This window comes from Parabacteroides sp. B2-S-102 (genome assembly GCF_023656665.1).
Lineage (GTDB): Bacteria > Bacteroidota > Bacteroidia > Bacteroidales > Tannerellaceae > Parabacteroides > Parabacteroides distasonis.
The window spans coordinates 1-57,671 of record NZ_JAMOKM010000007.1; the positions used below are offsets into that span (position 1 = coordinate 1).

The 57,671-nt window shown below is 42.8% G+C and carries 39 protein-coding genes and 2 pseudogenes (1 of these 41 running past the window's edge); 33 read left to right on the forward strand and 8 right to left on the reverse strand.

Annotation, left to right across the window (positions count from 1 at the left end):
* Window positions 1–434 precede the first annotated feature (434 nt).
* The 11 genes from NBH07_RS10770 (at window position 435) to NBH07_RS10820 (ending at window position 20,632) form a co-directional block, all read left to right on the forward strand.
* Window positions 435–980 (forward strand): RNA polymerase sigma-70 factor, encoded by a 546-nt coding sequence (locus NBH07_RS10770; RefSeq protein ID WP_009016548.1) that lies wholly within the window; start codon window positions 435–437, stop codon window positions 978–980.
* Window positions 981–1,054: 74 nt separating this feature from the next.
* Window positions 1,055–1,984 carry a FecR family protein gene (locus NBH07_RS10775; RefSeq protein WP_009016549.1) on the forward strand — a complete coding sequence of 310 codons (930 nt, stop codon included), beginning with the start codon at window positions 1,055–1,057 and terminating at the stop codon, window positions 1,982–1,984.
* A gap of 334 nt (window positions 1,985–2,318) precedes the next feature.
* On the forward strand, window positions 2,319–5,534 hold the full coding sequence (locus tag NBH07_RS10780) for a TonB-dependent receptor (protein ID WP_232054474.1): 3,216 nt from the start codon (window positions 2,319–2,321) through the stop codon (window positions 5,532–5,534).
* A gap of 19 nt (window positions 5,535–5,553) precedes the next feature.
* Entirely contained in the window at window positions 5,554–7,311 is a 1,758-nt protein-coding gene (locus tag NBH07_RS10785; RefSeq protein ID WP_146334164.1) for a RagB/SusD family nutrient uptake outer membrane protein, read from the forward strand.
* Between the two features lie 63 nt (window positions 7,312–7,374).
* The gene (locus NBH07_RS10790; protein ID WP_156682560.1) at window positions 7,375–9,720 is read left to right on the forward strand and encodes an alpha-L-rhamnosidase-related protein; all 2,346 of its coding nucleotides are present in this window, start codon (window positions 7,375–7,377) and stop codon (window positions 9,718–9,720) included.
* 292 nt (window positions 9,721–10,012) lie between these two features.
* Window positions 10,013–10,558, forward strand: coding sequence for an RNA polymerase sigma-70 factor (locus tag NBH07_RS10795; RefSeq protein ID WP_005867296.1), 546 nt, complete (start codon window positions 10,013–10,015; stop codon window positions 10,556–10,558).
* Window positions 10,559–10,632: 74 nt separating this feature from the next.
* On the forward strand, window positions 10,633–11,562 hold the full coding sequence (locus tag NBH07_RS10800; RefSeq protein WP_009016558.1) for a FecR family protein: 930 nt from the start codon (window positions 10,633–10,635) through the stop codon (window positions 11,560–11,562).
* Between the two features lie 240 nt (window positions 11,563–11,802).
* Window positions 11,803–15,012 (forward strand): TonB-dependent receptor, encoded by a 3,210-nt coding sequence (locus NBH07_RS10805; protein WP_009016559.1) that lies wholly within the window; start codon window positions 11,803–11,805, stop codon window positions 15,010–15,012.
* A gap of 13 nt (window positions 15,013–15,025) precedes the next feature.
* Window positions 15,026–16,654 (forward strand): RagB/SusD family nutrient uptake outer membrane protein, encoded by a 1,629-nt coding sequence (locus NBH07_RS10810; protein ID WP_008772926.1) that lies wholly within the window; start codon window positions 15,026–15,028, stop codon window positions 16,652–16,654.
* Window positions 16,655–16,716: 62 nt separating this feature from the next.
* Complete coding sequence (locus NBH07_RS10815; RefSeq protein WP_009016560.1) at window positions 16,717–18,573, forward strand: glycoside hydrolase family 127 protein; 1,857 nt, start codon at window positions 16,717–16,719, stop codon at window positions 18,571–18,573.
* Between the two features lie 16 nt (window positions 18,574–18,589).
* Window positions 18,590–20,632 carry a beta-L-arabinofuranosidase domain-containing protein gene (locus NBH07_RS10820; protein WP_009016561.1) on the forward strand — a complete coding sequence of 681 codons (2,043 nt, stop codon included), beginning with the start codon at window positions 18,590–18,592 and terminating at the stop codon, window positions 20,630–20,632.
* Between the two features lie 54 nt (window positions 20,633–20,686).
* Here NBH07_RS10820 and NBH07_RS10825 read toward each other — a convergent pair whose 3' ends face one another.
* Window positions 20,687–22,186 carry a potassium/proton antiporter gene (locus NBH07_RS10825; RefSeq protein WP_009275279.1) on the reverse strand — a complete coding sequence of 500 codons (1,500 nt, stop codon included), beginning with the start codon at window positions 22,184–22,186 and terminating at the stop codon, window positions 20,687–20,689.
* A 220-nt stretch (window positions 22,187–22,406) separates the two neighbouring features.
* Here NBH07_RS10825 and NBH07_RS10830 point away from each other — a divergent pair, with 220 nt between their 5' ends.
* The 13 genes from NBH07_RS10830 to NBH07_RS10890 all read left to right on the forward strand — a co-directional run bounded on the left by NBH07_RS10830 (window position 22,407) and on the right by NBH07_RS10890 (window position 39,694).
* Window positions 22,407–25,067: a transglutaminase domain-containing protein gene (locus NBH07_RS10830; RefSeq protein WP_250833509.1), complete on the forward strand. Its 2,661-nt coding sequence runs from the start codon at window positions 22,407–22,409 to the stop codon at window positions 25,065–25,067.
* Window positions 25,068–25,389: 322 nt separating this feature from the next.
* Window positions 25,390–26,490 carry an efflux RND transporter periplasmic adaptor subunit gene (locus NBH07_RS10835; RefSeq protein WP_039848557.1) on the forward strand — a complete coding sequence of 367 codons (1,101 nt, stop codon included), beginning with the start codon at window positions 25,390–25,392 and terminating at the stop codon, window positions 26,488–26,490.
* An 11-nt stretch (window positions 26,491–26,501) separates the two neighbouring features.
* Window positions 26,502–29,537: an efflux RND transporter permease subunit gene (locus tag NBH07_RS10840; RefSeq protein ID WP_009016565.1), complete on the forward strand. Its 3,036-nt coding sequence runs from the start codon at window positions 26,502–26,504 to the stop codon at window positions 29,535–29,537.
* A gap of 11 nt (window positions 29,538–29,548) precedes the next feature.
* Window positions 29,549–30,892, forward strand: a complete 1,344-nt coding sequence (locus NBH07_RS10845) for a TolC family protein (RefSeq protein WP_048927056.1) — start codon at window positions 29,549–29,551, stop codon at window positions 30,890–30,892.
* Window positions 30,893–31,091: 199 nt separating this feature from the next.
* On the forward strand, window positions 31,092–31,883 hold the full coding sequence (locus tag NBH07_RS10850; protein ID WP_156682561.1) for an O-methyltransferase: 792 nt from the start codon (window positions 31,092–31,094) through the stop codon (window positions 31,881–31,883).
* Between the two features lie 19 nt (window positions 31,884–31,902).
* Window positions 31,903–32,466 (forward strand): cob(I)yrinic acid a,c-diamide adenosyltransferase, encoded by a 564-nt coding sequence (locus NBH07_RS10855; protein WP_005859850.1) that lies wholly within the window; start codon window positions 31,903–31,905, stop codon window positions 32,464–32,466.
* A gap of 71 nt (window positions 32,467–32,537) precedes the next feature.
* Entirely contained in the window at window positions 32,538–32,759 is a 222-nt protein-coding gene (locus NBH07_RS10860; protein ID WP_005633363.1) for a DUF2795 domain-containing protein, read from the forward strand.
* Between the two features lie 147 nt (window positions 32,760–32,906).
* The gene (locus tag NBH07_RS10865; RefSeq protein WP_008772936.1) at window positions 32,907–33,854 is read left to right on the forward strand and encodes a PorP/SprF family type IX secretion system membrane protein; all 948 of its coding nucleotides are present in this window, start codon (window positions 32,907–32,909) and stop codon (window positions 33,852–33,854) included.
* Between the two features lie 3 nt (window positions 33,855–33,857).
* Window positions 33,858–35,285, forward strand: a complete 1,428-nt coding sequence (gene porK / locus NBH07_RS10870; protein ID WP_005863265.1) for a T9SS ring complex lipoprotein PorK/GldK — start codon at window positions 33,858–33,860, stop codon at window positions 35,283–35,285.
* A 51-nt stretch (window positions 35,286–35,336) separates the two neighbouring features.
* On the forward strand, window positions 35,337–36,428 hold the full coding sequence (porL, locus tag NBH07_RS10875) for a type IX secretion system motor protein PorL/GldL (protein ID WP_011967275.1): 1,092 nt from the start codon (window positions 35,337–35,339) through the stop codon (window positions 36,426–36,428).
* Window positions 36,429–36,434: 6 nt separating this feature from the next.
* Window positions 36,435–38,003 carry a type IX secretion system motor protein PorM/GldM gene (porM, locus tag NBH07_RS10880; protein WP_005859860.1) on the forward strand — a complete coding sequence of 523 codons (1,569 nt, stop codon included), beginning with the start codon at window positions 36,435–36,437 and terminating at the stop codon, window positions 38,001–38,003.
* A gap of 10 nt (window positions 38,004–38,013) precedes the next feature.
* Window positions 38,014–39,108 carry a type IX secretion system ring subunit PorN/GldN gene (porN, locus tag NBH07_RS10885; RefSeq protein WP_008779108.1) on the forward strand — a complete coding sequence of 365 codons (1,095 nt, stop codon included), beginning with the start codon at window positions 38,014–38,016 and terminating at the stop codon, window positions 39,106–39,108.
* A 49-nt stretch (window positions 39,109–39,157) separates the two neighbouring features.
* Window positions 39,158–39,694, forward strand: a complete 537-nt coding sequence (locus tag NBH07_RS10890; protein WP_009016569.1) for a GNAT family N-acetyltransferase — start codon at window positions 39,158–39,160, stop codon at window positions 39,692–39,694.
* Between the two features lie 63 nt (window positions 39,695–39,757).
* Here the strand turns inward: NBH07_RS10890 and NBH07_RS10895 are convergent, their stop codons facing one another.
* Together NBH07_RS10895 and NBH07_RS10900 are read right to left on the reverse strand one after the other, a co-directional pair.
* Window positions 39,758–40,945, reverse strand: coding sequence for a DUF418 domain-containing protein (locus NBH07_RS10895; protein WP_005863273.1), 1,188 nt, complete (start codon window positions 40,943–40,945; stop codon window positions 39,758–39,760).
* A gap of 5 nt (window positions 40,946–40,950) precedes the next feature.
* Window positions 40,951–41,910 carry a nitrilase family protein gene (locus NBH07_RS10900; RefSeq protein ID WP_009016570.1) on the reverse strand — a complete coding sequence of 320 codons (960 nt, stop codon included), beginning with the start codon at window positions 41,908–41,910 and terminating at the stop codon, window positions 40,951–40,953.
* A gap of 95 nt (window positions 41,911–42,005) precedes the next feature.
* Between NBH07_RS10900 and NBH07_RS10905 the strand changes: the two genes are divergently transcribed.
* Both NBH07_RS10905 and NBH07_RS10910 read left to right on the forward strand, forming a co-directional pair.
* Window positions 42,006–42,515 carry a GNAT family N-acetyltransferase gene (locus NBH07_RS10905; protein ID WP_008779105.1) on the forward strand — a complete coding sequence of 170 codons (510 nt, stop codon included), beginning with the start codon at window positions 42,006–42,008 and terminating at the stop codon, window positions 42,513–42,515.
* The gene (locus tag NBH07_RS10910) at window positions 42,512–43,135 is read left to right on the forward strand and encodes a chloramphenicol acetyltransferase (RefSeq protein ID WP_009016571.1); all 624 of its coding nucleotides are present in this window, start codon (window positions 42,512–42,514) and stop codon (window positions 43,133–43,135) included. The genes NBH07_RS10905 and NBH07_RS10910 overlap by 4 nt, the downstream gene beginning before the upstream one ends.
* A gap of 149 nt (window positions 43,136–43,284) precedes the next feature.
* Here NBH07_RS10910 and NBH07_RS10915 read toward each other — a convergent pair whose 3' ends face one another.
* Complete coding sequence (locus tag NBH07_RS10915) at window positions 43,285–44,433, reverse strand: acyltransferase family protein (RefSeq protein ID WP_009016572.1); 1,149 nt, start codon at window positions 44,431–44,433, stop codon at window positions 43,285–43,287.
* Window positions 44,434–44,773: 340 nt separating this feature from the next.
* The gene (locus NBH07_RS10920) at window positions 44,774–47,827 is read right to left on the reverse strand and encodes a DUF6383 domain-containing protein (protein WP_156682563.1); all 3,054 of its coding nucleotides are present in this window, start codon (window positions 47,825–47,827) and stop codon (window positions 44,774–44,776) included.
* Between the two features lie 1,816 nt (window positions 47,828–49,643).
* On the opposite strand from NBH07_RS10920, the pseudogene NBH07_RS10925 reads away from it, so the two are divergent.
* Window positions 49,644–50,228: pseudogene (locus NBH07_RS10925) on the forward strand (site-specific integrase); the annotation flags it as partial.
* Window positions 50,229–50,301: 73 nt separating this feature from the next.
* Window positions 50,302–51,315, forward strand: coding sequence for a PDDEXK nuclease domain-containing protein (locus tag NBH07_RS10930; protein ID WP_005859874.1), 1,014 nt, complete (start codon window positions 50,302–50,304; stop codon window positions 51,313–51,315).
* A 61-nt stretch (window positions 51,316–51,376) separates the two neighbouring features.
* Here NBH07_RS10930 and NBH07_RS10935 read toward each other — a convergent pair whose 3' ends face one another.
* From NBH07_RS10935 to NBH07_RS10945, 3 genes and pseudogenes are all read right to left on the reverse strand, one after another.
* Window positions 51,377–52,177 (reverse strand): GNAT family N-acetyltransferase, encoded by an 801-nt coding sequence (locus NBH07_RS10935; RefSeq protein WP_036629098.1) that lies wholly within the window; start codon window positions 52,175–52,177, stop codon window positions 51,377–51,379.
* A 77-nt stretch (window positions 52,178–52,254) separates the two neighbouring features.
* A pseudogene (locus NBH07_RS10940) lies at window positions 52,255–52,440 on the reverse strand (methyltransferase); the annotation flags it as partial.
* A 30-nt stretch (window positions 52,441–52,470) separates the two neighbouring features.
* Window positions 52,471–53,148, reverse strand: a complete 678-nt coding sequence (locus tag NBH07_RS10945) for a GNAT family N-acetyltransferase (protein WP_036629099.1) — start codon at window positions 53,146–53,148, stop codon at window positions 52,471–52,473.
* Between the two features lie 383 nt (window positions 53,149–53,531).
* Between NBH07_RS10945 and NBH07_RS10950 the strand changes: the two genes are divergently transcribed.
* The 5 genes from NBH07_RS10950 to NBH07_RS10970 form a co-directional block, all read left to right on the forward strand.
* Complete coding sequence (locus NBH07_RS10950; protein ID WP_005944350.1) at window positions 53,532–54,755, forward strand: site-specific integrase; 1,224 nt, start codon at window positions 53,532–53,534, stop codon at window positions 54,753–54,755.
* Between the two features lie 25 nt (window positions 54,756–54,780).
* The gene (locus tag NBH07_RS10955) at window positions 54,781–55,935 is read left to right on the forward strand and encodes a PDDEXK nuclease domain-containing protein (RefSeq protein ID WP_005944347.1); all 1,155 of its coding nucleotides are present in this window, start codon (window positions 54,781–54,783) and stop codon (window positions 55,933–55,935) included.
* Between the two features lie 233 nt (window positions 55,936–56,168).
* The gene (locus NBH07_RS10960; protein ID WP_005944344.1) at window positions 56,169–56,741 is read left to right on the forward strand and encodes a Crp/Fnr family transcriptional regulator; all 573 of its coding nucleotides are present in this window, start codon (window positions 56,169–56,171) and stop codon (window positions 56,739–56,741) included.
* A gap of 9 nt (window positions 56,742–56,750) precedes the next feature.
* Window positions 56,751–57,314 carry a Crp/Fnr family transcriptional regulator gene (locus NBH07_RS10965; RefSeq protein ID WP_005944341.1) on the forward strand — a complete coding sequence of 188 codons (564 nt, stop codon included), beginning with the start codon at window positions 56,751–56,753 and terminating at the stop codon, window positions 57,312–57,314.
* 100 nt (window positions 57,315–57,414) lie between these two features.
* Window positions 57,415–57,671, forward strand: partial view of a GNAT family N-acetyltransferase gene (locus NBH07_RS10970; protein WP_005944338.1) — the 5' portion only. The gene runs 175 nt beyond the window's last position; the window shows 257 of its 432 coding nt (coding positions 1–257); it begins with the start codon at window positions 57,415–57,417; the stop codon falls past the right edge of the window.

Sequence of the window (57,671 nt, forward strand, 5' to 3'; positions counted from 1 at the left end):
TACCGCTAAAACCTTTGTTTTCCGCTTAGGAAACTTTTGTTTCTATATAGGGAAACTAAGGTTTCTTCAGCACGAAACTTTTGTCTTCTGTAGGAGTGAAGAAAATAGTTCCCTAGGAACTATGTTCATGACTATTTAGTGCCAAATGCCTTTTATGTTAAAACTCCAAAAGATGAGGCAAATATATTGATTTCTTTTAGCAAAACACAATCTTTTCTATTCTAAATCAATATTGTCTTATATTTTATTGACATAACTATATGATTTCAGGGCATAAAAGTCTCACCGGTTAGTCTAGTTACGCTCTGTAGATACAATATGTGAATTAGAAAGAAGCGTAGTTTGTAAATACCGAATATAGTTCCTAGGGAACTTTGCAGAACTTAGTTTTACTCCGGAAGTCATGTAATCTTATTTTTATTACTCAGCTTATAATGGCAAAAGACAATTTTAACATTATTTACGAACGAAACTATCAACGATCGTTCATGTTCGCTAAATCATACGTACATGATGATATGATAGCAGAAGATATCGTATCCGATTCTCTTGTGAAGTATTGGAGACTGATCTCCACCCAAAAAGGAGAAGCAACAGAAGCTCTTTTACTTTCGATCTTGAGAAATAAAGCTCTCGACTACTTACGCCATAAAGCTGTACATGATGCTGCGATCGAAAATCTAGAAGAAATAAAAAAGCGAGAACTAAGCATCCGCATATCCACTTTAGAGGCTTGCGATCCAGAAGAAATTTTCCGGGAAGAGATACGCACAATCCTTCAGCGCACCCTACAATCATTGCCCGAACAAACTCGCAGGATATTCGAGATGAGTCGTTTCGAAAACAAAACAGTGAAAGAAATCGCTATAGAAACCAACCTCACCGTAAAAGGAGTAGAATACCACATTACCAAGACTTTAAAAGTATTACGTATCAATCTAAAAGATTATCTTCCCTTATTCTATTTTCTTTTTTCTTGACTTTTCTCGTTTTTCCACTAGGGATCTATCTTGCAGCATCGTTTATTATTTATAAAGCGAAATTAATAGATACCATGAAGGAATTACTACAACGATACATAAAAGGAGAGGTTTCAGAGAAAGAAAGACTGAAAATAGCATCATGGTTAGACGAAAGCCCTGAAAACATGCGTGAATTTCTGGTTTTACGCAAATTATATGACATTTCACTTTGGCAAGCCAATACAGATAAGACAAATTCCGTAAAGAAAGTACATTATTCCATACGGAAGGTAATGGCCGAGATCTTAAAAATCGCAGCCATCTTTCTAATCGGCTTTTGGGGAAGCAAACAACTGCAGATACAACAATCGAACAAGAAACAAATGCAAACCATTCATGTCCCTGCCGGACAACGGGCAGAGGTCACCTTAGCCGATGGTACGCATGTATGGCTGAACTCTCGCTCAACCCTAAAATTTCCTGAACAATTCAGTGCAAACACCCGAAACGTGGAATTAGACGGCGAAGGTTACTTCTCTGTCCAGCACAATGAAAATAGTCCATTTACCGTACATACCCAAAATCATGATATTCAAGTATTAGGTACAGAGTTCAATGTGAAAGCTTACCATAACACATCCTTGTTCGAAACCGCCCTTTTAAAGGGAAGTGTAAAAATCAGTTCCCCTAATTTAAGAAATGGATTACAACTCAAGCCTAATGAAATCGTTAGTATAGAGAATAGAATGCTCAAGAAATCTACAATTAATAATAGCGACTATTTTAAATGGAAAGAAGGCCTGTTCTGTTTTGAGAATGAATCAATCCAAGATCTAATAAAGAAACTAGAACTTTATTATGATACTACGATTGAGATCCAACGTCCCTCATTGTTGAAACATCACTATTCCGGCAAATTCCGTATTCAAGATGGAATAGAGCATGTATTAAAAGTACTTCAGTTAAAACATAAATTCACATACATCAAAGATGACGATAAGAATCTAATAATCATAAAGTAAGAACAGAGTGTTAACCTTATAAATCATGTATGCCTATGAGATAAAAAATATCAAAAAAGAAACGGTATATAAAAACCGGGAAATGCGGCAACACTCCCCGGAAAGAATCAATACCACATGCACTTAAATCATCAGTATCAAATTCAAGAGTTACAAATGTATGAAAAATCAAACAAAAAGAGTTATGAAGTTAACTTTTATAACACTATTTCTATCAACCACAGGAATGTTTGCATCTGTTAATTCGCAAAATACACGGGTCAATATCCATGTGAACAATGCAAACACTCAAATTGTCTTAAACGAAATCGAAAAACAAACAGACTATCTCTTTGTGTACGACACCAAAGAAATAGATCTAAATCGTAAGGTTTCCGTAGAGGCGCAAAATAAAACCGTAGCAGATGTGTTATCATCTGTCTTTACCCAAACAGACATCTCATATGCGATGGAGGGTAATAACATCATGTTAATGCGAAAAAACACTTCTGTTACACAACAGAGTAACCGGAGAATTACCGGTGTTGTGAAAGACGCAATTGGTGAACCTATCATTGGAGCAAATATCGTGGTGAAGGGAACCACAAACGGTATAATCACCGACATTAACGGAAATTTCAGCCTTATGGTCTCCGAGAACGCCATCTTGCAAATTTCCTATATCGGATATCAGACACAAGAAATCCCTACCAAAGGGCAGACGAACATCCAAATTACCATGAAGGATGACGCACAAGCATTGGATGATGTCGTTGTTATCGGTTATGGTACGCAACGCAAGAAAGACGTAGCCGGATCTATCTCTTCCATATCTACGAAGGATTTATCTATTCAATCATCCGGGAATATACAGAACCTTCTTCAAGGTAGGTTATCCGGTGTGTCCGTAACAACTTCCGGCGTAGCTGGCGATGCTCCTGCTATCCGTATTCGAGGTGTCGGAACACTGAATAATAACAGCCCGTTGTATGTCATTGATGGTTTTCCTACAAAAAGCGAGATCGCATCCCAAATAAATCCTTCAAGCATAGAGTCTGTACAAGTATTGAAGGATGCTTCCTCCGCCTCTATCTATGGTTCCCAAGCAGCTAACGGGGTTATCTTAATCACGACAAAGCAAGGTAAAGAAGGAAAACCTACCGTTGACGTAAAAGTAAACGTAGGTGTACAACTTCCTACCAACTTGCCGGAAATGCTAAACTCCCAACAATATGGAGAAGTCTTGTGGAACGCAATGAGAAACGCCGGGTTAACACCACAGCACGACCAATATGGCAACGGAGCTACACCCGTCATTCCTGATTATATTCTACCGGCAGGAGCCATGGAAGGCCAGGTAGATCTCAGCACTTATAATACCGCAGAAAATCAATTTATGCGCGCTAATAAGATCGGAACTAATTGGGCTGATGAAGTTTATCGCCCCGCACCGACTACAAACATTGATATCAGCGCACAAGGAGGTGGCAATGGGTCTAAATATTTCTTGAGCGCAAACTATTATAAACAAGAAGCTCTTGTAAAATGGGCAGGCTATGATCGCTTCTCTTTACGAGCCAATTCTCAATTTAAGATTTTGAGCTTCGCCACATTAGGCTCAAACCTAAGCGCAACTTACTCTAAATACAAAGGAAGCAAATCAGACCATGAGGCCGTACGTATGGCTCCGCTTATTCCGGTTTACGACGTAGAAGGTAATTGGGCCGGAACAAAAGCTAATGGTTTAGGTGATTCCAAGAATCCGGTAGCCCAACTTTATAATCAAAGAGAGAATTACAATGACAACCTCAACTTGTTAGGTAATTTGTATTTGGATATCAATTTCTTGAAATACTTCCAATTCAAGACAAATGTCGGCGTAAACGTTGAGGATAGCGGCTCCAAAGAGTTCAATCCAAAAACTTATTGGAACAAAGGAGACGCAAATACGCTAGTGAATTCTTTAAAGGAAGCAAGAGGCCGTAAATCAGAATTGGTTTGGAACAATACTTTGACCTTCACGAAAAAATTTCGTGAAACACATAATCTGAATGTTTTGCTAGGTACAGAAGCCATTAGTTCTAAAATAGAGAATCTCTCTGCTTATAGAAGTAATTTTATTATCGAAGATCCCGATTATAGATACCTTGACGCTGGCGAATCCAACAAGGACAATACAGGCAACGCAAATGAATACGCATTGTTCTCTCTGTTCGCACGTGTCAATTATCAATATAAGGACAAATATTATTTAGGGGCTATTATTCGTCGGGATGGGTCCTCACGTTTTGGTGCGAATCATAGATATGGCTACTTCCCAGGGGTAAACGCCGCATGGAGACTTACGGAAGAAAACTTCATGAAAGGGCAAGATATTCTTAGTGATTTGAAAATCAGAGCCAGTTACGGTTTGACAGGAAATCAGGATATCGATAACTACGCATTTGCGTCCATGTATTATACGAATATCTCAACTAGCAGCTATCCTATAGCGGGAGATCCAAACTCTGTCACTCAAGGTATCAGTAAGGAGAGCATTGGTAATCCGGATCTTAAATGGGAGACGACTACACAAACAAACATTGGTATCGACGCAGGTCTTTTTAATAATAAACTGAATTTGTCATTCGATTTCTACCATAAATATACTACCGACATCTTGCAAAGAATTACTTATCCTTCTACCGGAGGAGTGGCAAGTGCCCCATTTATGAATATCGGTGAAATGCAAAATAACGGATATGAATTGAATATCAATTTCCAGAATACGACAGACTATGGTTTCCGGTACGAATTAGGGCTCATTTTGTCCGGATATCGTAATGAGGTAAAGAAATTAGCTTCAAATCAATTCATATCGAACACATATACAAGAACAGAAGTAGGTCATCCGATTTCCTCTTTCTATGGCTATGTGATCGATGGTATTTTCCAAACACAAGGCGAGGTCGACTCGCATGTAGAACAGTCAGACAAAGCAATCGGCCGTTGGAAATATAGAGATGTGAATAATGACGGAAAAATAGACAGCCAAGATAGGGCCTATATCGGTAATCCTCACCCTGATTTCGAGTACTCTTTGAGTTCACGCTTCTATTACAAGAACTTCGATTTGTCTCTTTATATCCAAGGCAGTCAAGGAAATGATATTTGTTTCGCATCGAAAGGCGGTAGGGATGGTCTTGATTTCTGGGGAGATTATTTCAATAAAAGTACCCGTATATTGAATACTTGGACTCCTGAAAACAGAAATGCGGAACTGCCGGAGATCAATATCTTGAATCCAAATGATGAGGCAGGTAAGGTTTCTTCATACTTAATTGAAGATGGTTCTTATATTCGTTTGAAACAATTAGAATTAGGATATACCCTTCCGAAACAAACGCTTTCGAAAATTGGACTCCAGCAATGTCGTGTTTATTTGAATGCGGAAAACTTATTGACATTGACAAAGTATAACAACATTGATCCCGAGGTTAAGAACGGCGATGACAAGAATATGGGTGTCGATTATATGAATAATATGCCACTAGCACGCGTATTCTCCATTGGTTTCAATTTATCATTCTAATACTTAAAATTAAACAAACATGAAAAATCTATTTCATATAGCGAAAAAAACGTTCACATGGGTAACCGTCACGATGGCTGTTAGCCTGTTTAATGGTTGTTCTGATTTTTTGGATAAACAACCATTAGGCAAATTGAATGAGTCTGTATTAACAGATGAAAGTACCGTGAATAAACTCCTTATTGCCTGCTATAGTCCATTAAACGGATTTATCAACGGAGTTTGGGGAATAACAAGTGGGCCGGATAATGTCTTCTATGGAGATATGTGCGCTGGAAATATCCATAAAGGAAGTACTACCGGCGATCAAGGCGAACTGCTACAGATGGAGCGTTATGTCGCTACTGCTGAAAATGGTCGTATCCGGGATAAATGGATACTGGTATATGGAGCTATTGAGCGTTGCAACGACGTACTTCGTATGCTGAATGTTAATAAAATTGATGGCTTATCAGAAGAAAGTGAAATGGAAATTAGAGCAGAAGCCCGTTTCCTAAGAGGATATTATCATTTTGAAGCGAAAAAAATCTGGAACATGGTCCCTTATATTGATGAATACGTAGAAGATCCGCAAAGAAGGGTTCCCAATGACAAAGATATTTGGCCTAATATTGAAGAAGACTTCTCTTTTGCTACCGGAATTTTACCGGATAATCAGAGTGAGCCTGGAAGACCTACGAAAAACGCCGCTAAAGCGTTCTTGGCCAAGGCTTATTTATTCCAGCAAAAATACAGCGAGGCAAAAGTTTTATTAGACGAAGTCATCACTAGCGGAAAATATAAGTTACTTGACAATTATTTTGATAACTTCAATGCGGAGCAAAACAATAACGCAGAAGTGGTATGGTCTAACCAGGTAGCGGTAAATGTAGCGGGAGCTGGTTACGATCGTAGCCAACGTGGTTTCGACTTATCTTATCCCAACGCTCCAGATCAACCAAACTTAAGTGGAGCCGGATTCCAACAACCTACTTTCGACTTAGTAAATGCCTATCAAGTAGACGAAAATGGCCTACCCATGATTGACACTTACGCTGACCATGAATTCAAAAACGACCAAGATATCGAATCTAGCGAGGCATGGGAACCGGATATGGAAACCCCTGTAGATCCGAGATTAGACTGGGTCGTTGGTCGTAGAGGCGTTCCATATCATGATTGGGGATTGCACCCGGGAAAAGCTTGGATCAGGGATCAAGTCAGCGCAGGTCCTTATAACCAAAAAAAATGGATTATATTAGAAAACCAACTTGCTACATACGCTTATGACAATACAGCAAAATTTAACGCAATGAATTTCAATATTATTCGATACGCCCAAGTATTATTGTGGGCTGCGGAATGTGAGGTAGAGGTTGGTAACCCTGAGAAAGCAAAAGAATATGTCAATATGATTCGTCAAAGGGCAAAAGACGGATCTTACGTGAGATTAGGAGATGAAGCACCTTTTGGCAATGGTCCAGCTGCCGCCAATTATAAAGTGGATATCTATAAGGATTCATGGGCAGGACTAAGTAAAGATGTATTACGAAAACGTGTACGATTTGAAGAACGCTTGGAACTTGCGTTAGAAGGTCATTTCTTCTTCGATTTGGTACGTTGGGATATCGCTGAGGATTTTTTAAATAAATATGTCGAAAGAGAAAAAAGACATATCCAATATTTAAATGGAGCCGTTTTTGATAAGAACCATCGCTATTACGCTATTCCTCTAACTGAAATAGATAGAAGCTATGTCGATGGTAAACCAACATTGACACAGAATCCGGGATATTAATTATAGTAAGTGTGAGGGGGTATCATAATATCCCCTCCACTTTTATCTACAAAAGATTTGAATATGACACAATATCTAAAGTCACTTTATCTATGCATTTGTTTACTGGGGGGATTTATATCTTGTCAAACAAATGAAAGTATCACTCAAGATGAGGAGATACAAACAATCATGGAAGGAATCTCGAATCAAGCGGGTCAAGAAAAAAATCCTTATCTGACAGCAGGAGATAAAACCTACATAATAGGTACGCAAGATGGAAACTTCCCTGATCTTGGTGGACATACTCCCGGAGAGATGGGAGGAGTTTGGAATCATTTGATCAAGCTATTAGATGGCTTTTGGGTAAAAATGACAGATAATAAAGGTAATTCTTGTTGGTTGGAAAACGCAATACAATATACGAATTATCCTTTTGGAAGTAAATTTGAGTACGCTCCTTTATTTAATAATAGTATCCGTGTCAATCGTTTCCAATTTTGTCCACAAGGAAAAAATGGTGTTGTTATTACCTATACCATCGAAAATGTATCGGATTCAGAGCAAACAGTCCTTTTTGATTTTGTCGCAAAAACAGATTTGTTGCCTGTATGGTCATCCGGGACAATCGGGTTAAAAGACGCAAATGATGTCGTGAACTGGGATGCCCAAGATGCCATTTTTAAAGCGAAAGATTTAGGTAATAACTGGAACGTAATTTGGGGAGCGGATCAACATACGAGTATTTATCAACTAGATGCTCCTACTTATATAAATACGCAAGGAACGGGTAAAAGTGCCTCTTCTACTTATACGATTACACTTCCTAAGAATCAGGAGAAAAAACTTTCTTTTGTCATCGCAGGATCAAAAGACAGTGAGGAGGATGCCCTAAAAAGTTACAAAGACATCTTAGCGAACCATTCCGAAATGTTGGAAGATAAAAAAATGTATTACACCCAACTATTAGAGAGAGGACGGATTAACATTCCAGATAAAAAGTTACAAGAGGTTTATAACTGGTGCAAAATCAATACGGAATGGCTTGCGGCAGATATGGAAGGTGTAGGACGCTTTCTGGGAGCGGGCGCAATTGAATATCCATGGTTATTCGGTTGTGATAATTCTTATTCATTACAAGGCCTTGTCGCTACAGGTGACCAAAAATTAGCAAAAGAGACATTGAGAGTTATCAAAGAGATGTCAGAGAAAGCCAATGGGAATGGCCGTATTTTGCATGAAATGGCATTCAACGCATTCGTCAGCCACAAAGGAAATACTCAAGAGACTGCTCATTTTGTCATCGCTGTATGGAATGTTTATAAATGGACTGGTGATAACAAATTCCTTGCAGATATGTATCCTTATATGCAAAAAGGTCTGAACTTCCTTTTGAAAGATATGGATACAAACAAGAATATGTTCCCCGAAGGGTATGGAATCATGGAAGTTAGAGGATTAAATGCGGAATTGATTGATGTCTCTGTTTATACCCAGCAAGCACTGGAAGTTATGTCGCAGATTGCCTTAATAATGGGAGAAGATGCATTTGCCAGTGAGTGCGCCTCGCAAGCAATCGATTTGAAAGAAAGGATAAACGACCTATTTTGGGATAAGGATTTAGAAATTTATTGTGATTTTTATGGAACGAGAGAGCAAGCCTTAGAAACGACTAAAGGTGCTATCGAACAGGTTCGTAATACAGAATACAGGTGGGATGTTGCCGAGGTTTCCTTACAGGAATATGAGGATAGCAAGAAAAAGCATATCGCAATGTATGAGGATATGTATAAACAATTTGAAGCGTATCCAACTGGTATTATGAAAGGATGGTTAACTAACAAGAATTGGGTAATAAGCACTCCAATAGAAACTCATATTGCCTCAGAAGACAGAGCTATTCGGCAATTGGATAAAGTACGAAAAGAGCATTGCGGCGAATATGGTCCTTATTTATCCGCAGTCGAAAGAGATCGCATGATGACTATCGCAACAGGCGTACAAGCGATGGCCGAATGCGCTTACGGACGTGTAGATGAGGCTTTATGGTATATCAATCGCATCGTCGATACATTTGGCCGTACACTTCCGGGATCAATTAATGAGATGATGCCTGATTATGGCTGCCCTGTTCAAGCATGGACCATCTATGGTATAGCAACACCTTTGATTCGTTATATATATGGCATACAACCAGAAGCCTATAAAAAGACCTTGACCCTAAGTCCTAATTTACCATCAGATTGGGACTTTATTGAAATGAAAGATCTTCCTGTTGGAAATAATAAGATTAATTATAAAGTAAAACAACTGGAAGATGGATTGGAAATCACGTTAGATACAACTGAAAAGGATTGGAGTTACCTATTAAGACCGGTAAAACAACCTATCAAGCGATTTATCGTGAATGGTAAGGAACAACGGATTTAGAGAGAGACGGGGCATGCCCCGTCTCCACATATAGACACCGCCTCATAATGATCTAAAATTAAAACAGATAACCCCAACTATTTTGAGTAAATAGAACTTAGTCTGAATTCCGTATTCAAGACCTCTTTCCACTCTAACCTTTTACTATCAATGCGATAAATGGACAACAATCAATTTCTTTCATCCCATATTATACTTGAGATAACCGGAAAGCGGGGAAAATGAAAGTATGATTACTTTAACTATTTTTCTATCAAAAATTCCTACTTTTACCGCTAAATCTGTATTGAAGATGAAAGGAGACGATTTTAATATCATTTATGAACGGAATTACCGACGGTCATTCCTGTTCACCAAATCATATGTACATGATGACATGGTGGCTGAGGATATCGTAGCTGAATCGCTTGTAAAATATTGGCGACTGGTCTCTGCTGGAGAAAACGAGATAACAGAAGCCTTATTGCTCACGATTTTGAAAAATAAAGCCCTTAACTATTTACGCCATAAAGCCATACATGATGCCGCTATTGAAAATTTAGAGGAAATAAAAAATAGAGAACTAAGCATTAGAATTTCCACACTCGAGGCTTGCGATCCGAAAGAGATCTTCTCTGATGAGGTCAATAGGATCATCCACAAAACTTTAAAAAACTTACCAGAACAAACTCATCGAATATTCGAGATGAGCCGCTTCGAGAATAAAACCGTAAAAGAAATAGCGGATGAGACAAACCTCACCATAAAAGGTGTAGAATACCACATAACCAAGGCTTTAAAAGCTTTGCGTATCAACTTGAAAGACTATCTACCCTTATTTTATTTTCTTTTTTCTTAATTTTTTTCATTTTTCCACTAGGGATTTAGCGCACAGCGTTGTTTTTATAATAGAAAATAAATTAACAGACATTCATGGAGCAATTACTACAACGGTACATAAGAGGTAAGGTTTCCGAAGAAGAGAGACTGAAAGTAGTGTCATGGCTGGACGAAAGTCCTGATAACATGCGTGAATTTCTGGCTTTACGTAAATTATATGATATTTCACTTTGGCATACGGATACAGAGCAAAAAACACTTCATAAAAAATTCATTCCAACAATTCGACGTATCGCAATCGAAACACTAAAAATAGCAGCGATCTTTTTAATTGGAATCTTTGTTACTAAACAATTCGTAGAACAAAAGGTAGAGGATATACAAATACAAACCATCCATGTACCCACAGGTCAGCGAGCTGAGTTAACTTTAGCGGACGGGACACATGTTTGGCTCAACTCTCGCTCGACATTGAAATTTCCTAATAAATTCGGCACAAATAAACGGAACGTAGAACTTAACGGAGAAGGGTATTTTTCTGTACATCATGACAAAAAACGTCCTTTTACCGTACAAACCGAAAAATACGCAATTCATGTATTGGGTACCGAATTTAATGTTAAGGCATATCACAACAGTCCTTTATTTGAGACAGCATTATTAAAGGGCAGCGTAGAAATATCTTCCTTAACTATGCCGAAAAGATTACGCCTAAAGCCGAACGAGATGGCGATCGCAAGTCAGGAAGGATTAAATACATCCCATATTCCTGACTACAACTACTTTAAATGGAAAGAGGGATTATTCTGTTTCGAAGACGAGTCGATCCAAAGTTTAATAGAAAAGTTACAGCTTTATTATGATATTAAAATTGATGTTCAACGACCATCCTTACTTCAATACCGTTATTCCGGCAAATTCCGTATCAAAGACGGAATTGACCATGTATTGAAAGTATTACAATTAAAACATAAATTCACTTATACAAAAAATGAAGAGACGAATCTAATCGTGATAAAATAAATATTTAGTCGTTAACCTTTTAAATACAGAATATAGAGAATGAAAACATAACAAACAATTAACAGCACAAATTACACAAAAAGGGAGATGCTGCAACATCCCCCTTCCGTAAGTCAGTACCAGACTTGCGAAAATAAATTCATTTAGTACTAACAAATAAGACATTACAAATGTATGAAAAAAATTTGTAACGGGCATTTTATGTCCCCTTTTAACACAGAAGACAAAACATTTCGAATAATGAGATTAACATTCATTGCATTATTTGTATTCAGTTTCAGCTTACTCGCATCCGTACATTCACAAACGATGCGCATCAATATCAATGCTAATAATGAATCTACGCATTCAATTTTAGAACAGATAGAACAGCAAACTGATTATTTATTCATTTATAATACAAATGAAATCGACTTAAACCGTAAAGCATCCGTACACGCTCAAGACCAAACGGTAATGGATGTTTTGTCACAAATTTTCAGAAACACGAATATTGGATATGCGATTGAAGGCAGTAATATCATGTTGATGAAGAAAGATGAAAAAGCAGAACAACAACAGGATAACAATAAGGTCTCAGGAACAATTACAGATAAATCCGGAGAACCTATTATCGGTGCTAACGTCGTTATAAAAGGAACAACTAACGGAACTATTACAGATATAGATGGTAATTATACGTTAGATGTTCCTGTTTCTGCCATCTTGCAGATTTCCTATATCGGATATTTGACACAAGATGTTCCTGTAAATGGGAAACAACAAATCAATATCCGTTTAGTAGAAGATACGCAACAATTAGACGAGGTGGTAGTGGTTGGCTACGGTACACAGAAAAAAGGGGAATTAACTTCATCTATTTCCAGCATAAAAAGTGAAACATTCATTCAAGGTTCAGTGCAAGACGCAGCCCAGTTGCTTCAAGGAAAGGTTGCTGGACTTGGCATTGTCATGCCAAATGGTGATCCGACGTCTTCATCCCAAATTGTATTGCGTGGTATCGGCTCACTAAAAGGAGACCGGGTGCCATTAGTTATTGTCGATGGAGTTCCGGGTGATATGAGCACTGTTGCACCAGAAGATATCGAAAGCATAGATGTTATAAAAGACGGCTCAGCCGCCGCCATTTATGGAACCAGAGGAAATAATGGTGTTATTTTCATCACCACAAAAAAAGTGAAAGGAGAGATACCTGTAACTATTGATATTCAAGCTTATGTCACTACCCAGCAAATCAAAAAAAGATTAGATATGATGGATGCCAATCAATACCGTCAATTAGTAAAACAAGGGAAACCCGGCGCTATTGATTATGGTTACGACACAGATTGGCTAGACCAGATATTAAGGACTCCTATTTCTTACGTAACTAATGCCAGTCTACGCGGAGGTAATCGCAACTCTAATTATATCGCAAACATAAACTATAAGTCTGGCCAAGGCATTATCAAACGCTCAGACAATAGAGTATTAACCACACGATTGGAAATCAACCACTCTATGTGGGATAACTTATTGAAGTTTAATTTAAACATCATGGGTAAAGAACAAAGATATACAGCCTTAGGAGATGGCAAAAGCTTCAATGGGGAAATTTACCGAAATGCATTAATCAATATTCCAACTGAACGTCCGAAAGACGATAACGGAAACTGGATTGAACATCCGACAATGAACGGATATATGAATCCGGTAGCTGCGCTATATGAAAGTAATGGCGAGAATAAAAGTACCCAATTACGTACATTCGGAACCGTTACATTGACTCCCATGGATGAATTTTTCGTAAAAGCATTAGTGTCGAGAACCTCTTATAATCAAACCCGCGGATATGCTGAAACTAAAAAACACATATCAACTGTCCGTAATGGCAAAAATGGGTTTGCTTCTCGTGGAACAACAGCTTCTATCGATAATCTGTTAGAGATCACAGCCCAATACAAAAATAATTTTGGTGCTCATAATCTTACTGGTTTAGCGGGTTATTCTTATCAAGACAATACCTATGAAAATTATTGGATGCAAAACTGGGATTTTCCATCCGATCAATATAGCTATAATAATATGGGGGCTGGAGCTGCCTTAAAAAGAGGAGAAGTTGAGGAAAAGTCTGAAAAAAACAAGTCTAAGTTAATCGGTGTATTTGCTCGTATCAACTATAGTTTCAATGATCGTTATTTAGCATCTGTCAGTATCCGTCATGAAGGAGCTACACAATTCGGAGCTAATTATAAATGGGGAAATTTTCCTGCCGTATCCGTAGGTTGGAATATACATAATGAGGAATTCATGAGCTCCTTACGTTTTATCAGTAGTTTGAAAGCTCGTTTAGGTTTTGGTGTAACGGGTTCCATTCCTGAAGATCCATATATGTCATTAAGCCGCTTGACCAGCGATAAGAATCTCTATACTGGTTCTGGCTGGCTCCCTTCATTAAAACCTTCAAGTAACGCAAATCCAAACCTGCGTTGGGAAAAAAAAGAAGAGTGGAACTTAGGAGTAGACTTCGGCGTTCTTGATAACCGTATCAGTGGATCTATAGACCTTTATAAACGCACGACAAAAGATATGCTATGGAACTATCAAGTAGCCACTCCTCCTTATTTATATCAGGAAATCCTCGCAAACGCAGGAACTATGCAAAATAAAGGACTAGAGATACACCTCAGTGCAATCCCAGTACAAACAAAAGAATTCTCATGGACAACTAGCTTTAATTATTCGACTAACAAAAATAAGTTGGTTGCCTTATCCAACGAGGAATTCCAATTAAAATCCGGTTATATAGAAGATGGCTGGACTGGCGAACCTATCCAACAATATACCCATCGAATATTTGAAGGGGGTGAGGTTGGTAATTTCTACGGTTTTAAAACTATTGATATAGATAGCGAAGGACGTTGGATTATTGAAGATAAAAACGGTAATCCAAAACCGATCTCAGAGCAACAAGCAGAAGATAAAAAAATTATTGGAAATGGCCTGCCCAAACACCTATTAAGCTGGGATAACAGTTTTACCTTCAAAAATTTCGACTTAGGTATAACTATGCGAGGTGCATTCGACTATGACATCCTCAACTACCCCCGCATGTTTTATGAATGTCCTGTAAACTTGACCCGGGGAAATTTGCTTGCCACAGCTTATGAACCGAAGTACGGAAAGACTGTACTAAACGACCAACAGGAACTTCAATATGTTAGCTATTTCATCGAAAGAGGAAACTTTTGGAAAATTGATAATATCACCATTGGTTATACCTTAAAACTTAAGAATGATTATTTAAAAAGGATACGTATATACGCAACCGGTAATAACCTATTCACATTTACAGGATACAGTGGATTAGACCCTGAGGTTAATACGCAAGGACTTAATCCCGGATGTGATGAACTAGGCCGTTACCCTTCTACACGTTCCTTTACTTTAGGCGCAATGTTTACTTTTTAAAATAAATAAACTCATGAATACAATTAAAAAACATATAAATATCTTATTATTAGGTTGCTGTTCATTGAACTTTATTTCCTGCACAGACCTAACCGAAGAAATCTTCTCTGACATTACTGAAGATAGTTATAAATATGAAGCTGGAGACGCAACTAAAGTGGTTGGTGCCGCTTATACCAATCTTCAAGATTGGGGATATTGCGGTTCCGGACAAGCTCCAATGCTGAGTCAAGAAATATGTACCGATGCCGCAGTGTTCCCCGCTAATGGTTCCGGTTGGGATGATGGAGGTGTATTTCGTAGAATGCATCAACATTCATGGAACTCCGAACAATTACAAGTGAATCGTTTATGGGAAGTTTGCTATTCCGGAATTATCTTGGCAAACCGGGCTATCAGCATTATCAACCAAGATGATTTTCCTTTTGCCGCAAATGAAAACAAGGCTGCCATGATCGCTGAATCTCGAGCATTACGTGCTTTCTATTACTGGTACATCATGGATAATTTCGGAGATGCTCCTTTAGTAACGGAACCCACCTCAGAATTACCTGTAAAAACATCCCGGAAGGATCTTTATGATTTTATAGTCAAAGAACTAAAAGAGTCTTTCAGCGATCTCCCAACAGAGAAAAATGAATCTAATTATGGAAGATTCACATTATGGGGAGCTAAAGCCCTCCTCGCTAACGTATATTTGAACGCAGAAGTATATACAGGTGATCCCCAATGGAATGCTTGTATTCAAGAGTGTGATGATATTATTAATTCAGGAAAATACAGTTTAGACATTAATTATAGCGATCCATTTAAGGCACACAATGAAAACTCATTAGAAAATATATTAGTCATTCCTTATGATGAAATATTTGCCACTGGATTTAACTATCATTTAGCCGCCTTACACGGAGCAAACCAAAAAACGTATGATCTAGTTGGAAGCCCTTGGGGAGCTGGGGCCTATAAAGGAATACCTCAATTCATCGACACCTATGATCCAGATGACGAACGTTTAAATGCGACTTGGCTAGGAGGTCCTCAATACGCATCTGACGGGACACCTCTCACAGGCTCTTATGACTTAATGGGACAACCGCTTATCTTCGTCAACAAAATGCCCAACGGAATTTTCACTGGTGAGGCAGAAGGATATCGCTGGTTAAAATATGAGGTTGAGATGGGAGCCAGAAGTGAACTAAATAATGATTTGGTCTTATTCAGACTTACGCAAGTCCATATGATGAAAGCAGAATGCCTTTTACGTACTGGGAAAGCAGATCAAGCAGCGTCTATTGTAAGTATGGTCAGAAAAAGAGCTTTTAAAGAACATCCTGAAAAAGCAATTGTCTCAGGAGCGCAATTACAAGAAAAATCCTGTTACAAATACGGTACGGTAGAAAACTATGTATTAACTTCGCAAAATCAAGTTTATCCAGAAAAATTCGGACGTTTCTATGATGAACTAGGTTGGGAATTCGCTGGAGAATCTTATCGCCGGAGAGATATGATACGTTTCGGTCATTTCACAAAAGCTAAATGGTTATCTCATGAGCCGAATGGAGATTATAAAACGGTATTTCCCTTACCTCAAAAAGTAGTAGATACCAATCCGAATCTGGAACAAAATCCGAATTATCAATAATAACATAGAGGGTATGTCTCTATATTGACATACCCTCCTTTAATCTCAATTTCTAAAGCTATATGAAGCAATACCTTTTACTCGCTGCGTCTGCCTTTCTTTTGCAAGGGTGCCAGACCTCTAAAGAAGATATAAAGGAACAGCCTTTGAAGATGATCGAGCAGATCGATTTCTCTCATGTGAAAATCAATGACAACTTTTGGTCACCCAGACTCAGCAAACATGTCTCGGCGACCTTGCCTGTCTGTATCGATCAAATAGAGAATCAAACCGGACGTATCCGTAATTTCGAGAATGCAGCGAAAGGGGAAGGAGAGCATTCCGGCATTTTCTTTGATGATTCCGACGTATATAAAGCGTTAGAAGGTATGGCTTATAGCCTGATCAACAATCCGGATCCCGAGCTGGAGAAGAAGGCGGACGAATGGATTGATAAATTCGCTGCCGCCCAACAACCAGATGGCTACATCAATACCTTCTATACACTCACCGGATTGGATAAACGGTGGACCAATATGGACAAACATGAGATGTACTGTGCCGGACATATGATTGAGGCTGGAGTGGCGTATTATCAAGCTACTGGAAAGCGCAAGTTATTAGACGTATGTATCCGCATGACAGATCATATGATGAGCCAATTCGGTCCGGGAAAAAGACATTGGGTACCGGGACATGAGGAAATAGAACTGGCGCTTGTCAAGCTTTATCAAACCACCCAAGAGCAGAAATATCTGGATTTCGCTTATTGGCTGCTGGAGGAACGTGGACACGGTCACGGCACTATGGGTGATGAAGGTAAATGGGACCCGGTTTACTATCAAGATATCGTTCCCGTCCGGCGACTTACCGATATCTCCGGGCATGCGGTACGATGTATGTATTTGTATTGCGGTATGGCTGATGTGGCTGCCTTGAAGAATGATACGGGATATATAGCCGCCATAGATCGTCTATGGGATGATGTGGTACACCGCAATATGTATATCACCGGGGGAATCGGTTCATCCCGGGATAACGAAGGGTTTACGGAGGATTACGATTTACCGAACCTAGATGCTTATTGCGAGACTTGCGCTTCTGTCGGAATGGTGCTTTGGAACCAACGTATGAACCAACTTACCGGAGACTCTAAATACATCGACGTACTGGAACGTTCTTTATATAACGGTGCGCTTGCCGGTATCTCCTTGGGTGGAGACCGTTTCTTCTATGTCAATCCGCTGGAATCTAAGGGTGATCACCATAGACAAGAATGGTATGGTTGCGCTTGTTGCCCAAGTCAGCTTTCACGCTTCTTGCCTTCTATCGGAAATTATATCTACGCCTCCTCCGATGATGCGTTATGGGTAAATCTATATATCGGAAATACGGGGCAAATACGGATAGGAGAGACTGATATCCTATTAACACAAGAAACGGACTATCCGTGGGATGGATCGGTAAAACTAACAATTTCTACGTCTCAGCCTTTGGAGAAAGAGATACGCCTCCGCATTCCGAATTGGTGCAAAACCTATGATTTAAGTATCAATGGTAAGAGAATAAACGTGTCTGAGGAAAAAGGCTATGCGGTAATCAAGGATTGGAAATCGCAAGATGTAATCGCTCTAGATATGGATATGCCCGTGGAAATTGTTGCGGCAGATCCGCATGTCAAGGAAAATTTCGGCAAACGGGTGATTCAACGAGGGCCACTTGTATACTGCATGGAAGAAATAGACAACCCGGAATATTTCGATCAAATCCAGTTGAGCCCAAGTACAACATTCCAGACAGCCTTCGTTTCCGATATATTGAATGGGATAAAAACAATTAAAACAAACGGTAGGGCACAATCTGCTACCTTCATTCCCTATTATGCGTGGGATAACCGTAAAGCAGGAAAAATGAGGGTATGGATCCCCTATAACGAATAACTAAAAAAGCATCAAAATGAAGTATTTATTAACGATAACATTATCAAGCCTAATCTCAATTACCTCCTTTTCTGCCACTTTGCCGGGAAATGAAGGTTCTATCAACATTAATTACCCGAACAATCGTTATCCATTAGCCTCTAAGCCTTATATAGAGTTGCCTATTGGGGATGTTAAACCTGCAGGTTGGCTAAAAATCCAAATGGAACGAATGTGTACGGGAATGACCGGCCATCTGGATTCTATCTATACGAAAGTAATGGGACCGCGTAACGGTTGGTTAGGCGGAGATGGAGACGTATGGGAGCGAGGCCCATACTGGATAGATGGCTTACTACCTTTGGCTTACATCATGAATGATGAGGCCCTGATCCAAAAAGTAAAGCCTTGGGTTGAATGGACATTGGCCTCTCAAAAGCCTAACGGATATTTCGGGCCAGATACAGACAGAGACTATGAACCCGGCTTACAACGGGATAACGCACAAGATTGGTGGCCCAAAATGGTTATGCTCAAAGTTCTGCAACAATATTATTCCGCTACCAACGATCAAAGAGTTATCTCGTTCCTCACTAATTATTTCAAATACCAGCTTTCTGAACTACCTAAAAGTCCTCTGGGAAAATGGACTTTCTGGGCTGAACAACGAGGAGGGGATAATCTGATGGTCGTATATTGGCTTTATAATATCACGGGCGATCCTTTCCTTCTGGAGTTAGGAGAGTTAATCCATAAGCAAACCTTCAATTGGACCGACGTGTTCTTGAACCAAGATCATTTAGCCCGGCAAAACAGCCTGCATTGTGTAAATCTCGCCCAAGGATTCAAGGAACCTGTCATTTATTACCAACAGAGCCATAATCCTCAAAATCTGGAAGCGGTTAAGGAAGCTGTACGGAAAATGCGCCATACGATTGGTTTTCCTACAGGATTATGGGCGGGAGATGAACTTTTACGTTTCGGTAACCCGACACAAGGATCAGAACTCTGTACCGCTGTCGAGATGATGTTCTCTCTCGAGAAAATGTTAGAGATAACCGGAGATGTCCAGTGGGCTGATCATTTAGAGAAAGTCGCATACAATGTACTGCCAACGCAGATCAAGGATGACTTTTCCGCACGACAATATTATCAGCAAGTCAATCAAATAGCGATCACTTGCGAAGGACGTAACTTTGTCTCACCACACGAGGACACAGACATTGTTTTCGGAGAATTGAGCGGTTATCCTTGTTGTACCTCCAATCTACATCAAGGTTGGCCTAAATTCACACGACATCTATGGTTTGCCACCGCCGATAATGGCATCGCTTCACTTATCTACGCACCATCGGAAGTGACTGCCCAAGTGGGAAACGACATCACGGTTAAAATCGCAGAGAAAACCGATTATCCCTTTGAAGAAAAGATCGATTTCAATTTATCGTTCCCTAGCAAGAAAGACAAGAAAGCCTTTTTTCCTTTTCACTTACGTATTCCCGCTTGGTGCAATAATCCCGTGATTACGATAAATGGCGAGGCTGTCTCTATCGCAGCTCACTCTGGCGAAATCGTACGAATCAACCGAGAATGGAAAGATGGCGATCATATCCAGCTAGAGCTACCCATGCGTATATCCACAAGCAATTGGTATGACGATGCGGTTGTTATCGAACGAGGCCCATTATTGTATTCCCTAAAGATGGATGAGAAATGGGAACGCAAGGTTGATCAACGCCCGGAGTCTTCACATAAAGGAGAATGGTATTATGAGGTCACCTCTACTTCAGCATGGAATTATTCCCTGATTCGCAAATATCTGAAAGAAGAAGAACTAGAGAAAAATTTCGTCGTTAGAAAGGCAGAGAACATAGCCCCTTACCCATGGAACCTAGAGAATGCCCCTATCACGATCAAAACAAAGGGACGGATCTTACCTTCATGGAAAATGTTCAAAGGTTCCGCCGGCCCCGTAAATTTCTTCATGCAAGCCAACGAACCGATGGGTGATGAAGAGACGATCGAGTTAATTCCTTATGGCTGTACCACTTTACGTATAACCGAGTTCCCGGTACGATAAAATAATGTGCCAATGCTTATTCTACACAAAGAGTATTCGCATTGGCACATTATTTCAATTCTTCTTCATCGTATAATCCTTCACCCCCAAGGAATCATACGCCTGCAAAAGCGCCTCGTCATTATCGGAGATCATTAACAACTTGTCGTTCTCCTTTAATTCCGTATTTCCTTTCGGGATGAAATAGCGGCCTTCCCGTTTCACCATTACCGCCAAGGTATGATCGGGTAAAGTCAGCTGCATCAATTTATTTCCATGGGATAATACCGCCGGGGTAATATCGATCTCGCTCATAGCGCTCTTGATCTCCTCGGGAAGCTCGATGCCAAACTCATCCTTTCGTTCCGGCTCATCCACCATATCCAGCCATTTTGCGGCTTGAGTAACCGTGGTTCCTTGAATAAGTAAAGAAAGAATCGTGATAAAGAATACGATATTAAAGAACATACCGGCATGCTCGATCCCGGCGATCATCGGATAGGTAGCAAAAATAATTGGAACCGCCCCGCGTAATCCCACCCATGAGATATACAGTTTACCTTTGAAGGAGAAATTCTTATAAGGTATCAAGCAAAGGAACACGCTAATCGGACGGGCGATCAAGATCATAAAGACTCCCACCATAACACCTACACCCGTCACCGGTAATAACTCATGCGGGTTCACTAGCAAGCCTAACGTAAGGAACATCACGATCTGCCACAACCAAGCGAAACCGTCAAAGAACGTCCCCATACTTTTCTTGTGAACAATCTTAGCGTTACCAACCACCAAACCAGCGATATAAACCGCTAAATAGCCATTACCTTTACATAAGGTCGTAGCGGCGAAGGTGAAGAAAGCCGTAGCCAATAAAAGGATCGGATATAAAGACTCGTTATCTATATCGATCTTATTGATAATCAACACAGCCAGTCTCCCCAATAAGAAACCGGCGATAGCTCCCACCGATAATTGAATGACCAAGGATAGCCCGGCCTCCCAAATATTCATACCTCCGCTTTGTATGTAAGCGATCAGAAGCAAGGTAAGCATATAAGCCATCGGGTCATTACTACCACTCTCCAGCTCCAAGGTAGGACGCAGACGCTCTTTCAAATAAACCCCTTTACTGCGCAAGATGGAGAAAACCGAGGCTGAGTCCGTAGAGGACATGACCGCCGCCAGCAATAAAGATTCCGGGAAAGTCAACGTAACATATTTGCCAAATAAACCAAATAACCAATAGATAAACCCGCCCGTGATAAAGGTCGTAGCCAACACCCCGAGCGTAGCCAATACCACACCTTGCGAGGCGATAGGTTTGACCTCCGCAACTTTCGTGTCCATACCACCCGAGAACAAGATGATACTCAACGCCAACATGCCGATAAACTGGGCTACATTCGGATCGCTGAACTGGATGCCCAGACCATCGCTGCCAAACAACATTCCCACACCAAGGAACAACAACAAAGCGGGTAAGCCGAAACGATAACCGGCCTTACCTGCGAATATACTAAAAAACAGGATCACCGAGGCTATTAATAGCACTTGCTCAGGATTTTGAAACATACGCAAAACGGGTTTTATGATTAGTGATTTGATACTTTGTCACAAAGTTCGTAAACTTTTTGCAATTATAATCACACAAAAAGAAGAAATCCGGTCCCAAATTTACGGGAAGACCAGATTTATTCTTTCTATAGAAAAACAAATCTTTCTTACAAATTGTTCGAGAATTTTTCTATCTCGCATAGAATCATTACTTTTGGCAAACATACATATCCGCTTTATGAACAAAAAACATCTATTTGCGCTGTTGTTCACATTACTCGTATGGACGAGCTGTAACAACCAACAACATTTTATTACCGACGCCGCTTACCGAGCTGAGGTCGAGAACGATTTCCAAGCGAAACAGGCCGCCCTGCCTAACGGAGACCTTTTCGCAGTATTTAACGATCAAATGACTCCCGAAGAGAGGGAGGCGTTAACCTTCATGTACGCCTATATGCCGATTGGAGACATCACGGACTATAGTGGCGATTTCTATTTGAAAAACATCCGTTCCTCTTTCCAAGCACGGAATGAGATGCCTTGGGGCGATAGCATCCCAGAGGATATCTTCCGCCATTTCGTATTGCCGGTACGAATCAACAATGAGAATCTGGATGAAAGCCGCATGGTTTTCTTTGATGAGTTGAAAGACCGGGTGAAGGGTCTCTCGTTGTACGATGCCGTACTGGAAGTGAATCACTGGTGTCATGAGAAGGTTATCTATACCCCTTCCGATGGGCGCACAAGTTCCCCTTTGGCATCCGTAAAGACCGCTTACGGTCGTTGCGGCGAGGAGTCTACCTTCACGGTAGCCGCTTTACGTTCCGTGGGTATTCCCGCACGTCAGGTATATACGCCTCGCTGGGCGCATACGGATGATAACCACGCATGGGTAGAAGCTTGGGTGAATGGTAAATGGTATTTCCTCGGCGCTTGCGAGCCCGAACCGGTATTGAATCTGGGTTGGTTCAACGGCCCTGCTTACCGGGGTATGTTGATGCATACGAAAGTATTCGGTAAATACAATGGCCCGGAGGATGTCATGGAACGTACCGATGGGTATACCGAGATCAACGTGATCGATAATTACGCGCCTTCGGCTAAAGCTGTTATCACGGTTACGGATGCCAATGGCAAGCCAGTGAAGGACGCTCTGGTTGAATTCAAGATTTATAATTATGCCGAGTTTAACAGTGTAGCCCGCAAGAAGACGGATGCGGATGGCAAATGCTCATTATCCGCCGGAAAAGGGGATATGTTGGTATGGGCCAGCAAGGACGGCAAGTTCGGCTACAGCAAGGTCTCTTTCGGCAAAGACGGAGAGGTTACGATCGCCTTGAACAAGAAACCGGGAGATGTGGAGACGATCGCCCTAGATATCATACCACCGGTGGACGGCTCTATCCCAGCGGAAGTTACACCGGAGCAAAAGGAAGCGAACGCCAAACGCTTATTGGAGGAAGACGCTATCCGTAATAAATATGTAGCCACTTTCTATACGGAAGAGAAAGCGGAGGCTTTAGCGAAAGAATTGGGTATCGACCCGATGAAGACGGAGGATTTCATGATTGGTAGCCGTGGTAACTGGATGGAGATCGAGAAGTTCTTACGGGAGACTCCCGCCGAGAAGCGTGCGCAAGCGATGGCATTATTGGATGTCGTGTCCACTAAGGATCTACGTGATACACCTGCGTCTGTCCTCGCAGATCATTTGAATAATACGCCGGCCGTTCAAAGCGAATGGTTCAATGAATATATCATGAATCCTCGTGTGGCCAATGAGTTCCTGACTCCTTATAAGAGTTTCTTCGCCGCGAATATTGAGCCTTCCCTTGCGAAACAAGCCATAGAGAATCCACAGGCATTGGTGGATTGGGTGAAGAATAACGTCTCCATTAACGACGCACTAAACGCACAACGTATTCCGATCATGCCGATGGGTGTATGGAAATCCCGTATCGCTGATAAGGGCTCCCGTAATATCTTCTTCGTGGCCGTGGCTCGTAGCTTAGGTATTCCGGCACGTATCGAGCCGGTAGCCCGCAAGATCCAGTACTTCAAAGACAACGCTTGGGTAGACGTCGATTTCGAGGCTGCCGTACAGACGACCGCTAAACAAGGCAAGGTAATCGCTTCTTACCAACCGATCAAGGCGCTGCAAGACCCGAAATATTACAGTCACTTCACGATCGCCAAGGTTTTGCCGAACGGTACTTTACAGACCTTGAATTTCGAGAGAGGCGGTAATGTGGATATGGGCTTGGGAGATACTTGGAGCGGATTACTGAAGAAACCGTTATCCATGGATGAAGGTAATTATATGTTAGTGACCGGTACTCGTATGGCAAACGGTAGCGTATTGGCCGAGATCGAGTTTTTCAATGTGGAGGCGGACAAGACCACCCCGATCCAATTGGAAATGCGTGAAAGCAAGGACGAGATACAGGTGATCGGTAATTTCAACTCCGAGAATAAGTTCAAACGTGCGGACAACGGTGAGGAGACCAGCCTGCTAGCTACTACCGGACGTGGCTACTATATCGTAGCGCTTCTAGGCTCCCGCCAAGAACCGACAAACCATGCGATGCGTGATATCGCCGCCGTGAAGAAGGAACTGGAGGATTGGGGACGAGGCATCGTGCTTCTCTTCCCGGACGAGAAAGGCTATAAGAACTTCGATCCGAAAGAGTTCGGCGATTTACCGGGCACGATCACATACGGTCTGGATATCGACGGGGCGATCCAAAAGGAGATGGCTACAGCGATGAAATTGCAAAACGCCAATACCTTGCCGATCTTCTTGATCGCCGATACGTTCAATCGTGTCGTATTTGTCTCTCAAGGCTATACAATTGGCTTGGGCGAGCAGTTAATGAAAGTCATACATAAGCTATAACAGATCGTTTCACAAGTGTGATCTGATCTTTTCACCCATGTGAAACGATCGGATCACGGCTGTGAAACGTTCTTTTCACATAGGTGAAAAGATCTATACGACAGGAGACACTCATTTCTTCTACCACAAACCGATCAGACTTCCTCCCTAGATTCGTTTTAATTCCCTTATTTTTCCCGTTCTTCCCAATCGGGGATTCATCTCTCAAAAAAATAATATCTTTGATTAAACCTTTTTACGAAAGGGGAGTCTAAACTTGCGTTTAGTTATATATTTTGGAGTAACGAGTGTAAATTATCAGTAAATACCATACGAGAACATGATGACAAAGAGAGCGAAATGGGGAGTTACGGCGGCTATCTTATTAATGATAGCGGGAATGATCGCTTACCCTCAATTGAAAAACAAGTTCAAGGCATCCCAAGATGCCGCTTCCGTCGTACCCACACCGGGCACGAGCCTGCGAAACCAGACACTTAACATCAACGCCGAGGTATTGAAATACCAATCATTAACCGATAAGATCATGAGTACCGGAAGTACCCTTCCGGACGAAGAGGTGGATTTGGCTTTCGAGTCTTCCGGTAAGGTGGTAGCCATCTATTTCACGGAAGGTAGCCACGTAAAGGCGGGCGATCTGTTGGCTAAAATCAATGACAAGCCGCTGCAAGCCCAGCTAAAGAAGCTGGAAGCCCAAGTTCCTTTAGCCAAGGATCGTGTCTATCGCCAACGCACCTTGCTGGAGAAAGACGCCGTCAGCCAAGAAGCCTACGAGCAAGTAGCCACCGAATACGAGAAGCTAATGGCAGATATCGAGTTGGTCAAAGCGAATATCGCCCAGACAGAGCTTCGGGCTCCTTTCGACGGGATCATCGGACTTCGCTCCGTGAGCGAGGGCGCATACGTTACTTCCTCCTCTTCCGTAATCGCCAAGTTGACCAAGATATCCCCGTTAAAAATCGAGTTCTCCATCCCCGAGAGCTACGCAGCCGAGGTACAAGACGGAACCCCGATCCTATTCCGCATGGAGAAAGACGGTATGATGCAGAACTATAAGGCGACCGTTTACGCCGTGGAAAGCAAGGTAGATATGGCAACCCGTACCTTGAAAGTACGTGCCACTTACCCGAATCCGGGCGAGAATATCTTACCCGGCCGTTATACCTCCGTCGAGATCAGCAAGCGGGAGATCAAGGACGCTTTAGCCATCCCCAGCGAGGCCGTTATCCCCGAGATGGGAAAAGACATCGTTTACTTATATAAGAACGGCGTGGCCGAGCCTCAAGAGATCACGATCGGTATACGAACCGAGAGCCGTGTACAGGTATTGCAAGGGTTGAATGTGGGCGATACGCTGATCACGTCCGGCGTGATGCAGTTACGTACCGGCATGAAAGTTTCTATTGATAACTTGACTGAATAAGGAGAAGAACGATGGCAAATATTTCAGAAACCAGTATAAACCGGCCCGTACTCTCGACAGTGATGATGCTGGTCATCCTCCTGTTCGGCTTTATCGGTTACCGGTTCCTTGGCGTCCGGGAGTTCCCGAGCGTAGACCAGCCGATTATCTCGGTCAACGTATCTTATCCCGGAGCGAACGCCGACGTGATCATGAATCAGATCACCGAGCCGTTGGAGCAGAATATCAACGGTATCCCGGGTATCCGTTCATTGAGTAGCGTGAGTAGCCAAGGCAGCAGCCGCATCACGGTAGAGTTCGAGTTGTCCGTGGATATGGAGACGGCGGCGAACGATGTACGTGATAAGGTATCTCGTGCCCAACGCTACCTTCCCCGTGACTGCGACCCGCCTACGGTATCGAAAGCGGATGCCGATGCCTCCCCGATCATGCAGATCGCCATCCGAAGCAACAAACGCTCGTTGATGGAGTTGAGCGAGATCGCCGAGCTAACGGTAAAAGAGCGTTTGCAGACCATCGAGAACGTGAGTGGCGTGGATATCTGGGGACAAAAACGGTATTCCATGCGTCTATGGCTGGACCCAATCAAGATGGCGGGTTACGGAGTGACCCCGATGGACGTGAAAAACGCCGTCGATAACGAGAACGTGGAGCTTCCTTCCGGTAGTATCGAGGGAAATACGATCTCCTTATCCATACGTACCTTAGGATTGATGCATACCGCCAAGGAGTTCAACGATTTAATTATCAAGGAAGACAACAACAACATCGTGCGCTTCAGCGATATCGGACGTGCGGAGGTAGCTCCCGAGGACTTGCGGAGCTTACTGAAGAAGAACGGCGAGCCAATGGTTATGACCGTTATCATCCCCCAACCGGGAGCCAACCATATCGAGATCGCCGACGAAGCCTACAAGCGTATCGAGCAATTACAAAAAGACCTGCCGGAAGATGTCACGATCGAGATGATGTATGACAACACTCGCTTTATCCGGGCCTCTATCAGTGAAGTACAACAGACGATCTACGAGGCTTTCCTCTTGGTCGTATTGATTATCTTCTTGTTCCTCCGCGACTGGCGGGTCACGCTGGTTCCTGTCGTCGTTATCCCCGTATCGTTGGTAGGAGCTTTCTTCGTGATGTATATCTCCGGATTCTCCATCAACGTATTGACGATGTTGGCGGTCGTGCTCTCGGTCGGTCTGGTGGTAGACGACGCAATCGTGGTGGCGGAGAATATATATGTACGTATCGAGCAAGGCATGTCCCCGAAAGAGGCGGGTATCGAAGGATCGAAAGAGATCTTCTTCGCCGTGGTATCTACCACGATCACCCTGATCTCCGTATTCTTGCCGATCGTGTTTATGGAAGGTATGACGGGGCGCTTATTCAAGGAGTTCAGTATCGTGATCGCCGGTTCGGTCGCTATCTCCTCGTTCGTGGCCCTTACGTTTACACCAATGTTGGCTACCAAGCTATTGAAGAGGAGAGAGAAGAAAAACTGGTTCTATCGGAAGACCGAGCCGTTCTTCGAGGGATTGAACACGATCTACGCCAAGTCGTTGAACGCGTTCTTGAACCATAAGATATGGTCGATCCCTATCGTTATCCTTCTTTTCGGATCGATCGGGTACTTCTGGAAGAACATTCGTTCCGAGTTATCGCCTTTGGAGGACCGTTCCATGATCTCCGTGAATATGCGCGGGCCGGAAGGGGCTACCTTCGAGTTTATCCGCGACTACGCGGACCGTATCGAGCAAATAGCCGACTCCATCGCTCCCGAGAAGCAATCCATCATGACCCGCTCGTGGGAAGGAGGAGGTTCGCTAAACCTCATATTAAGCGATATCAAGGAACGGGAACGCTCGCAAATGGAGATCGCCGAGACCTTGTCGAAAGAAGTCCGCAAAGAGACCTTGGCCCGCGCCTTCGTACAACAGCAATCCACCTTCGGCGGACGCCGGGGCGGTATGCCTATCCAATACGTATTGCAGGCCCCGACCTTGGATAAACTGCAAGAGTTCCTGCCCACGTTTATGCAAAAGGTGAACGAGAGCCCGGTCTTCCAGATGGCGGACGTGAACTTGCGCTTCACCAAGCCGGAGGCACGTATCGAGATCGACCGGGATAAGGCTTCCTTATTGGGCGTCAGCACCCGCAACATCGCCCAAACCTTGCAATATGCGTTGAGCGGACAGCGTATGGGCTACTTCTATATGAATGGTAAGCAATACCAGATATTGGGCGAGATCAACCGCCAGCAACGAAATACCCCTGTCGATTTAAAATCGATCTATGTACGTAGTAACAATGGGGAAATGATCCAGCTGGATAACTTGGTTAAGGTTACGGAAAATGTGGCGCCGCCCCAATTGTATCGCTATAACCGTTTCGTATCGGCAACGGTTTCCAGTGGATTGAATAAAGGATACACGATCGGCGATGGTCTGGACGAGATGGATCGTATCGCCTCGGAGGTGCTGGATGGTAGCTTCCGCACCGCTCTTTCCGGCGAGTCGAAAGAGTTCCGCGAGAGTTCTTCCAGTTTGATGTTCGCCATGATCTTGGCCTTGTTGATGATTTATTTGGTGTTGGCCGCCCAGTTCGAGAGTTTCAAGGACCCGTTGGTAGTGATGTTCACCGTACCTTTGGCTATCGCCGGCGCGCTAATGTTCATGAGTTATTCGGGTATCACGATGAATATATTCAGCCAGATCGGTATCATTATGTTGATTGGTTTGGTGGCGAAGAACGGTATCTTGATCGTAGAGTTCGCCAATCAACGGCAAGAGTCGGGACTTAGTTTGCCGGAAGCGATCCGATCGTCCGCGACCCAGCGTCTGCGCCCGATCTTGATGACTAGCGTATCCACCATCCTCGGTTTGGTGCCATTGGTATACGCTACGGGCGAGGGTGCCCAAGGGCGTATCGCCATGGGTGTAGCGGTAGTAGGCGGAATGTTGGTATCGACCTTCTTGACCCTGTTTATCGTACCGGCCATGTATTCGTTTATATCCACCAACCGAAAAAAGAACATTACTGAATAATAAATAAACACATGAATAAGTACCTATATACATTACTATTGGCCTTCTCTTCCCTCTTTATGGCGGAGGCGCAGCAACTATTCGATCTGAAACGGTGTATCGAAACCGGATTAGAGCAGAACTACTCCATCCGTATCATTCGTAACGAGCAACAGATCAGCGACAATAACGCCACCCCGGGAAACGCCGGTTATCTGCCTACCGTAGATATGAGCGGCGGATTCAGCGGAAATTTCAATAACAACCGTAACAGCCTGCAAGACGGATCGATCGAGAAGGCGAATGGTATAAACAGCGAGACGGGTAACGTCGGACTAAACGTTAACTGGACGGTTTTCGACGGTTTCGGTATCCAAGCCGAATACTCTCGCTTGAAAGAATTACAGCGAATGGGAGAATTGAACACCCGCATGACCATCGAGGATTTCGTAGCCAACCTTTCCAGCGAGTACTACAACCTGATCCGGCAGAAAATCCGTTTGCGTAACCTCCGTTCCACCTTGGACCTTTCCAAGGAGCGTCTACGGATCGTGGAGGAAAGGTATTATATCGGCTCCATGTCCCGTCTGGACTTGCAACAGGCTCAAGTGGACTTCAACTCGGATAGCTCCAAGGTATTAAACCAATTGGAGGTCGTGCATACCTCCCGTATCCGCCTGAACGAGTTAATGGCATTAAATAATGTGGAGGAGGAAATCCAGATCAAGGACTCCTTGATCTACCCGAACCCGTTCCTCGACGAGGTAGATCTATGGAAGAATACCCTCGAAGCCAACGCCTCGCTCCTGATCGCCCAAAAGAACCAGACATTGTCCGAGCTTGATTATAAAAAGGTAAAAAGCCGCTATTATCCCTATGTCAAGCTAAACGCAGGCTACGGCTACACGGCGAACTGGACGGAAGTGGGCAATTACGACCTCCAACAACGGCTGGGGCTTAATTACGGCGTGACCATCGGTATGAGCCTCTTCGATGGTTTCAACCGGAAACGTGAGCAACGCAACGCCCGCATCCAAATCGAGAACCAGCAATTGCGCATCCAAGAACTGGAACTTGCCCTGCGTGCGGACATGAGCAACTTCTGGATGGCCTATAAAAACAACCTCGACCTATGGAGCCTAGAGAAAGAGAACCTCGTAGCCGCCCAAGAGAACTACCGGATCGCCATCGACCGCTATAAACTCGGCGAGTTGTCTGGTATCGAATTGCGTGAGGCGCAAAACAGTCTACTGGAAGCGGAGGAGCGTCTTTCCGTGGCGGAATATTCCACCAAGATCTGTGAGATCTCGCTGCTTCAGTTAAGCGGACAGATATTAACCTATATCCGTCCCGAGCCGGAGAAAGCCAGTTTCTAAGATAAAGCCAGTGCCACGCTGATGGCATGACTGTGCCACTGCGATGGCACGCTGGTGCCACCGTTATGGCACGGCTGTGCCATCCGCATGGCACAAGTCATTATAACCCCGTTTAATGACTAGAGGCTTATGCTAATTGCGTTTTTTTATGTAAGTTCGCGGTAAATGGCAAGGTCTCATTGCCCAATGACAAAAAGAAATGCAAATACTACCAAAGGTTAATACATTACGAAAAGGATCGCTCTTGTACCGCGGCATCCGCTACCGTAAAGGATTCGGAGTACATTCGCCTTTCGTTTTTAACCTCATCACGAAGGTCATCGAGGAAAAATGCTCCTATTATAGTTTCTATGATATAGAGCTTTTACGTAAGCAGTTATTATTCCGGGAAGGAGAGATCACCTATCCGGACCGGCAGAACAAGGGGAAACGAAAGACCCGTTCCATCGGCGAGATCGTGAAACGGGAATCCATCCGGCCCAAGCATGGCGCCTTATTATTCCGTTTGACAAACTATTTCAAGTCCAAGAATATCCTCCAGATAGGAACCACGATGGGGTTGTCTACCTTATATCTAACCTCCTATGCCACGGGATTGAGATGTATCGCCTTGGAAAATGTACCGGAATTCGCCACGATCGCCCGTCAAGCATTCGCTAAAGAGGGACGTAATCCCGTCGATTTGCGTATCGGTAATTATAAGGACTTGCTTCCCCAAGCCTTAAATGACATAAATAGCTTAGATTTTGTTTTTTTCAACACTTTATATGAACAACATAACAACCTCTGGCTGTTTAATGAATGTATGAAATACGCGCACAACGACACGGTATTCGTTTTTGAGGGAATCAAGGCGAGCCGTAAGATGCGTGAACTTTGGGAAGAGATCTGCGCATGTCCGGAAGTGACGGTCACCTTAGATCTTTACTCGCTAGGGATTGTCTTGTTCAACAAGAAATTGCACAAACGAGATTATATTGTTTATTTTTAGGATTCAAAACAAGTCAGATATGAAGAAGAGTATTATCTATACCAGAACAGGCGATAAAGGAACCACTTCACTGGTAGGTGGACAACGCGTGTCGAAAGCGCACGATCGGATCGAGAGCTATGGCACCGTAGATGAGCTGAACTCCTTTATCGGATTATTAATCACGGCCTTGAATGATGAGAAAGATACTGATTTCTTATCATTCATCCAGCATAAGCTATTCACGATCGGTTCTTACCTAGCCACGGATCAAGCGACCACGGAATTGAAAATCGAGAGCAAGGTAACGCCCGAGAGCATCGAGCGTATCGAGCGGGAGATAGACCGTCTGGATAACGAGCTGCCGAAAATGCATGCGTTCATCCTACCGGGAGGATGCCGCTCGGCCGCCCTCGCACACGTTTGCCGCACCGTTTGCCGTCGTGCCGAGCGACAAATCTATCGCTTGGCCGAGAATTGCCCCGTTGAGGAGCCTGTATTGATATTTATGAACCGTTTATCGGATTATTTCTTCGTTCTGGCACGAAAAGAATGCATAAATAATAACGGTAAAGAAATTATTTGGGATTATACTTGCGTATAATAAATAAAGTCATATTTTCGCGGAAAAATAGAGAACCAAATCGCTTCGGCGGTTATTAATACTTGACAGCTATGTATTGGACATTAGAGTTAGCTTCAAAATTGGAAGACGCACCCTGGCCTGCGACTAAGGATGAACTTATTGACTATGCACAACGTTCTGGTGCGCCATTAGAAGTGATTGAGAATTTGCAGGAAATGGAAGATGAAGGCGAGATTTACGAATGCATGGAAGACATCTGGCCGGATTATCCAAGTAAAGAAGACTTCTTCTTCAACGAGGAAGAATACTAGTTCAATTGAGAATTGAAAATTGAAAATTAAGAAATAGAAGAACGAGGTGGCGGACGATCGAGCTCCCCTGCCTCGTTGTTTTTTTGTGAAAATACAATTTATCCGGATTTGCTGCGTTTGTAGTTACAACGTGAAGTGAATGTTTAAATGAGAAGACGTCTTCTTTCGATCTTGATCCTTTTGTGTACTTGTGCGGGAATCGTACGGGCGCAATATGACGCACGCTTAAGTCAATACTTCATGGCGAAACCGTATTATAACCCGGCCGTGGCCGGAGCTACGGAGGACTTGAATATATTGGCTCTCGCCCGCTTGGAAATGATCGGCGTACATGGGGCACCCAAGTCGTTCTTCATTACCGCAGATATGCCACTCACTTTAGGCAAGACGAATCATGGTGTCGGATTGGTTGTATTTACCGAGGCGATCGGACTTTTCCAGAATACACATGTAGGGGCGCAATACGCCTATAAGTATAAATTATTCGGGGGAGTCTTGAGCGGAGGTCTGCAAATCGGCTTAGTCAACCAGTCGTTCGACGGAACCAAGGTGATAAAGGTTGAGTCCGAGTACCATCAAGAGACCGACGCAGCCATCCCCGTAGAGCAGGTCAGCGGCATGGGGTTGGATATGAACTTCGGTATTTACTATACCCATAAACGGTTTTACGCCGGGTTTGGCATGACGCATATCACCCAACCGGAGCTTCAACTGGACGAGAACGCCTATACCTATATAGGTCGTTCACTTAATTTAATGGGTGGATACAATATTCAATTAAAGAATCCGTTGATAGAATTACAGCCCTCGGTGTTCTTGCTGACAGACATGCAAAGCTTTCACGCGGATATTACCGCTAGGCTGGAATATAATAAGATGTTTAATGGTGGTTTTTCCTATCGGGTGAATGAATCGGTGGGCATCATGTTCGGCGTAAAGCTAGGTCGTTTCCATGCGGGTTACGCCTTTGATTTCCCGACCACGGCCTTAGGCCGGGCAAGTAGCGGTAGCCACGAGCTATGTGTCAAGTATGCCTTAAAGCTGAACAAGACGAAGACAGGGAAAAATAGACATAAAAGTGTACGTATATTATAGTATATGAAAAAAGTATTATTAGTACTTGTAACGGTAGCCTTGCTTACCTCCTGCGGTAAATCTCTCCGGAGTGCCGGCGGTGAGGTGACAGGTGTCAGATCGGTAGCGTTCAATGAACCAGCGCCGTATGGAATGGTCTTGGTTAAAAGAGGTTCGTTCGAGATGGGTCCCGCCGACAAGGATTCCTTGTGGGGAATCATGCCGGAGACGAAAGGGGTCTCTTTCGACGCGTTCTGGATGGATCAGACAGAGGTAACGAACGCCAAATATCGCCAGTTCGTTTATTATGTGAGAGACTCTATTATCCGTGAACGCTTGGCGGACCCGGCTTATGGAGGCAACGATCTGTTCAAGATCACGGAAGACCGTTACGGGGAACCTGTCACTCCGCATTTGGACTGGAACCGTCCGATTCCTTGGAGACGGGCGAACGAGGATGAGCAACGTGCGATAGAAAGTGTCTATTACACGAATCCCGTTACCGGAGAGAAAGGTTTGGACCCTAAACAAATGATCTATAAATACGAGTGGTACGACTATACCGCCGCCGCTCTCCGCAAGAATCAATTGAACCCGGCGGACCGGGTTCGTAATACGGATATTCAGGTAGATCCGAACGAGGTAGTCATGATCTCCAAGGACACCGCTTACATCGATGATGAAGGACGTGTAATCAACGAGACGATCACCCGCCCGTTAAGCAGCGAATGGGATTTCTTGAATACCCGTATCGTCAATATCTACCCGGACGAGAATTGCTGGGTGAACGATTTCAAGAATGCGTACAACGAGCCATATACCCGTATGTATTTCTCTCATCCGGGTTACGATGATTATCCCGTAGTCGGTGTTTCTTGGGAACAAGCGACTGCCTTCTGCGTATGGCGTACGAATTTATACAAAGAATCCTTGAGCTTGCCACCGGGACAATTGGTAGAGCCATTCCGTCTTCCGTCCGAAGGAGAATGGGAATATGCCGCCCGTACAGGTAAGAACGAGAATAAGTTCCCTTGGTCTACCGACGAGCTTCAAGACAGTAAGGGTTGTTTCTTGGGTAACTTCAAGCCGGGTAAAGGTAATTATACGGAAGATGGCCATTTGATTACGTCTCGTGTAGGCTCTTTCGCCCCGAATGAGTTCGGGCTATACGATATGGCAGGAAACGTGGCGGAATGGACCTCAACGTCTTACTCCGAGTCTGGCCCGAGCCAAATGAGCGACATGAACCCGGATCTGCGTTACAACGCCGCCAAGAACGATCCCTACGCCATGAAAAAGAAAGTAGTGCGAGGGGGTTCATGGAAAGATGTCTCACAATTTATCCGTTCGGACATGCGTACTTTCGAGTTCCAGAACGAGAGCCGTTCTTACATCGGTTTCCGTTGCGCACGTACCCAAATAGGATTCTCTCGCTCCAAGGGAAAGAAATAAGCGGGAATTATAAATTTAAAGTTTTGAATCATTTAAGACAATAATACAACGATGGGAAAATATAGAAGATATAAAAACAGACTGGAGATGTTCCTATCCAGCGAAAGAGGAAAACGAGTATTGAACTTCCTGTATAGTTGGGGTGCGTCCATCGTAATCCTCGGTGCGTTGTTTAAGTTATTACATATACCATACGCTAACCAGATCCTGTTCGTGGCGATGATCACCGAATCTATCGTATTCTTTATCTCGGCGTTCGAGCATCCGAACAAGGAATATCATTGGGAAGATGTTTTCCCCGTATTGAAATCAAAGAACCCGATGGATCGTCCGGATTTTACCGGTACGCCGATCTCAACCATGATCAATTCTACGGATAATGTAGAAGACGATGAGATAGCCGGGGGAATAAATATCGGTTCGGCAGCGTCTAAGGCGAACGCGCAAAGAGGTGGTTCCTTGAATATCGCAGGTAATCTGGACGTGACGGAAGAAGATACCAAGAACTTATCCGAGAGCATCAAGAAATTAAGCGGAGCGGCCGAGCAAATCTCCAAAATGGCGGAATTGACGGAAGCTACCCAAAAATATCTGGAGCAATTATCTGGCATGTCTGAGAACATGGAGCGTTTCAGCCAAGTGACTCATTCGCTTACGAACGTATCCGATACGCTGTTGAACTCTTATAAGAGTATCACGGATAATTCCGATGGCATCAGCCAGAACTCCCGTGGTTACGTACACCAGATGGAACAATTGAATCGTAATGTGTCCGGATTGAATACGATCTATGAGATCCAGTTGAAGAGCATCAGCTCGCAGATCGAATCTATCGAACACATCAATAGTGGCTTGAATCGTATCCGTGAGATGTATGACGGATCAGTGGTAGATAGTTCCGTATTCCGTAACGAGACGGAAAAGATGACTCGCCAACTGGCCGAATTGAACCAAGTATACAGTCGTTTATTGCAAGCGATGACCGTGAATATGGGCTACCAACAACCGGCGCAGCCGCAACAACAACCTCAACAACCGATGTATCAGCAGCCACAACAGCCCGGTTACCAACAGCAATATCAGCAACCCTATGGTTACCAACAGCCACAACAGGCTCCGTATACAAACAACCCAATGAAGTAAAGAAATATGGCAGGAATATCAAATAATCCCAATTCTCCCCGTCAGCGGATGATCAACCTGATGTATCTGGTGTTCATCGCCATGATGGCACTGAATGTGTCGTCGGAGGTGCTGGATGGTTTTGAGTTGGTGGAAGGTAGCTTGCGAACCTCTATCGATAACTCCTCCCGCCGAAACAAGATCGTAGCGGACGAGATGGAAGCTTATTACCAAGAGAATCCCCAGAAAGTGGGTGAGTGGGCATTGAAGGCCCGTGAGGTGAAAAGAGCCTCAGATAGCCTCTATACGTATATACAAGATTTAAAGATCCGTATCGCTAAGGTAGCTGATGGCGAGAATGCCAACGTAAACAGCATCGAGCATAAGGATGATTTGGAAGCCGCCTCCCGTGTAATGCTCTCTCCTGTAAGCGGAGAAGGTAAAAAGCTGAGAGCGGAAATTGATAAGTATCGTATCTGGATGGGCGGCTTTATCGAAGATTCGGCGAAGACTGCCGTATTGGAGGCGAACCTAAGCACGACTCCCCCTCATAAAGCGGGGATCAATACCCGTACTTGGGAAGAGGCCTTGTTCGAGAATATGCCGGTAGCGGCGGCTGTTACCCTGTTAACAAAAATGCAAAGTGACGTTCGCTACGCCGAAGGTGAGGTCTTATCGAACTTATTGAATAGCGTAGACGTTGGCGATTACCGTGTGAACCAGATCACGGCGCAGGTAATCCCGGAAAGCCAGATCGTAATGCGAGGAAGCCAGTACAAGGCGAATATCGTATTATCGGCGGTAGACTCTACGAAACGTCCTACGATCTATGTAAACGGAAAAGAATTACCTTACGAGAATAAAGGAGTCTTCACGGTGAATACCGGAGCTGCCGGGACATTCCCGATCAAAGGTTATATCGAGATGCCGAATAGCGACGGCAGCATCATGCGCCGGGATTTCGAGAGCGAGTATTTCGTGACCGAGCCGACAGCTACCGTGGCCCCGACATTGATGAACGTATTATATGCCGGTATCGCCAACCCGATGCGTATCGCCGTCCCGGGTGTACCGAGCGGTAATGTGACAGCTACCATGACGAACGGCACATTAACCCGCAGCAAGGATGGTTGGGAAGCCCGCCCGTCTAAAGTAGGAACGGAAGCCGTGATCACGGTAAACGCTCGTATGGCGGATGGCCGGAACATAGAGATGGCAAAGACTACCTTCCGCGTGCGTGCCCTCCCCGATCCCCTACCTTATATCGAGTATAAGGATCAAAACGGTAACGTCCGTAAGTTCAAGGGAGGTATGATCGCCAAACGTAGCTTGGTAGAGGCTGACGGTATTCTGGCCGCTATCGACGATGATTTGCTAAATGTAAAATATACGGTATTACGTTTTGAGCTGACTTTCTTCGACTCCATGGGTAACGCTATCCCGGAAGTGGCCGAAGGAACCAACTTCTCGCAACGTCAGAAAAACTATATCCGCAATTTAAGTAAGGGTAAACGTTTTTATATCACCCGTGTAGTCGCAAAAGGTCCGGACGGTATCGAACGTACCATACCGACTATCGAAGTAATCGTAAATTAAGATTCGCAGTATGAAACATCTGTATTACATAGCCGCTTTGGCCGCCACTTTTTTAACAGCGATGCCTCTTCATGCGCAAGAAGAAGCAGAGAACGATGCTACGCAGCAACAACAAACGCGTCGCCGTTCGCCTCAAGCCAGCCGTGGGGAAAGAAACGATAAGAAAGATACCGGTTTACCCGAACTGACCGTACGGGCCCAAGATATGAACGAGCGTTTGACGCAAGAGATCGGGAACGCTCGCTGGATGCGTATTATCTACCGGCAGGTGGACTTGATGAAAGAACAGAACGCTCCGCTTTATTACCCGACCCGCCCGATGAACGGACAGATGAATCTTTTCTCCGTAATCTTCCAGCTTTTAGGTGAGAACAAGATCAAGGCCTATGAATATCTGGACGGATACGAGGAGTTTGACGAAGCCCATTTGATCAACTTCAAGGATTTGCTGGATCGCTTCTACATCCTTTATGAGGAGATACCGGGGAGAGCGGGTGAGGAACCGACTTTCGTAATCAATGAAAGCGATATACCTGCAGCCGACGTACGGTCTTACTATGTAAAAGAAGCATGGTATTTCGACCAGAATAATTCCGCTTTTGATGTCAAGATATTGGCGATTTGCCCGATCCTTACCTCTACAGGTGATATGGGAGAGACAACCATGCCTATGTTCTGGCTTCCTTACGAGAATATACGTCCGTATATCAGCAATTCATACATCATGACGTCTAATATGAATAACGCCATGACTTTTACGATGGATGACTATTTCCGTCGCCGGATGTTCGAGGGGGATATCATCAAGACCCAAAACTTGATGAATCTGCCATTGCAGGCGTATTGCCCGACACCGGATTCCTTAAAGAACGAGCAAGCTCGTATCGAAGGTCAACTGACGGGCTTTGAGAAATCACTCTGGTATCAACCGGATACGACTCAAGTAGCGGTAGACAGCAAAGCTGCGAAGAAGGCCAGAAAGAGCGCCGCAAGAGGAAAAGGTACTACAACCAAAGAGCCTGCCTCCGAAAAGAAAGCTCCCACTGTCAAGGCTCCGAAAGCAGAAAAATCCGCTCCGGTACGCAGTGTTCGACGCAGAAGATAAAAACGGACTCACGATACGGGTCTGAGCGATAACCGGAAATACGCAACATATGAATAAAGAAATCAAGATTAGACCAGAGCAAGAGAACGATTTCCAAGCAGTAAGGGAAGTCGTGGAACTTGCTTTCCGTGACGTGGAGGACAGTGATCAAAGCGAACCGTACCTTGTAGAACGTTTACGAAAAACGGACGCTTATATTCCGGAGCTCTCCTTTGTCGCTGAATTAAACGGCGAAATCATAGGGCATCTCATGATGAGTAAGGTGGAAATCGTATCAGAAGACCAAAGCGTGATCTCTCTTGGGCTAGCACCGGTTTCGGTGGTACCGAAGTACCAAAGGATTGGCGTTGGTAGCGCTTTGATCCGTGAAGCGCATAAGCGAGCGGGAGAGCTAGGCTATAAATCGGCCGTCTTATTAGGACATAAGGATTATTATCCGAGATTCGGATATAAAAGGGCGATTGATTTCGGCATTGAGTTCCCATTCGATGTCCCCAGCGAATATTGCATGGTTGTCGAGTTGGCACCGGAAGGACTCAAGAACGTGCATGGAATGATTAAATATGCCAAACCTTTTATGGAGTGAGAACTGTCTGTAATGAAATGAGACGGGACATACCCCATCTCATTTCACCAGATAATCTGATCCTTATTTAGAACCTACCCATGTCCACTTATGCCAAAGACCTTCCAACGGTCCGTGTTTATGTCTTTCAGCCCACCATTTACAGAAGCGTACTTGCAAAAAGAAAAAGGCGATACCGATGAACATGCTGACCGTATAACCGCAGTAAGGAGCCAGATTCAAGCCGATCGGGAAATAGATCAACGCACCAGCAAAAGATTGTGTCACATAATTCGTCAAGCTCATCTTTCCATAAGAGCGCAAGATAGAGGTAAAACGCTTAAAGGCCTCGCGCTGATACAGTAACACAAAGGAAGCCACCAATACGAACGTAAAAGCGAATTTCTGCCACATATCAAACACAACACCTGCCGTCTGGCGCACGATAGCGCTGTCCGCCGTATCCATCAACAATACTTTCAGTTGGTATAAAGGACCGAAAGCGATCGCAGTAATGATCAAGGTCTTTATCCAAAAACGGGAATTCTCCTCCGAGGGGATAAATAACTTTTTGCGCCCGATCAACATTCCCAGCATAAATAACCCGCAGGTCTGTACATACCGGCCGGCACCAACAGCCCAGAGCAAACTAGCCTTTTGTCCTAACGTCACGTTCTGCCAGATGAAATTCCATAAATCCCCCCGCTTGGTATGCTCCGCCATCTCTGAGTACATCTCCCCTACTCCTAAATTGGGTAATTGGTAATCCGGATTAAACAGGCTAGCGATATAATGATACCACTCCACCGGCTGCAATAAAAAGATAATAGCCGTTATCAAGACAGCCTTATCGCTCCATTTACGCACGATAAACAAAACAACGCCCACGATCGCATACAGCAGCAAAACATCGCCTGCCGGATAAAAAGCGGCGTTCAACGTAGCGAAGATCGTCAACAGCAGTAATCTCCAAAGGAAGCGGTAACCGAAGTCTTTTCCCTTCGCCTGCTGGTTCGAATACTGTATATAAAAGGTAAAACCAAATAACAAGGCAAAGATAGAATACGATTTCCCGGCAAACAAAGCGAATACCACCGTAAACACGCCTTCATTCAATACGTTCAACCATCCCGGCAGCGTAGCCGGGTCCGGATAGACCGGATAGATAAAATGTTCCACATTATGCACTAATAAGATTGCCAAGACAGCGAAACCACGTAGCGCATCTACCACCTCTACACGAGGTGACTTAGAGATTGTTGTTTGTTGCATACTATTTATTTGCTATTTGTTGTTTCTGTTAACCATGCTACCTTTTGATTGGACTCATGCGGTTGGCCGATAATATCCGCATAAAGTTCCGGACGACGGGCATTTCGGTAACGATATCCTCCAGCCTGTCTCAATTTCTCAGGGATAGCCGTAGCGATCACGAAATCATCACCCAGTTTACGGCATTCCGCCACGATATCGCCGAAAGGATCCAGAATCATCGAGCAACCGTTCTTGATCTCATTATAATCACGCCCGATCGGATTGGAGAATACCACATATACCGCATTGTCGTACGCCCTAGCGGGAAGCCATTTCATAAGCCAAGCACGTCCCTTCAGGCCATCGAACTCCTGTCGCAAGGAAGTCGGGTCGTTTGCCCGGTTCTCCCATAACATAGGATTTATCAAACCAGCCCCGGGGCGAGGGGAAGGGGTACACATCGTCACGTGAGGCATGAAAATGATATCCGCCCCTAATAAGGCCGTGGCACGGACATTCTCTATGATATTATTATCGTAGCAAATCAATATGCCACATTTCCATCCCTTGATCTCAAAAACCACATATTGATCGCCCGGCAAGATATTCGGATTAATAAACGGATGTAGCTTGCGGTACTTTGCCTTCAAGCCATTGCCATCCACGCAAACTTGCGCTTTATAGATGCGATCCCCATCCCGCTCAAAGAATCCGGCCAGTAGCGTGACGCCAAACTCTTTGGCGATGGCGATCAAGGCTTGCGTACTCTCCCCCGTGGGGATCGGTTCGGCAATAGCCAACAATTCCTTGCGAGACAAGTCCTTGGCAAACGTATATCCACAAACCGAGCATTCGTGAAAAGCCACTACATCCGCTCCCTCTACCGACGCTTTCCGGCACATCTCCCGGATGATAGAAAGATTATACACTTTATCGTTATCCCGTGTCTCGAACTGCACGGTAGCAATTTTTAATGGTTCCATGATATTTTGATTTAATTGGTTTATATATTTTTCGACTAGATTCGCAAAGATAACAATAATATACTACTTTTGCGAGATAACTTTTTCTACCGATCATGAATATCAGACGAACACGACAAGAAGATCTGGCCGAGGTAATGGCTATGTACGATTATGCACGCAGATTCATGCAAGAGCATGGCAACGGCAATCAATGGATCAATGGATATCCTTCCGAGGAATTGATCTCCAACGAGATCAAGGCCAGCCATAGTTTCGTATGCGAAAATGAGCAGGGCGAGTTAGTGGGGACCTTTTGTTACATCGAGGGAATCGACCCTACTTACCTAAAGATCTATGAAGGCGAATGGCTGAACGATGAACCTTATGCCGTGATCCATCGCATGGCCTCCAACGGTAAGCAAAAGGGGATCTCGACCGAATGTCTAAAATGGGCATTCGCTCATTGCGATAATATCCGTATCGATACACACCGGGATAATATTGTCATGCAAAACTTATTGAAAAAGCATGGCTTCAAGCAATGCGGTATCATTTACATCGCAAATGGTACGGAACGCATCGCTTTCCACAAAATAGTAAACCCAACAAATAAAGAATCATGAAGCATCCTATTGACCTAGAGCATTGGAACCGGAAAGAACATTTCCTGTTTTTCGGTTCTATGGACGACCCTTTCTTTGGGCTGACCACCCAGATAGACGTGACCTCCATCTATAAAGAGGCGAAAGCGGATCATGCCTCTTTTTTCCTCTACTCCTTACATAAGATTATGACAGCCGTTAATGAGGTGAAAGAGTTCCGGTACCGGATCATCGACAACATCCCTGTCTGCTTCGACCGAATCCACGTGGGAACAACGATTGGGCGGGAAGACGGAACATTCGGCTTCGGCTTCTTCAAATATACACCGGACAGGCAACTGTTCCTTCAAAACGCACAGAAAGAGATCGAACGTGTGCAAGCTCTCACAGGCCTTTGCAAAGATAGGGAATCAGACCGGCAAGACTTAGTCCGTTTCTCCCCGGTTCCGTGGATCGCCTTCACGGAGATGAAACACGCTTCCTCTTTCCGTACAGGCGATTCCGCTACCCGTATCTCCACCGGAAAGCTGATCGAGCAGAACGGGCATCGGATGCTCCCTATCTCCGTAACGGCTCATCATGGCTTGATGGACGGCAGACATGTGTCTATCCTCTTAGATCGTATAGCGGATAAAGATTGATAAAACAGCGAGACACCCCCGACAGTCAGCCCAGTACTCCCGGCGGGAGTACCCCAGTACCACGTAGGAAGTACTTCGGTACTTTCATCAAAGTATTCCAGTACTCCTTACGAAGTACTGGGGCAAGTCTATAGGCTATCCAATCGGGCTTATTTACGTACCCGCAAGAAACGTTTGGTCAGGTACCTGCGGACAGGCTCGTCGTATATCCTCAAACTGATATAAGCCAGCGCAATACTTCCGAGAACCAAGGCCAATGCTTCCGGCCACGCCTCGGCAAATGTAAGGTTCTCCTTCTTCACCCACCCAAAATACAAGTATATAAGAGGGTAATGTACCATATACAAAGGATAAGAGATATCTCCCAAGAATTTACAAATACGGGCGGAATGTTTATCGGTTGTCTTCCCGGAAGCCCCCAGATAGACAAGCATAGGGAATATTAGGATCGCGCATACAGAATCATAGATACCGTTCATCCATAAAGCCTCACCGTCACCGACATAGGGCATGGAAAGTAAAACAACGATCGCCAAGCTACAAATCCAAAAAGCACCTTTGACATGAATGGGCTTAAAGACGCGCGACATCAACAATCCCATCGAGAAAGAAAATAACACTCGTAAAAAGCCACCGATCAAATTGTACTCTTCCATCGTCCACCCCACACCTAGGTGCCCCGCACCGGAAAAATTGAATATAGCGAACGAAGCCAATCCGATTCCCGCCAAGACAATAAGTGCCATAAGCGCCTTCGTTGACATCCGACGAATAAACAAGGCATACATAATATTCCCGATATACTCGAAGAACAAAGACCAACTAGGGCCATTTAAAGGAAACATCTCACCATTTCCACGGATCTCAGGCCCGGAACCGGGTACAGCCGGTATCAAAAAAAGGTTGATAAGCAAAGCTAGCATCACCATGGATATAGAGACATGCGTACCATCCCACTTCTCACACCCTTGTATACAAAACGCGATAACTCCCAAAACGGCTCCAAGGACAACCATCGGATGCAAACGGATCAACCGACGTTTGATAAAATCCTTTGTCGTCATGGTTTTCCACCGGTCGTCATAAGCATAACCAATCACGAACCCGGACAGGATAAAGAAGAAATCAACGGCTAAATAACCGTGATTAAATTGTTGATCAATGGGACTCGTAGCAAAGGCTTCGAATACATGATAAAATATAACCATTAACGCTGCGACACCTCTCAATCCATCAAGAAGGTCATAATGAGGTTTTGTGTCCGCAAATGCGGCCGCTGAGATTTTTGAGTTTGACATTAATTGTTTGAGCTTATTTTTGATACTACTATTACTCCTAATTTCCGCAAAAATACAAAAAGGCCCCATCTTTCACGTTATTAGACAGTTCTTTTTTCATTAGTTACACATAAATAAGGTCGCAAAATACGAAGTCCCCAGCAAAGCTTACGCCTGCCGGAGACTTGTTTCTTTATCCGTACTCCATCCTCACGGAGGTACTTACGGACCTCTTAATTTATTACTTTAGTATTAATATTAATCCAACTCCCGCCTGTTCATCCGTCACGGATTACTTGGGATCGAAACCCTCACGGGAATTGTTGATTATCTTATTTCATTATTCCTTTATTGAATATCCTTATTTTACAGCTACTTTCACGGTCTCGTTACCTACCGTTACGAATACTACACCAGCAGGAGCGGCGATAGTAGCGTTGTCGGAAGTAAGAACTGTCTCAGCAACTGTCTGGCCTAATACAGTACGAACGTAAGCAGTCTCGCCTGCGGCACCTTGGATAGTTACGACACCGTTACCGGCTACAACTACGATAGAAGATTCTTTTGCGTCGATAGATTCGTTGGCTGTCGGAACCTCTGTGCCAAGCGTGAAGACCATTGCCTTTTCTGGATTTGTTGTTAAACCTAACATACCATTCAAAGCATATACATAAGCTGTCTTATAAACATCACCCTCTTTGACCTTTCTTTGAGAAGAAACGAAATATTCATCATCTCCCTCCGCAAGTGTGATATTAAACTTGAACGCATCCAATCGATCTGTTGATTTCACGCTCTTGTCATCGTTAAGCTCCTTAACAACCTTAACGGTCTCACCTTTCACGGTAGTAGTGATTGTATCAACCCCCGTAAGGATAGCCGGGCGGAAGATAACCTTCGTCTCAGACTTGCCTGAACCTTCCAAATAATATTTCTCGTCCGTATATTCCTGAGCAGAACCTTCCACGAAATAATGCAAAGAATCTGTCGGATTGAACATGAACATTCTTTCAGCCGGTTTTTCTTCACCTTCAGCCACCTCAATACCCTTAGAGATATAGAATGACGGAGTCTTAGCCTTGCTATCCGCTGTATCCAACCAGAAGATCATGCTTTCAGCGGACAAGATGCCCTCGTTGAAGCCATTCTTATTCAACTGATAATTGATAGAACCTAACATATTGTCGAAAGAAGCGTGACGAGGTTTAGCGGCCAATGACGGGTTGAACGGATTAGCGTCCAAAACCTCAACGTTAGCGTAAGTCTTATTAATATCATCAGCAGATTGGTAACGATTGGCCGCATAAGTAATAGCCATAGAAGTAGTATTTACGCTAGCCATTTTTGCACTACTACCAGTTGAGCCATCATAGCTAAGCTTACCGTCTGTTACAGCGCTCACCGCAACTAAAGAATAAGCGCCAGCGGCATTCTTAACAACAGCGAACTCTGTAGCGGCATCAGCAGCCTTATCTCTAGATGCGGCAGCGCCAAGATATTTAGCATCATCACCTTTGGCTTCCGTATAGCGTAAAACATAAGTCGGAACAACCAATGTATCGCCATCAGCCTTCATGACAACCTCTCCCTTATCATTCAAATAAGCGAAAGCATTTGTGCTTATCACATAATCCTCAACACCTTGCAGAGATTTAGTAGAATGATCTTTCGCTCCCTTTATTCTTTCCGGATAAAGAACAATTAAATTCTCCTCTTTGGTTGAAGCCTTCATTGTTTTAGTAGCATTGTCATCAATAGCGTAAAGAGCTTTCTCTCCAAATAACGCGTCCTTACCATTGAATGTCATCTTAAAGCCTTCTGCGATCTGAGTATCCGTGAATACCTTATATCCGTCCGTACGAGTCGTAGCGATCGTGTTGAACTTAACGGAAGTATTGTTTGCTAAAGCTAACGCTGTTGTTACACCCTTATTTGCGGCGATTGTTACATCAGTGCCGTTGTACTTAGCGTTAACTACCTTATAGCCACCTTCAGCGCCATTAGGTTGTAAACGTAATACTAAATCATCACCAGTCTCACGGTTTGTCAATGTAAATTCATATTTGCCGTTGAAGCCAGAAACGATCCATTGTGATACCGGCATAGTGAAATCTACGCTATTATAAGCGGCGACACTTAAGCTTGAACCATCAGCAGGATCTATTGTCAAATACTTATGGTACTCAGTTTGTGAATCAGCCTCATCATTCTCACTCTTGGTTGAGCTAGTGAAGTAGATATTAACCACATTCTCAATGTTCTTCTTCAACAATACTGAAGCGTCAAGGTAAGAGTTTTCACCTAGTTGAGGATGGATAGCGGAATATTTCGTTCCTGACATTAGAACAGAAGTAACATAAGTTTTCGTATCAGAAACAGATGGCTTAACAGCAGCTACGTAAACCTTCGTCGCGGCTGTTGTTTGATCTTTTTTCTTATAATCAACAGTCAACGTCAATTTACCATCCTCATTCAATACGTCTTTCGCCGTAATCGTAAAGTTTGCGTTAGAGCAAGAGTCAGCGTTGGCCGTAGCAACCGATCCCTTCATCCAATACAAAGCATATCCCTCATTGTCTTGCTTACCATTGATGTCATAACGATTAGAGGGATCTAAAGCTAAGAATGTAATTTCTTGAGCCGCTGTCAAGATTGCGTCATTATCTGGAGTCTCTGCATTTACCGCACTAACAAATGCCTTAACTTTCTTCGAATCACCTTTCACGAAATAAGTACCGGCAGCCAACTTATTCTCATCAGAAGGTTGAGTTGCCACAACCTCATCCGTAAATGATACGGGAACAACCTTATCAAACAAATTTCCAACCAGTTCATTCGTTGTATAATCGAATGACAATGTTGTGCCATTTGAATTATAGTCATTCAAATAAGCGGCATCAATACCCTCTGAGCAAGAGAATGCTTTCAAGCCATTCTTTACTTCTTTTGTAGGTACAGTTACTGTATACAAACCTGAGAATTTCAACTTGCCCTCTGATACAGCGAACTTAGCATTCAACTCAGAAAGATTGTTGCCGGTAGCGGCAGTCAACGCATTACCGTCTTTATCGGTAACTACCTGATAAGCCACACCACCAACATTAGCCCACAACTCAAAAGAGTTAGATGAATAATTACGGATAGTAAATACGACTCCTGTAGTCACATCACCGTTAGCATCACCAAAAGAAATAACCTTCTTTTTGTCCTTCGTCGTAAGAACATCTGTAACCTTCAACAACGTATTCTCAGACGCACCTAGATAAAAGCTCATTCCATTAGCAAGAGCCGTCTTATTCTCGCTATAGGAAATTACGGTCTTAGTCGTAAGATCAGTAGCGGCATACGCAGCATTAAAAGCAGGTCCACCTAGCAGTAAACCAGCTGTTAACAAGGTAAAAATCCTTTTGTTCATAAATTCAAAATTTAATATTAATAATAGTGTTAATTAAAGTCCATCCCGTCGTTTAGCACCCTTGTTTTACCCGAAAACGACTAGTCTAAACGATCGTCTAGATCTTGCGTTTTTTAAGGGGGTAAAAAGAATGGTTCGTGAAAGGAATCGGCAGTTTCGTAACGGATAGCCTATTTGATTGATAAGAAAGAGGATAAGGGGTAAAAAAAATAGCTCAGAAGGGTTGCAAGTATCGAAGAAACGCGTACCTTTGCAAATGACTAAAAGAATCGATCGTTTAAACTAGTCGTTTATATCCCATAAAAGATTGTCAAGCATCAAGGTTTTTAACTATATATAATGTACAGGCGTACATTAAAATAATGTAAACCTATCAAAGCATAAGATCTGAATCAAGCTTCCTCTTTGACACAAAAGTACTGATAGTACCGCTAGCTTCGGGTTATAGGTATTTTATAGGTTCACCCGATAATCATTGGGGGTATCTTCAGGCTCATCTATATTTCAGCCGGCAGCCTAAGACAAGTCGACCTACAGAAATATAGAAGTCGGCCAACAGATGAGATCATGGGATAACCATTGCCATATAAATCGCTGTCTTATATCCTGTTAATCAACAGGCCAACTCACTTGAGAAAGGTTTCCCAAGTGAATAACTAACCACTTCCAGACTCGTAAGCTTACAGCTACCCCCAGCCGTAAGTTATTCACCTGACAAGGCATAAATTATACATTAAGCGTCTCTCCCCCGATGGTTATCGGGAAATGGCAGAGGAACTATAGATACAAGTGGCCCATTTGTCTTTTTGACAACTTGTAATCTGAAGTCCCGGAGAAACGATTATTCCGTACCCAAGTGCGTCTCGCTTCCAAATTCGAGAGAAAAAAACAGCAATTCTCTGTTTGATAGCTATTTGCTAAAAAACGGCCTTTCGTTCCAGCCGAAATAATTCACCCTAGTTCATGTTTTACGGTCGTTAGGCGGTAATAATGCCCAACGCTACCGTATGTGAGGGCCGATGCCTATATATGTGTAGGCTTACGCCACTATATGTGTAGCTTGACGCGGCTATATGCGTGGGTTGACACTGCTATATGTGTGAGTTGATACAGCCATATGTGTAGGTTGATACGTATATATTCGTTAAAAAGCGACGCTTATCGTGTTAAAAAGCGGTTGTGGCAGCTTGTTCGCGCTCCCCGTTTACGCTCGTTGGCTTTTATAGCCAGAGAGCCGTGTCGTGAAAAAGAAGGTATTTCAATCAAAAAGATACCATTCATCGCATTAAGCTGACATCCGAGATTCTTGTTTTATTCCTTTGAATTAAGTCTGTCCCCAATAAATATCGGGTGAGCGTTTACTTGATTAATATTGGTAATATATGAACGATGAATCTGCAGAAAAATATCTTGAGGCAACGATTCGTCAGCAACCACGTCACTGGCTCATAGACAAAAAACGAAACGGCAGACATCTCCGCCGTCCCGCCCAAAAGAGATAGCCTTATCTCTGTTTGTACACATGTCAAGGTTGGTTGTTTACTGATATCAGGGCCTATATAAACCCTGTTTTTCATATCGTGCGTAAACATAAGACTTTTTTTCGACAAAAGAGCTGATTCCTTCTTCTTTTTGGGAATACATGTTCTAAACATGCCACACTACCTCTTGGCTACTAGCGTGAGCTTCTATTATAGAGGAACTATGAAAAAGCATTTTACATCAAAACATAAAGCTAAATCCTTTCTTCTGCGAAGCATTGAACCGTTCAATCTCCAAAGAAAGGGATTTCTTTAACTGATTAGCCATAAATATTAAGAAAGACCTGCGTATGATGCAAATTGCCTTCAGTCGTTTTAAGGATTTTCTGAAAGAACAGTAGCCATTATATGAATGTAACATCAAGCCCGAACTTATTACTAAAGATATGATGGTTCTGTTTGTAGACTATTTGCAATCCCGTAGCGTTGGCGAGGGAGCAAAAAGTATCTATCAGCGTTTCAAGAAAGTGATACGCTATGCCATCGAACACGATGTGATACTGAAAGACCTTACATATAAGAATGTAGACTACTCAAACAAGCTATTGAAGTTTGAACAGAATAAGACCAAAGGGCATTCTTCTGCTAGTGGAGTAGTCATTCCTTTGAATGACGGTTTGGTCTCTATTATTGGTGAACCTCTTGCGGATGGCAACAAAGATGTGCTTATATTTAATCTACCATCCTATGAAAGCTGCTGTAAATCAGTGAAGCGTTGGGTGAAAAGAGCCGGAATAGACAAGCACATAAGCTGGCATTGCGGCCGTCACTCATTTGCAGTGAATATCCTTAACAATGGTGCTAATATTAAAACAGTAGCCAGTTTGCTCGGACATAGCGGGCTGAAACATACGGAGAAGTGCCATTCAAGACACGCTGCAAGCACAAGCAGCACACTCTGTAAACCTTGCACTAACTTCCCGTAACTGGCTTATGGGCTGTTATATCGTGGAATTTGAACAAAACGGAGAAGACCGTGCAGCCTATGGTGAGCAACTCTTGAAGAAGCTGGAAAAACGACTGAATACCAAAGGGCTTAACGAACGTAGATTCCGGGATTTCAGACGTTTATATCTTGTGTATCCACAGTTGAAAGATGAGGTTCTTCACTACGTTATGTCAGGTTCGAAAATTCGGCACACACCGTCTGCCGAATTCATTGCACCAATTCGGCACACACCATCCGCCAAATTGCAACTAACTGATAGACAAAACAATGCATTGACGCTATCACCTAAAAAGGTCTTTAACAAGTTACCCTATTCTCATTTAAAAAGTATATCTCAATTAGACAATCCGACTAAACGTGCTTTTTATGAATTCGAAGCAATTAGGGGATGCTGGTCTTTTAGAGAACTGGAACGTCAAATCAACTCATTATATTATGAGCGTAGCGGACTATCCAAAAACAAAGAAGCACTTTCAGCATTAGTACAACAACAAACCACACAACTACAGCCTGCGGATGTAATAAATACTCCCTTGACCTTAGAGTTCTTAGGGTTAAATGAACGGGCATTAGTTACAGAGAATGATTTAGAGCAAGCCATCCTTGATAATTTACAAAAGTTCCTTCTGGAAATGGGACACGGCTTCTGCTTTGAAGCTCGCCAAAAACGCATACTGATAGATGAAGATTACTTCTTTGCTGACCTCGTTTTCTATCACCGCATATTGAAATGCCATGTCATAGTGGATTTAAAAATTGACAAATTCCACCATGAATATGCATCCCAACTGAATATGTATCTAAACTACTTCAAAGCAGAAGTAATGCAGCCCGATGATAATCCACCAATCGGTATTTTGCTTTGTACTGAAAAAGGAGATACTTTAGTTCGTTATGCCACAGCAGGATTAGACCCAAATATTTTTGTACAAAAGTATAAAATCCAGTTGCCCAGTGAGGAAGAATTCAAGAGATTTCTTTCAAAGGAGATAGGCTAACAACTTTCAATAAAAACAAAGGTTTAGTTCATTTTAGATATACAAGAGAAATGGACTAAACTTAATCTGTAACCTTTTCATTATAAAACCTCAAAAATTCCATTTCACCCACCTGCTTTAAAAATTTCTGATTTTCAATAAAGTCTTGTCCATACTTTAACCAACGTTTTGTAAAACCTTTGAACTTAGTACAAGGAAATAGATGACATTGGTAGCAGTGTGTTATTCCTTTCTCAACGCAACACAGGTAAAATGTTCTACATTTTTCACAGCGGGTTTTGTTTTCCTCTGCTCCCTGACAAATTTTTTCATCTCGTGTGTAGCTTGGACAACCGCCACAGAACACACCACAAGCAGGAATACGACCATGATATGGTTTTATTACAGATAAGGTTTTTGCCATCCAAAAATTAGTCAAATTCAATTTATTTGCCTGTCGTTTTTGTTCCTTCTTCACCACGTATTTTTGCTTCTCAAAGAATGGACGAGCAGTTAGACTCACTTCTGATGTGATTTGTATAATACCTTTTGTAATAGCATATCGTTCTATTTCTTCCAAAAGCATAGTTGCAATGCCTTTGCCTTGAAAGTCTGCGTGAATGAACATAGAGTACAGATAGCCTTGCGGCGTAATGGATGAAAAACCTACAATCTGAGACAGTTGATTAACAGCCACAATAAAATAGTGAGTCTTTATCATTTCCTCTATATTGGAAAGATCATCTCCGCATGATGCCCAATCTTCAACTTCATCCTGTGAATAATCACGCCTGTTTACTACAAGCACGGTATTCTTATACAAATCTCTCAGTTCAGCACTATCAGATTGTTGCGCTATTCTGATTTTAAAGTCCATTTTCATCTTTGGTTTTGTATCTTTTCGTATAATACCTTATTATCATTAAGGGTTAAAACATATATCTGTTTTTCCGAATTTTCGTTGTATCCATCTTTGGCAATGGGGATCGTAAGTCTGCCTGTACCACAGCACAGTTCAAGTATTTCAGCCTCCTTATTTTTCGGTAGCCACTTTTTGTAGAATTGCAAATCAGATAGAAAGGTATTTAATCCATCATATATATTTGCATCATAAATCAACTCACCAACCTTGTAACCTATATTCATTTATATTCTCCAATATTCATTGTTTCATGTTTATATACCAAACTTATTTCTATTCTCTTTCGTGTCCGGATGGGATAGTGCGTTTATGTCAGCCCTACTGATACATTCATTAAATTGCAAGGCAATAATTCGGGGGTCTATCATTATCTCTTCTTTGCTATATTTATCATTATTACCCCATTCGGTTTTAAGCTGCGCATAAATTATATCATCTACCCAATCCCCACGCAAATAATAGCTCTCCTTAAAGTGAGCTTCCTTTCTGAACCCCAATCGCTCTATTAACTGGATAGAAGCTGTATTTCTCGGATCGACTGAGGCTATAATCCGATGTTTATCGAGCGTTCCAAAAAGATAATCAACTATTGCTTTCAATGCTTCTGTAGCATAACCTTTTTTCTGATAATCTTTATGTAGTGTACATCCAAGTTCAGCCTGCATATTGTTGTGATTGGTAAAGCTAATTCCCATATCACCAATTAACCTGTTTTCATCTGCAAGAATAATGGTAAACTGAAAACATATATTGGCAATATCCATTGTCGCCGGCATATTGCTAATATAATCACGGACTTCTTCAACTGAATCAGGAAACCATCCCTGATACTTATTTTCCGCAAAGTCAGAACGGTAAGAAAAAATGCTTTCTGCATCTTCCGGTTCAGCAAGCCGTATGATTAATCTTTCTGTTTTAATGGGATATTTCACCTTGTTGTTTATAAATTCATGAGTTGAGCAAAGATACAAAAATTGTCTAGCCGTGGATAGTCCTGCCGAATAATTACATACAAAAAAAGCTTGACTGATTACTCAATCAAGCTTTTCAACTTCAGTACCCAGACCCGGTACAAGCCATAGAAATCATAGGAAAATAAAAGAATTTATCTTCCTTATTATCAACTATTTGAATATTTCCTATTTTCTCTATTTTTGCCATATTTTGCCCATTTTCCGTTATTCAGTACACTTTTAGTACACTTTGAAATATCATTTTCTTTTGTACCTTTGCAATATTGGAAAACAAAAGAAAATCAACTATTTAGCGTAATCACCCGGTTATGGTACCTAAATCGGGATAAAACCTCTAAACAATGGCAAAGTTAGAAAATAAAACGAAAGAAAACCCCAAGTTAGAGCAAAATAAGCTCTCGGATGGTAGAATCAGCCTTTACTTAGAGTATTATTTAGGTAGAGAGGAAAAGCCCGTATTAGATGAAAACGGCAATCAAGTGTACTATGATAGTGGAAAGATGCAAGGTAAGCCCAAGTTTGCAGTAAAGCATAACAGGCGAAAAGAAAACCTTAGTCTGTATCTGATAGATAAGCCCCGTACCCCTGCGGAACGCCAGCAGAACAAAGAAACATTGGAGCTTGCCACAAAGATACGTGCGGAGCGTGAGCAGGAATTTAAAGAAAGTATGTTGGGCTATCGGTTGAAAAAAGATAGAACGGTCAATTTCTTAGACTATTTCCAAGCCTATATCAACAGTTATACCAAGAAAGATATTCGCATGGTACAAATTGCGCTTAGCCGTTTTAAGGACTTCTTAAAAGAGCAATACCCCATGAATGAGTTTAGTATCAAACCGGAACTTATCACCAAAGAAATGATGGAGCAGTTTGTAGCCTATTTGCAATCCCGAAGTGTGGGTGAAGGTGCTAAAAGCATTTACCAGCGTTTCAAGAAAGTTATTCGATATGCGATTGACCACGATGTAATGTTGAAAGACCCATGTAAAAGTGTTACCTGTAAAGTGGATAGCCAAATGCTTCGAAAAGATGTTCTTTCTCCCGAAGAAATACAAAAGTTGGCGGCTTGCCATTATGACAACGAGAACCCGAATGTCAGACGGGCTTTTATCTTCTGTTTATACAGTGGTTTGCGTTTCTGTGATGTAAAAGACCTTACCTATAAGAATGTGGATTACGCTAATCGGTTATTGAAATTTGAACAAAGCAAGACAAAGGGACATTCTGCCAGTAGTGGTGTGGTTATTCCCCTGAATGATGGTCTATTGTCTATCATTGGTGAAGCCCCGGCAGATAAAAACTGTTTGATATTCGATTTACCTACTTACGAAAGTTGCTGTAAATCAGTAAAGCGTTGGGTAAAGAGAGCCGGGATAGACAAACATATAAGCTGGCATTGTGCCCGGCATTCGTTTGCCGTGAACATTCTGAACAATGGGGCAAATATCAAAACCGTAGCCAGCCTTTTAGGGCATAGCGGATTGAAGCATACGGAGAAGTACACCCGTGCGGTGGATAAATTGAAAGAGGAAGCAATAAACAGCTTGCCCGAACTAAAGTTTTAACCATAAAAGACTTATCTTTGTAACTATGAACTTTGAAGCATTAGTAAAACATATCAGCACGATACAGAACACGTTGCAGGCACAAGCCGCACATGCTGTAAACCTTGCCCTTACTTCCCGTAACTGGCTTATGGGTTGCTATATTGTAGAATTTGAGCAGAACGGAGAAGACCGTGCCGCCTACGGTGAACAACTGTTGAAGAAGCTGGAACAACGACTGAAAACAAAAGGTCTGAATGAACGTAGATTCAGGGAATTTAGACGGTTGTACCTTGTTTATCCACAACTAAAAGAACCTGTTACACAATACATTGCATCACAAATTCAAATTCGGCAGTCATTGACCGCCGAATTCACTGAACCAATTCGGCGGTTGGTGACCGCCGAATCTGAAAATGGAGTTTGGAAACTATCAACAGAATACCCACAAACCGAAACATGGATGATTCCGGCTGATAGATTATTCAATAGATTATCTTCCACCCATTTAAACACTATATCGGGAATTGAGAACCCGGTAAAACGTGCTTTCTATGAAATGGAAACCATTCGTGGCTGCTGGTCTGTAAAGGAGTTGGAGCGACAAATCGCATCTTTATATTACGAACGTAGCGGACTATCCAAAAACAAAGAAGCCCTCTCCGCTTTAGTCCAGCAACAAGCAACCTTATTACAACCTAAAGATGTTATCAACACCCCTGTTACTTTGGAGTTCTTAGAGTTGAATGAACGTGCATTGGTGACAGAAACTGATTTGGAACAAGCCATTCTTGACAACCTGCAACACTTCCTGTTAGAAATGGGACATGGCTTCTGTTTTGAAGCCCGGCAAAAACGTATCTTGATAGACGAGGATTATTTCTTTGCCGACCTTGTGTTCTATCACCGCATTTTGAAATGCCATGTTATTGTAGAATTGAAGATAGATAAGTTCCGCCATGAGTACGCTTCGCAACTAAATATGTATCTGAACTATTTTAAAGCGGAAGTGATGCAGCCGGATGATAACCCACCTATCGGCATTTTGCTCTGCACCGAAAAGGGAGATACCTTGGTTAAGTATGCCACTGCCGGGTTAGACCCAAATATTTTTGTGCAAAAGTATAGGATAGAACTTCCAACAGAAGAAGAAATAAAAGTATTCATTTCTTCCTCAAACTATGAGAGTTACAAACTTTAAAATTGGCGAAAAGAAAAAAGATTGTTTCTTCTTTCGCCAGCACATATATTTTGCAGGCTACAAAAGTTAGTTTGGTACGTTTTGGATATATATACAAAAGCACAAACTAAACTCACAATAAAGTAGATTAAAAAAAAGAGAAGATGTTTTGATAAAGTCAGGAATCTATTTTCCCTTTTTAAGAGAACAACTCACGAGGTTATTCTATATTTTAATTGCAATTAGTTTATAGTATGGAAGATTTTAACTCACAATATGCCAACCATTCGAAATTAGAACAGCTAAAGCAGTTCATTTTGGAACATGGTACTTATATCGAACTCAAAAAGGGTGAACAATTCACTATTCAAGGCAAAGTGAATCATCGGGGAGCTTATATCGAACACGGCTTATTGAGATATACTCGTGTGGATGAAAAAGGGAATATACATATAGTAGGATATACTTTCTCCGGAGAGTTTACAGGAAGTTTATGCACACTTATAGAGCCTAATCAACCGTCATTAGTAACAATTGAAGCCGTTTGCGATACAAAGATTTGTTATATACCCTATTTAAAAGTAGAGGAATTCTTTGCCACAAATGTAGAAACCATGCAAGTAAAATGTACTCTTATTGAACAATCATACTTATTAATGTATCATAGATTAATAGATATGTACTGCAAGACTACGGCAGAACTGTATCTTGACTTATTGAATAGATGCCCCGATATTCAAGAGTACATTACGTTAAAGGAGATTGCCTCTTTCTTGCAAGTCACACCGGAAACAATCAGTCGCATACGCCGTGGACTGAATAAATAGCTTACGACAATGAAAGATTTTAATTCATACCTCGACAATTTAGACTATTCCCTCGTAAAAGATTTATTTCATGAAAAAGGGAAGCAACGTATATACCACAAAAAAGATTTCTTTATTCGTCAGAATGAAATATCACGTTTTGCCGAATGGGTAGAAAACGGTACATTCCAATATACATATATTGATGGAGAGGGTGAAGAACACATTGTTGGATACGCTTTCACCAACGAGTTTGTATGTGACTATTCTTCTTTAATGAGAAGTGGCTTATCGTTAGTAAATATTCAAGCCATAACAGAGTGTTCTGTATATGAAATATCCCGTCATGACATTATTGAATATTGGGAAACGGATATGAAAACTCAACGATTCGGAAGGCATGTGGCAGAGAGTCTATTTGAAATGGTATATGAACGATTACTTGATTCATATTGTACGCCTGAAATACGATACAGGAACTTGATGGAACGTTGTCCTAACTTGAAAGAAGTAGTTCCTTTGAAAAGCATCGCTTCATTCTTAGGGGTTACACCGGAAACCATTAGCCGCATACGCCGCAAGTTAGAGATATAACTCACCTTTTAACAATTGTTATATTGGGGTCTTGATAATTGTCAAGACCTTTTTCCTCCACCTTTCATTACTTTGCACACATTGATTAAAAACTATTAGTATGATACGGAAATTAATGAAAGAAGAATATAAAAATGCTATAAACTTATCCTATCAAGTATGTATAGAGTGTGGCATTAACGATTTTACGGAAGAAGGGATTGAAACCTTTAAAAGTTTCGTGTATGACACATCGTTGATGAATACGCTTGACATATATGGGGCTTTTGACAATCATTTATTGATAGGAATAATCGGTGTACATCGGGAAAGGCAACATATATCCCTCTTCTTTGTCTTGCCACACTATCATCGGCA

Excerpts from the sequence above, each read along its gene's own strand:
- NBH07_RS10845 (WP_048927056.1), top strand. The coding sequence starts at position 29,549 with ATGAATAAGTACCTATATACATTACTATTGGCCTTCTCTTCCCTCTTT.
- NBH07_RS10920 (WP_156682563.1), bottom strand. The coding sequence starts at position 47,827 with ATGAACAAAAGGATTTTTACCTTGTTAACAGCTGGTTTACTGCTAGGT.
- NBH07_RS10825 (WP_009275279.1), bottom strand. The coding sequence starts at position 22,186 with ATGTTTCAAAATCCTGAGCAAGTGCTATTAATAGCCTCGGTGATCCTG.
- porK (WP_005863265.1), top strand. The coding sequence starts at position 33,858 with ATGAAAAAAGTATTATTAGTACTTGTAACGGTAGCCTTGCTTACCTCC.
- NBH07_RS10890 (WP_009016569.1), top strand. The coding sequence starts at position 39,158 with ATGAATAAAGAAATCAAGATTAGACCAGAGCAAGAGAACGATTTCCAA.
- NBH07_RS10790 (WP_156682560.1), top strand. The coding sequence starts at position 7,375 with ATGACACAATATCTAAAGTCACTTTATCTATGCATTTGTTTACTGGGG.
- NBH07_RS10895 (WP_005863273.1), bottom strand. The coding sequence starts at position 40,945 with ATGCAACAAACAACAATCTCTAAGTCACCTCGTGTAGAGGTGGTAGAT.
- NBH07_RS10770 (WP_009016548.1), top strand. The coding sequence starts at position 435 with ATGGCAAAAGACAATTTTAACATTATTTACGAACGAAACTATCAACGA.
- NBH07_RS10820 (WP_009016561.1), top strand. The coding sequence starts at position 18,590 with ATGAAGTATTTATTAACGATAACATTATCAAGCCTAATCTCAATTACC.
- NBH07_RS10930 (WP_005859874.1), top strand. The coding sequence starts at position 50,302 with ATGGGCTGTTATATCGTGGAATTTGAACAAAACGGAGAAGACCGTGCA.
- NBH07_RS10905 (WP_008779105.1), top strand. The coding sequence starts at position 42,006 with ATGAATATCAGACGAACACGACAAGAAGATCTGGCCGAGGTAATGGCT.
- NBH07_RS10840 (WP_009016565.1), top strand. The coding sequence starts at position 26,502 with ATGGCAAATATTTCAGAAACCAGTATAAACCGGCCCGTACTCTCGACA.
- NBH07_RS10785 (WP_146334164.1), top strand. The coding sequence starts at position 5,554 with ATGAAAAATCTATTTCATATAGCGAAAAAAACGTTCACATGGGTAACC.
- NBH07_RS10810 (WP_008772926.1), top strand. The coding sequence starts at position 15,026 with ATGAATACAATTAAAAAACATATAAATATCTTATTATTAGGTTGCTGT.
- NBH07_RS10850 (WP_156682561.1), top strand. The coding sequence starts at position 31,092 with ATGCAAATACTACCAAAGGTTAATACATTACGAAAAGGATCGCTCTTG.
- NBH07_RS10855 (WP_005859850.1), top strand. The coding sequence starts at position 31,903 with ATGAAGAAGAGTATTATCTATACCAGAACAGGCGATAAAGGAACCACT.
- NBH07_RS10835 (WP_039848557.1), top strand. The coding sequence starts at position 25,390 with ATGACAAAGAGAGCGAAATGGGGAGTTACGGCGGCTATCTTATTAATG.
- NBH07_RS10775 (WP_009016549.1), top strand. The coding sequence starts at position 1,055 with ATGAAGGAATTACTACAACGATACATAAAAGGAGAGGTTTCAGAGAAA.
- porM (WP_005859860.1), top strand. The coding sequence starts at position 36,435 with ATGGCAGGAATATCAAATAATCCCAATTCTCCCCGTCAGCGGATGATC.
- NBH07_RS10960 (WP_005944344.1), top strand. The coding sequence starts at position 56,169 with ATGGAAGATTTTAACTCACAATATGCCAACCATTCGAAATTAGAACAG.
- NBH07_RS10815 (WP_009016560.1), top strand. The coding sequence starts at position 16,717 with ATGAAGCAATACCTTTTACTCGCTGCGTCTGCCTTTCTTTTGCAAGGG.
- NBH07_RS10910 (WP_009016571.1), top strand. The coding sequence starts at position 42,512 with ATGAAGCATCCTATTGACCTAGAGCATTGGAACCGGAAAGAACATTTC.
- NBH07_RS10950 (WP_005944350.1), top strand. The coding sequence starts at position 53,532 with ATGGCAAAGTTAGAAAATAAAACGAAAGAAAACCCCAAGTTAGAGCAA.
- NBH07_RS10830 (WP_250833509.1), top strand. The coding sequence starts at position 22,407 with ATGAACAAAAAACATCTATTTGCGCTGTTGTTCACATTACTCGTATGG.
- NBH07_RS10865 (WP_008772936.1), top strand. The coding sequence starts at position 32,907 with ATGAGAAGACGTCTTCTTTCGATCTTGATCCTTTTGTGTACTTGTGCG.
- NBH07_RS10860 (WP_005633363.1), top strand. The coding sequence starts at position 32,538 with ATGTATTGGACATTAGAGTTAGCTTCAAAATTGGAAGACGCACCCTGG.
- NBH07_RS10795 (WP_005867296.1), top strand. The coding sequence starts at position 10,013 with ATGAAAGGAGACGATTTTAATATCATTTATGAACGGAATTACCGACGG.
- NBH07_RS10965 (WP_005944341.1), top strand. The coding sequence starts at position 56,751 with ATGAAAGATTTTAATTCATACCTCGACAATTTAGACTATTCCCTCGTA.
- NBH07_RS10900 (WP_009016570.1), bottom strand. The coding sequence starts at position 41,910 with ATGGAACCATTAAAAATTGCTACCGTGCAGTTCGAGACACGGGATAAC.
- porN (WP_008779108.1), top strand. The coding sequence starts at position 38,014 with ATGAAACATCTGTATTACATAGCCGCTTTGGCCGCCACTTTTTTAACA.
- NBH07_RS10935 (WP_036629098.1), bottom strand. The coding sequence starts at position 52,177 with ATGAAAATGGACTTTAAAATCAGAATAGCGCAACAATCTGATAGTGCT.
- NBH07_RS10955 (WP_005944347.1), top strand. The coding sequence starts at position 54,781 with ATGAACTTTGAAGCATTAGTAAAACATATCAGCACGATACAGAACACG.
- NBH07_RS10800 (WP_009016558.1), top strand. The coding sequence starts at position 10,633 with ATGGAGCAATTACTACAACGGTACATAAGAGGTAAGGTTTCCGAAGAA.
- porL (WP_011967275.1), top strand. The coding sequence starts at position 35,337 with ATGGGAAAATATAGAAGATATAAAAACAGACTGGAGATGTTCCTATCC.
- NBH07_RS10915 (WP_009016572.1), bottom strand. The coding sequence starts at position 44,433 with ATGTCAAACTCAAAAATCTCAGCGGCCGCATTTGCGGACACAAAACCT.
- NBH07_RS10805 (WP_009016559.1), top strand. The coding sequence starts at position 11,803 with ATGAGATTAACATTCATTGCATTATTTGTATTCAGTTTCAGCTTACTC.